53 protein-coding genes and 1 riboswitch (2 of these 54 only partly in view) are annotated in these 55,992 nt (G+C 61.8%); of the genes, 33 read left to right on the top strand and 20 right to left on the bottom strand.

Annotated features, from left to right (window positions below; all coding sequences use genetic code 11):
• Both IU367_RS15865 and slyA read right to left on the bottom strand, forming a co-directional pair.
• Nucleotides 1–978, bottom strand: partial view of an HlyD family secretion protein gene (locus IU367_RS15865; RefSeq protein WP_043554817.1) — the 5' portion only. The gene continues 78 nt to the left of window position 1, outside the view; only the first 978 of its 1,056 coding nucleotides appear in the window; its start codon is at nt 976–978; the stop codon falls past the left edge of the window.
• Nucleotide 979: 1 nt separating this feature from the next.
• Nucleotides 980–1,453, bottom strand: a complete 474-nt coding sequence (slyA, locus tag IU367_RS15860; RefSeq protein ID WP_043134552.1) for a transcriptional regulator SlyA — start codon at nt 1,451–1,453, stop codon at nt 980–982.
• A 317-nt stretch (nt 1,454–1,770) separates the two neighbouring features.
• Here slyA and IU367_RS15855 point away from each other — a divergent pair, with 317 nt between their 5' ends.
• From IU367_RS15855 to IU367_RS15835, 5 genes are all read left to right on the top strand, one after another.
• The gene (locus IU367_RS15855) at nt 1,771–1,962 is read left to right on the top strand and encodes a hypothetical protein (protein WP_084214009.1); all 192 of its coding nucleotides are present in this window, start codon (nt 1,771–1,773) and stop codon (nt 1,960–1,962) included.
• A gap of 566 nt (nt 1,963–2,528) precedes the next feature.
• Nucleotides 2,529–3,836: a 2-hydroxycarboxylate transporter family protein gene (locus IU367_RS15850; RefSeq protein WP_274452409.1), complete on the top strand. Its 1,308-nt coding sequence runs from the start codon at nt 2,529–2,531 to the stop codon at nt 3,834–3,836.
• A gap of 10 nt (nt 3,837–3,846) precedes the next feature.
• Nucleotides 3,847–5,397 carry an NAD-dependent malic enzyme gene (locus IU367_RS15845; RefSeq protein ID WP_274452408.1) on the top strand — a complete coding sequence of 517 codons (1,551 nt, stop codon included), beginning with the start codon at nt 3,847–3,849 and terminating at the stop codon, nt 5,395–5,397.
• Between the two features lie 17 nt (nt 5,398–5,414).
• Nucleotides 5,415–6,983: an ATP-binding protein gene (locus IU367_RS15840; protein ID WP_043554821.1), complete on the top strand. Its 1,569-nt coding sequence runs from the start codon at nt 5,415–5,417 to the stop codon at nt 6,981–6,983.
• Nucleotides 6,984–6,986: 3 nt separating this feature from the next.
• Nucleotides 6,987–7,679 (top strand): response regulator, encoded by a 693-nt coding sequence (locus tag IU367_RS15835; RefSeq protein ID WP_005316875.1) that lies wholly within the window; start codon nt 6,987–6,989, stop codon nt 7,677–7,679.
• Between the two features lie 123 nt (nt 7,680–7,802).
• Here IU367_RS15835 and IU367_RS15830 read toward each other — a convergent pair whose 3' ends face one another.
• The 4 genes from IU367_RS15830 to IU367_RS15815 all read right to left on the bottom strand — a co-directional run bounded on the left by IU367_RS15830 (nt 7,803) and on the right by IU367_RS15815 (nt 10,934).
• On the bottom strand, nt 7,803–8,333 hold the full coding sequence (locus tag IU367_RS15830; protein WP_274452407.1) for a phosphatase PAP2 family protein: 531 nt from the start codon (nt 8,331–8,333) through the stop codon (nt 7,803–7,805).
• A 273-nt stretch (nt 8,334–8,606) separates the two neighbouring features.
• Nucleotides 8,607–9,011, bottom strand: a complete 405-nt coding sequence (locus tag IU367_RS15825) for a DUF6979 family protein (protein WP_274452406.1) — start codon at nt 9,009–9,011, stop codon at nt 8,607–8,609.
• A 127-nt stretch (nt 9,012–9,138) separates the two neighbouring features.
• Nucleotides 9,139–9,900, bottom strand: a complete 762-nt coding sequence (locus tag IU367_RS15820; protein ID WP_274452405.1) for a COG4705 family protein — start codon at nt 9,898–9,900, stop codon at nt 9,139–9,141.
• Nucleotides 9,901–10,034: 134 nt separating this feature from the next.
• Complete coding sequence (locus tag IU367_RS15815) at nt 10,035–10,934, bottom strand: DMT family transporter (RefSeq protein WP_274452404.1); 900 nt, start codon at nt 10,932–10,934, stop codon at nt 10,035–10,037.
• A gap of 103 nt (nt 10,935–11,037) precedes the next feature.
• On the opposite strand from IU367_RS15815, the gene IU367_RS15810 reads away from it, so the two are divergent.
• Nucleotides 11,038–11,844, top strand: a complete 807-nt coding sequence (locus IU367_RS15810) for an AraC family transcriptional regulator (protein WP_241279241.1) — start codon at nt 11,038–11,040, stop codon at nt 11,842–11,844.
• A 63-nt stretch (nt 11,845–11,907) separates the two neighbouring features.
• Here IU367_RS15810 and exaC read toward each other — a convergent pair whose 3' ends face one another.
• On the bottom strand, nt 11,908–13,425 hold the full coding sequence (gene exaC, locus IU367_RS15805; RefSeq protein WP_131729717.1) for an acetaldehyde dehydrogenase ExaC: 1,518 nt from the start codon (nt 13,423–13,425) through the stop codon (nt 11,908–11,910).
• 306 nt (nt 13,426–13,731) lie between these two features.
• On the opposite strand from exaC, the gene IU367_RS15800 reads away from it, so the two are divergent.
• The 18 genes from IU367_RS15800 to IU367_RS15715 all read left to right on the top strand — a co-directional run bounded on the left by IU367_RS15800 (nt 13,732) and on the right by IU367_RS15715 (nt 32,480).
• Nucleotides 13,732–15,390 (top strand): sigma-54-dependent Fis family transcriptional regulator, encoded by a 1,659-nt coding sequence (locus tag IU367_RS15800; RefSeq protein WP_274452403.1) that lies wholly within the window; start codon nt 13,732–13,734, stop codon nt 15,388–15,390.
• A gap of 342 nt (nt 15,391–15,732) precedes the next feature.
• Nucleotides 15,733–17,043 (top strand): GGDEF domain-containing protein, encoded by a 1,311-nt coding sequence (locus IU367_RS15795; RefSeq protein WP_172955398.1) that lies wholly within the window; start codon nt 15,733–15,735, stop codon nt 17,041–17,043.
• A gap of 136 nt (nt 17,044–17,179) precedes the next feature.
• Nucleotides 17,180–17,590 carry a VOC family protein gene (locus IU367_RS15790; RefSeq protein WP_274452402.1) on the top strand — a complete coding sequence of 137 codons (411 nt, stop codon included), beginning with the start codon at nt 17,180–17,182 and terminating at the stop codon, nt 17,588–17,590.
• A 102-nt stretch (nt 17,591–17,692) separates the two neighbouring features.
• Nucleotides 17,693–18,382, top strand: a complete 690-nt coding sequence (gene phoB, locus IU367_RS15785; protein ID WP_041206225.1) for a phosphate regulon transcriptional regulator PhoB — start codon at nt 17,693–17,695, stop codon at nt 18,380–18,382.
• Nucleotides 18,383–18,390: 8 nt separating this feature from the next.
• Nucleotides 18,391–19,686 (top strand): phosphate regulon sensor histidine kinase PhoR, encoded by a 1,296-nt coding sequence (gene phoR, locus IU367_RS15780; RefSeq protein WP_274452401.1) that lies wholly within the window; start codon nt 18,391–18,393, stop codon nt 19,684–19,686.
• A gap of 377 nt (nt 19,687–20,063) precedes the next feature.
• Nucleotides 20,064–21,038, top strand: coding sequence for a PstS family phosphate ABC transporter substrate-binding protein (locus IU367_RS15775; RefSeq protein WP_017408555.1), 975 nt, complete (start codon nt 20,064–20,066; stop codon nt 21,036–21,038).
• A 163-nt stretch (nt 21,039–21,201) separates the two neighbouring features.
• A complete protein-coding gene (locus tag IU367_RS15770; protein WP_103471359.1) occupies nt 21,202–22,008 on the top strand; it encodes a M48 family metallopeptidase in 807 nt (268 codons plus the stop codon).
• Nucleotides 21,996–22,502, top strand: a complete 507-nt coding sequence (locus IU367_RS15765; protein WP_274452400.1) for a GNAT family N-acetyltransferase — start codon at nt 21,996–21,998, stop codon at nt 22,500–22,502. The genes IU367_RS15770 and IU367_RS15765 overlap by 13 nt, the downstream gene beginning before the upstream one ends.
• Before the next feature lie 110 nt (nt 22,503–22,612).
• Entirely contained in the window at nt 22,613–23,515 is a 903-nt protein-coding gene (locus IU367_RS15760; protein WP_042867273.1) for an ROK family protein, read from the top strand.
• Nucleotides 23,516–23,556: 41 nt separating this feature from the next.
• Nucleotides 23,557–24,282 carry a copper homeostasis protein CutC gene (locus IU367_RS15755; RefSeq protein WP_241324428.1) on the top strand — a complete coding sequence of 242 codons (726 nt, stop codon included), beginning with the start codon at nt 23,557–23,559 and terminating at the stop codon, nt 24,280–24,282.
• A gap of 467 nt (nt 24,283–24,749) precedes the next feature.
• Nucleotides 24,750–25,361 (top strand): BamJ family beta-barrel-assembly machinery protein, encoded by a 612-nt coding sequence (locus IU367_RS15750; protein ID WP_043134579.1) that lies wholly within the window; start codon nt 24,750–24,752, stop codon nt 25,359–25,361.
• 161 nt (nt 25,362–25,522) lie between these two features.
• Nucleotides 25,523–26,404 (top strand): ABC transporter ATP-binding protein, encoded by an 882-nt coding sequence (locus IU367_RS15745; RefSeq protein ID WP_274452399.1) that lies wholly within the window; start codon nt 25,523–25,525, stop codon nt 26,402–26,404.
• 70 nt (nt 26,405–26,474) lie between these two features.
• Nucleotides 26,475–27,488, top strand: a complete 1,014-nt coding sequence (locus tag IU367_RS15740) for an ABC transporter permease (RefSeq protein ID WP_241279248.1) — start codon at nt 26,475–26,477, stop codon at nt 27,486–27,488.
• On the top strand, nt 27,485–27,799 hold the full coding sequence (locus IU367_RS15735) for a DUF2845 domain-containing protein (RefSeq protein ID WP_043134583.1): 315 nt from the start codon (nt 27,485–27,487) through the stop codon (nt 27,797–27,799). The genes IU367_RS15740 and IU367_RS15735 overlap by 4 nt, the downstream gene beginning before the upstream one ends.
• 437 nt (nt 27,800–28,236) lie before the next feature.
• Nucleotides 28,237–29,256 (top strand): amino acid ABC transporter substrate-binding protein, encoded by a 1,020-nt coding sequence (locus tag IU367_RS15730; RefSeq protein ID WP_043134584.1) that lies wholly within the window; start codon nt 28,237–28,239, stop codon nt 29,254–29,256.
• 68 nt (nt 29,257–29,324) lie between these two features.
• Nucleotides 29,325–30,512 carry an amino acid ABC transporter permease gene (locus IU367_RS15725; protein WP_274452398.1) on the top strand — a complete coding sequence of 396 codons (1,188 nt, stop codon included), beginning with the start codon at nt 29,325–29,327 and terminating at the stop codon, nt 30,510–30,512.
• Nucleotides 30,513–30,521: 9 nt separating this feature from the next.
• Nucleotides 30,522–31,616, top strand: coding sequence for an amino acid ABC transporter permease (locus IU367_RS15720; RefSeq protein ID WP_043134586.1), 1,095 nt, complete (start codon nt 30,522–30,524; stop codon nt 31,614–31,616).
• A gap of 120 nt (nt 31,617–31,736) precedes the next feature.
• Complete coding sequence (locus IU367_RS15715; protein WP_043134587.1) at nt 31,737–32,480, top strand: amino acid ABC transporter ATP-binding protein; 744 nt, start codon at nt 31,737–31,739, stop codon at nt 32,478–32,480.
• A 108-nt stretch (nt 32,481–32,588) separates the two neighbouring features.
• Here the strand turns inward: IU367_RS15715 and IU367_RS15710 are convergent, their stop codons facing one another.
• Nucleotides 32,589–32,804, bottom strand: coding sequence for a DUF1107 domain-containing protein (locus IU367_RS15710; RefSeq protein ID WP_098984719.1), 216 nt, complete (start codon nt 32,802–32,804; stop codon nt 32,589–32,591).
• A gap of 207 nt (nt 32,805–33,011) precedes the next feature.
• On the opposite strand from IU367_RS15710, the gene yfcD reads away from it, so the two are divergent.
• On the top strand, nt 33,012–33,494 hold the full coding sequence (gene yfcD / locus IU367_RS15705) for an NUDIX hydrolase YfcD (RefSeq protein WP_172955396.1): 483 nt from the start codon (nt 33,012–33,014) through the stop codon (nt 33,492–33,494).
• 66 nt (nt 33,495–33,560) lie between these two features.
• Here the strand turns inward: yfcD and IU367_RS15700 are convergent, their stop codons facing one another.
• The gene (locus IU367_RS15700) at nt 33,561–34,487 is read right to left on the bottom strand and encodes a phenylacetate--CoA ligase family protein (protein ID WP_043134591.1); all 927 of its coding nucleotides are present in this window, start codon (nt 34,485–34,487) and stop codon (nt 33,561–33,563) included.
• 125 nt (nt 34,488–34,612) lie between these two features.
• Between IU367_RS15700 and IU367_RS15695 the strand changes: the two genes are divergently transcribed.
• Together IU367_RS15695 and IU367_RS15690 are read left to right on the top strand one after the other, a co-directional pair.
• Nucleotides 34,613–35,086: a peroxiredoxin gene (locus IU367_RS15695; RefSeq protein WP_098984717.1), complete on the top strand. Its 474-nt coding sequence runs from the start codon at nt 34,613–34,615 to the stop codon at nt 35,084–35,086.
• A gap of 125 nt (nt 35,087–35,211) precedes the next feature.
• Nucleotides 35,212–36,180, top strand: coding sequence for a calcium/sodium antiporter (locus IU367_RS15690; RefSeq protein ID WP_098984716.1), 969 nt, complete (start codon nt 35,212–35,214; stop codon nt 36,178–36,180).
• Nucleotides 36,181–36,250: 70 nt separating this feature from the next.
• On the opposite strand, the gene IU367_RS15685 is transcribed toward IU367_RS15690, so the two are convergent.
• Nucleotides 36,251–37,402 carry a type III PLP-dependent enzyme gene (locus IU367_RS15685; RefSeq protein ID WP_043134595.1) on the bottom strand — a complete coding sequence of 384 codons (1,152 nt, stop codon included), beginning with the start codon at nt 37,400–37,402 and terminating at the stop codon, nt 36,251–36,253.
• A 508-nt stretch (nt 37,403–37,910) separates the two neighbouring features.
• Nucleotides 37,911–38,026: riboswitch (glycine riboswitch) on the top strand.
• A gap of 107 nt (nt 38,027–38,133) precedes the next feature.
• Here IU367_RS15685 and IU367_RS15680 point away from each other — a divergent pair.
• Nucleotides 38,134–39,510 (top strand): alanine/glycine:cation symporter family protein, encoded by a 1,377-nt coding sequence (locus tag IU367_RS15680; RefSeq protein ID WP_098984714.1) that lies wholly within the window; start codon nt 38,134–38,136, stop codon nt 39,508–39,510.
• A 78-nt stretch (nt 39,511–39,588) separates the two neighbouring features.
• Here the strand turns inward: IU367_RS15680 and IU367_RS15675 are convergent, their stop codons facing one another.
• A complete protein-coding gene (locus IU367_RS15675; RefSeq protein ID WP_098984713.1) occupies nt 39,589–40,305 on the bottom strand; it encodes a lipoyl protein ligase domain-containing protein in 717 nt (238 codons plus the stop codon).
• Between the two features lie 99 nt (nt 40,306–40,404).
• Nucleotides 40,405–41,802, bottom strand: a complete 1,398-nt coding sequence (locus IU367_RS15670) for a nucleobase:cation symporter-2 family protein (protein WP_274452397.1) — start codon at nt 41,800–41,802, stop codon at nt 40,405–40,407.
• A gap of 246 nt (nt 41,803–42,048) precedes the next feature.
• Between IU367_RS15670 and IU367_RS15665 the strand changes: the two genes are divergently transcribed.
• On the top strand, nt 42,049–43,179 hold the full coding sequence (locus IU367_RS15665) for a GGDEF domain-containing protein (RefSeq protein ID WP_169045651.1): 1,131 nt from the start codon (nt 42,049–42,051) through the stop codon (nt 43,177–43,179).
• Nucleotides 43,180–43,213: 34 nt separating this feature from the next.
• Here IU367_RS15665 and IU367_RS15660 read toward each other — a convergent pair whose 3' ends face one another.
• Together IU367_RS15660 and IU367_RS15655 are read right to left on the bottom strand one after the other, a co-directional pair.
• The gene (locus IU367_RS15660; protein ID WP_043554859.1) at nt 43,214–43,462 is read right to left on the bottom strand and encodes a DUF2498 family protein; all 249 of its coding nucleotides are present in this window, start codon (nt 43,460–43,462) and stop codon (nt 43,214–43,216) included.
• Between the two features lie 149 nt (nt 43,463–43,611).
• Nucleotides 43,612–44,991, bottom strand: coding sequence for an MATE family efflux transporter (locus tag IU367_RS15655; protein WP_098984709.1), 1,380 nt, complete (start codon nt 44,989–44,991; stop codon nt 43,612–43,614).
• 120 nt (nt 44,992–45,111) lie between these two features.
• On the opposite strand from IU367_RS15655, the gene IU367_RS15650 reads away from it, so the two are divergent.
• A complete protein-coding gene (locus IU367_RS15650; protein ID WP_274452395.1) occupies nt 45,112–45,969 on the top strand; it encodes a helix-turn-helix transcriptional regulator in 858 nt (285 codons plus the stop codon).
• A 68-nt stretch (nt 45,970–46,037) separates the two neighbouring features.
• A complete protein-coding gene (locus IU367_RS15645) occupies nt 46,038–47,732 on the top strand; it encodes an NAD-dependent malic enzyme (RefSeq protein ID WP_274452394.1) in 1,695 nt (564 codons plus the stop codon).
• A 122-nt stretch (nt 47,733–47,854) separates the two neighbouring features.
• Here the strand turns inward: IU367_RS15645 and IU367_RS15640 are convergent, their stop codons facing one another.
• The 4 genes from IU367_RS15640 to IU367_RS15625 form a co-directional block, all read right to left on the bottom strand.
• Complete coding sequence (locus tag IU367_RS15640) at nt 47,855–48,913, bottom strand: OmpA family protein (RefSeq protein ID WP_274452393.1); 1,059 nt, start codon at nt 48,911–48,913, stop codon at nt 47,855–47,857.
• Between the two features lie 213 nt (nt 48,914–49,126).
• Nucleotides 49,127–50,128, bottom strand: coding sequence for a porin OmpAII (gene ompAII / locus IU367_RS15635; RefSeq protein WP_043134609.1), 1,002 nt, complete (start codon nt 50,126–50,128; stop codon nt 49,127–49,129).
• A 431-nt stretch (nt 50,129–50,559) separates the two neighbouring features.
• Nucleotides 50,560–51,582 carry an OmpA family protein gene (locus IU367_RS15630; protein WP_274452392.1) on the bottom strand — a complete coding sequence of 341 codons (1,023 nt, stop codon included), beginning with the start codon at nt 51,580–51,582 and terminating at the stop codon, nt 50,560–50,562.
• A 309-nt stretch (nt 51,583–51,891) separates the two neighbouring features.
• Nucleotides 51,892–52,488, bottom strand: coding sequence for a hypothetical protein (locus tag IU367_RS15625; protein ID WP_274452391.1), 597 nt, complete (start codon nt 52,486–52,488; stop codon nt 51,892–51,894).
• A gap of 259 nt (nt 52,489–52,747) precedes the next feature.
• Between IU367_RS15625 and IU367_RS15620 the strand changes: the two genes are divergently transcribed.
• Both IU367_RS15620 and IU367_RS15615 read left to right on the top strand, forming a co-directional pair.
• Nucleotides 52,748–53,014 (top strand): helix-turn-helix domain-containing protein, encoded by a 267-nt coding sequence (locus IU367_RS15620; protein WP_005298604.1) that lies wholly within the window; start codon nt 52,748–52,750, stop codon nt 53,012–53,014.
• A 204-nt stretch (nt 53,015–53,218) separates the two neighbouring features.
• On the top strand, nt 53,219–54,580 hold the full coding sequence (locus tag IU367_RS15615; protein WP_043134613.1) for a sodium-dependent transporter: 1,362 nt from the start codon (nt 53,219–53,221) through the stop codon (nt 54,578–54,580).
• A 79-nt stretch (nt 54,581–54,659) separates the two neighbouring features.
• Here IU367_RS15615 and rssA read toward each other — a convergent pair whose 3' ends face one another.
• A complete protein-coding gene (gene rssA, locus IU367_RS15610; RefSeq protein ID WP_043134615.1) occupies nt 54,660–55,526 on the bottom strand; it encodes a patatin-like phospholipase RssA in 867 nt (288 codons plus the stop codon).
• Nucleotides 55,527–55,559: 33 nt separating this feature from the next.
• On the bottom strand, nt 55,560–55,992 hold the 3' end of the coding sequence (locus IU367_RS15605; protein WP_274452390.1) for a sensor domain-containing diguanylate cyclase. The gene runs 1,124 nt beyond the window's last position; 433 of the gene's 1,557 nt are visible here — the last part of the coding sequence; its start codon lies off the right edge, out of view — the gene reads right to left on this strand; the stop codon is at nt 55,560–55,562.

The following is a 55,992-nucleotide window of genomic DNA, read 5'->3' as shown; positions in this document are numbered from 1 at the left end:
CAGCTGGACGGTGGCGCGGGCACCGGCCGGCAGGTGTCCTGGCAACTGCTCCAGTGTCAGGTGCAGGCGCAGCCGCTGGGCATCGCGCACCCAGCGATCCGATTCGGTGGGGCTGGCCAGCAGACCGTTGGCATCGAACTGACCGGCGCTGACACCGGCATCCAGGCTGGTGACCCGGGCCGGATAGAGCTTGCCCGGCTCGCCATCGAAGGCGACCAGTGCCTGGCTGTCCTGAGCCACGTGGCGCAGGCTCTTCTCGCGAAAATCGGCGATCACGTCCACCTGCTCGGAGACCAGTGCCAGCAGCGGGGCCCCCGCCGCCGCGAAACTGCCCGGCTTGAGTTGCAGGTTGGTGATGATGCCATCCTGGCTGGCGTGTACCTGGCTGTAGGCGAGGTTGAGCTCGGCCTGGGCGAGGTGGTTGCGCGCCTGACGCAGCAACAGGTTGTCATCGCCGGACAAACCGCGGTTTACTCTGGCCTGGGTCATGCGGGCCTTGCTGGCCATCAGGTTGGCCTGGGCGGTGCGAAATGCGCTGTCGGCATCATCTTTTTGTTGTTCCGACACCATGTGACGGCGATAGAGGGCGTCGATGCGTTCGGCTTCCCGCAGCTTCTGGGAGGCCTGACTCTGCAACGAGTTGAAGTCGGCGGTCGCGGCGTTCAGGGTGGCGTCGAGCTGACGGTTCTGCTGCTCGGCCTGATCCAGCGCGAGCCGGGCCTGTTCGACGGCCAGTGCAAAGGGGGCGGGATCGAGCGTGAACAGCAGATCCCCCTGTTTGACATGCTGGTTGTTGCCGACGGCGACCTGCGCCACCTTGCCACTGACCTGGGGGGCCATCTTGGTCACGACACGGGTGGCCATGGCTTGCGGGGTGAGCGGCATCTTGAGGTCGGCCAGCAGGAAGTAGCCAAATACCAGTATGAAGGACCCCATGGCCCATTTTATCCAGCGTTTGAATTGTTGATCCGGGGTCATCTTATTCTCTCTCTTCACTCTGTGAACCTATCTTGCCGAGGGCGTTGGCGGAGATCCGGTGCACTATGTCTTCAAATTGCGTCAGCTCTTTCTGGCTGATGCCGGCGAGCAGATCCCGACGCACCCCTATGATGCGATCCTCGATCTGGTCGAGCAGCGCCTTGCCCTCTGGCGTCAGGGTGACGATGCGGGCCCGTTTGTCCTGACTGCAACTGTGGCGCTCAATCAGCCCCTGCTCTTCCAGCAGACCCAGGGTGCGCATCAGGGAGGGCAGCTCTATCTCCAGCGCCTCGGCGAGCGTCTTCTGGCTGAGGTGACCACCGAGCTGACTGAGTTTCCACAGTGCGGTCCAGCGTGGATGGGTCAGGCCCAGGGGCGCCAGCTCGAGATCGGCCACGGTACGCCACAGTCGATGCAGACGCCCGACGCGCTCGGCGAGGGACAACTCGCGCAACATTTCCAGATCCTTCATCATTCGTGCTCTCCACTTACTTAGCCTGCTAAGCATTGTAGTTATTTAGCAGGCTAAGTAAATAGTGTGATCGGGATCTTGTTTGGAAAAACTTCAGACAGGTTTCTTATGGCGCTTTTTTGATGAGTATTGAGCCTCATAAGAGGCTTTTTTGGTTGGAAATGAGCGAAAAGTGCGTGAAATCCCATGGCATACCCTGGCGGGATAAATAAACGTGGGCTGGTTGGTGGGATGAAAATAAGGAAAGGGTCGCGCCTGCTATTATTTTTGGTCAACAAGGTGTCATATAAATTCGGCAGCCTGTTTTTTATCCACTAATATTGATGGGTCAGCTAAACAGGGAGACGATAGCTGTGGAACGATATGAATCGGGTGACCCCCATTTTTCAATCGAGAGCCTGCTGGCCGATGGAGAATATGTTGCCGACGCGCATTATGGCCTCAGTCTGGAAGCGAGCGATATCTGTCATGAATTTGACCCTGCCAATATTCCACTGTTATTAGCCGAATAGCGAAAACAAGCAGGCTGAAATGAGGCACTGGCTATTCAGGTATGCCCGATCCTTGGGGCATGCCCTGTCCCGTCTGCCTCATTGATCGCACTGGAAGGCACAGTTGTCGCGTCGCGCCTGCGATGCAACCCACATGGCATCCCTCGCGGAACCCTCTCTTGCCGGTGACGCTTGGGGCCTGGTGATCCGCCGGCCTCAGCTCATGGGAGAACATTGGCGCTATGCCAGCCTTGTTGCCGCTTTGATATGAAGACGCAGCCTATATATGGGGCTGTCATCATCCGAGCGCGATCCGGTTATTTCTTGCCTGTTGGTGAGTGAAATTTAATCAATGTTTAATGTTTGTCCCGCCAGGTCGTGATGTCATGCCGACATCACTCTTTATTTCTGCATCTGGCTAGCGCAGTTCATTGCTCGTGAATAACGCTGGCGGGGGCAGTTTATGGCTGTTTTTGGGTCATAGCGTTTAAGATTTTAATGTTTTTATATGCCTTTGCAATCGGGCTAACCGACAGGGAAGGAGAGGATCACTAGAGTAGCGCCACACCACACGCTGGAGCATAACAATGAAAAACCTCTCTACCTCACAAACCCGGCCCGCACTGTTTGGCGACCGACAGATTGCCGGCATGCCCATGATGATCTTCCTCGGGCTTGCCACTTGCGTGCTCTTCTCGGGCTGGAATGGATCCTTGCCGCTCGGCATGGTCGGCGCGCTGGCGCTGATGTTCGTGCTCGGCACCCTGCTGACCGAGCTGGGGGAGCGCATCACCCCCATACGTGAATACCTGGGGGGCGGCACCATACTCGCCATCTTCGGCGGCGCCGCCCTGTTTGAATACCGGATCCTGCCAATCGAGGCGGGGCAGGTGATCATCGGCTTCATGAAGGAGGGGGGCTTTCTCAACTTCTTCATCGCCAGCCTGGTGACCGGCTCCGTGTTCGGCATGAGCAGTGCCCTGCTGAAAAATGCCGCCATGCGTTACCTGCCGGTGATCCTGGGGGGCGTGACCCTGGCACTGCTCAGCGTCGGCCTGGTCGGCTCCCTGATGGGCTATGGCTTCAAGAATGCGGTGCTGCTCATCGGCCTGCCCATCATGGGCGGCGGCATGGGCGCCGGCGCCGTGCCGCTGGTGGAGATCCTCTCGGGCCCGATGCAGATGTCCAGCGCCGATCTGCTGTCACGCATGGTGCCCGCCGTGGTGATCGCCAACACCCTGGCCATTCTGGTGGGCACCCTGCTGGCCCGTCTCGGCCGTCGTTACCCCTCCCTGACCGGCAACGGCCGGCTGATGATCAAGGAGAGCAGCCAGACGGTGGCCGAAGAGCAGGTTCAGGCACCGACCTTGGAGAGTCTCGGCATGGGGCTCTTCATCAGCTCCAGCATGTTCGTGCTGGGTTCTCTGCTCGGTAACTTCATTCCCATGCACCCCTTCGCGCTCATGATACTGGCGGTGGCCATCATCAAGGTGAGCGGCCTGCTGCCGCGCCGTTACGAGCAGGCGGCCGCCGACTGGTACCAGTTCGTGGTCGGCAATCTGACGCCCTCCCTGCTGGTGGGGATAGGGGTTGCCTACACCAGCATCCCCGAGCTCATCAGTGCCTTCTCCATCAGCTACTTCGTGCTGGTGCTGGTGACCGTGGTCGGTGGTGCCCTGGGGGCGGCCCTGGTAGGGCGCATGATAGGTTTTTATCCCATAGAGGCGGCCATCACCGGCGGTCTGTGCATGGCCAACATGGGCGGCACGGGCGATGTGGCCGTGCTGTCGGCGGCCCAGCGCATGAAGCTGATGCCGTTTGCCCAGATCTCTTCCCGTCTCGGGGGCGCCGTCATGTTGATCCTGGCCACCCTGCTCATCTCGCTGCTGGCATAAGGAATAGACAATGAACGACATCATGATGGGCACCAGCCTGCCCTATGCCGAACGCAAGCGACAGGGGCTGATGGGGCGCATGCCTCACAAGGAGGAGTCCCTGGCCCAGCAACGGCGCCGCATCTACCGCCTGGTCTCTGCCATGCAGAGCCCGTTCGATCAGCACCTGCTGCTGCGCCAGCTGCAGGAAGACAACCCGGTACTGTTTTACGATCTGGTGCGCCACCACCTGCCGGAGCTGCTGCCCATCATCTACACCCCTGTGGTGGGGGAGGCCTGTCAGCGCCACAGCGACCTCTATCTGCGCAGCCACGGTCTCTACCTCTCCTGGCACGACAGGGACGATCTGGACGCCATCTTCGCCGCAGTGGATCAGGAGGTGGATGTCATCGTCATCTCCGACGGTGAGCGGGTACTGGGGCTCGGCGATCTCGGCATCGGCGGCATGGGGATCTGCATCGGCAAGCTGGCGCTCTACTCGGCCGCCGGCGGCATCAACCCGGCGCGTACCCTGCCGCTGTGCGTGGATGTGGGCACCAACAACCCCGAGCTGCTGGAGGATGACTCCTACCTCGGCTGGCAGGCCAACCGGGTGGATGGCGAGTCCTATTACCACTTCATGGATCGGGTGGTGGCGGCCATTCGCAAGCGCTGGCCCCAGGTGGTGCTGCAATTTGAAGACTTCGCCGGCAAGCATGCTGCCAACCTCTTGGCCCGCTATAGAGACGAGCTGTGCATGTTCAACGACGACATCCAGGGCACGGCGGCGGTCGCCTCGGCCTGCGTGCTGGCGGGGCTGCAGCAGGCGGGCAGTCGGCTGGCCGACACCCCTGTGCTGATCGTCGGCGCCGGCTCGGCGGGTTGCGGCATCGCCGCCATGCTGGCCCAACTGGCGGGCGGCCCGGAGCGGGTACAGTTATTTGATCAGGATGGGCTGGTCTGCCTGGATCGCACCAACCTGACGCCGTCCCAGCGGCCGTTTGCCCGTCCGCCACAAGAGGCCTGCGCCGAGCTGCCTGCGCTCATTGAGCGGCTGCGCCCCGGGGTGCTGATCGGGGTGAGCGGCCAGGGCGGTCTGTTTGACGAGGCTGTGCTGACGGCCATGGGCGCCGCCTGCGAGCGGCCGGTGATCCTGCCGCTCTCCAACCCCACCCACAGTGCCGAAGCGACGCCGGAACAGGTGTGGCAGGCCACCGGTGGGCGTGCCCTGCTCGCCACCGGCAGCCCCTTTGCTCCTGTGACTGTGGCGGGGGAGGCGCGGGTGGTCTCCCAGTGCAACAACGTCTATGTGTTCCCGGGCATTGGTCTTGGGGCCTGTGCGGTCAAGGCGCGCCGCATCAGCGATGGCATGCTGCAGGCGGCGGTGCGGGCTGTGGGCGCCTATCCGCTGGCCGAGGGGCGCCTGTTGCCCCCCATAGAGCAGGTGGGGGAGGTGGCCCGCGCGGTCGCCAGGGCGGTAGCCCTCACCGCCCGCGAGGAGGGCCTGGCCGATTTTAGTGGTGATCCTGCGCCACTGATTGACCAGACCTGGTGGCGCCCGCACTATTGGTCCGCTTCCTGATGTTGCAAGGCTAATCGATGAAACTGCGCCACCAACTGGTTACTCTCTCCCTCGGGCTTTCCCTGCTGCTGATCCTGATCCTGGGCGGCCTGCTCGCCCTCTTTATCCGCCACCTGCTGGAGAGCAACCTGCAGGAGAAAGGCAGCGATCTGGCGCGGGTGCTGGCGGCGGACAGCCGGGTGGTGCAGGCCCTGCAGCTGGGCAGGGATCCCGGTCTGCGGGACTATGTGCAGGGGATCTGCAGCCGCACCGATGCCGCCTACATGGTGGTGACCGACGAGCATGGCCGTCGCCTCAGCCATCCCAGGCCCGAGCTGGTGGGGCAGAAATTCCGTGGTGAGGACATCTGGCCGGCCCTCAATGAGCGGGGCAGTTATTGCTCCAGGGACGAGGGCACCCTGGGGCCCGCCATTCGCTGCTTCGCCCCCGTGATAGGGGCGGACGGGCGCGCCATGGGGGTGGTGGCGGTCGGCTACCTGATGCGGACTGTGGAGGGCATCTATCTGGAGCGGATCACCCTGCTCGTCAGCGCCATCGGCGCCGTGCTGGGCTGTGGCCTGCTGCTGGCGCTCTGGCTGCAACACCTGCTGCGTCGCACCCTGCTGGATCTGGAGCCCGAGGCCATCGTCAACCGCTTCGTGCTGCAGGAGCTGGTGCTTGAGCACATCTCCGAGGGGGTGATCGCCATCGACAGCGGGGGCAACATTCGCATGCTCAACAGCGCCGCCTGTTATCAGCTGCGTCTGCCGGGCACAGGGCGGCACTCCCTGCTGGGCCAGTCGCTCGCCGAGCTGTCGCCGCCGCTGGCCCCGGCCCTGACCCAGCTCGAGACCGAGCTCGGCTTCACGGTGCACGGGGAGTCGTTCGTGGGACGCTGGCAGGCGGTGGAGGGCAAGGTGCCCGGGCGCCTGCTCATCTTCAGCCGCCCCGAGGTGACCGGCAGCCTCGGCATGCAGGTGACCCATCTGCGCCAGTATGCCGAGATGCTGCGGATGCAGACCCACGAGTTCGCCAACAAGCTGAGCAGCCTCTCCGGCCTGCTGCAGCTCGGCCATGTGGATCAGGCGGTAGAACTGATCCAGCAGGAGAGCGAGGCTTGCCAGACCATGCTGCAGGGTCTGCTGCGGGCCATCGAGGACAAACCGGTGGCCGGGCTCATCCTTGGCAAGTTCAGCCGGGCGCGGGAGCTGGGGGTGGAGCTGGTGCTGGATCCCGACTCGGCGCTGGCGGAGTATCCGGCGGCCGTGTCGGCGGATCTCATCACCCTCATCGGCAACCTGCTGGACAACGGCATTCGCGCCGCCTGGGCGCGGCGCAAGCTGTGTCCGCCGCGGGTGCTGATTTCCCTCAACGACTTTGGTCGCCGGCTGGTGATTGAAGTGGAGGACAGCGGCGAGGGGGTGGACGAGGCGCTGGCGGATCATCTGTTTGATTACGGTATCAGCCGCCAGACCGGCGATCACGGGGTCGGCCTCTTCCTGGTCAAGGAGACGGTGGCCAGGCGAGGGGGTGTGATAGAATGGCGACGCACCGCCGAACAGACAACTTTGTTCGGTATCTACTTGAATAAAAACCAATTGGTGTGATCTATGGAGCCCATTTTCACTCTGGTGATCGAGGATGACGAACGGATTGGATCCATTCTGGCCGAGCTGGTCTCCTCCACCCCCGGATTTTCCCTGCTGGGTCGGGCCGAGAGCCTGACCCAGGCTGACCTCATGATGCGTGCGACCGAGCCACAGCTGCTGCTGGTGGACATCTCATTGCCCGATGGCTCCGGCCTGGAGTGGGTGAACCGGCTGCGCAGCCACAACCGCGAGGCTTACGTCATCATGGTGACCGCCTCCTGCGACGTTGAGACCATACAGCAGGCCCTCAACCTGGGGGTGCAGGATTACATCATCAAGCCGCTGCGGCTGTTTCGCATCCAGCAGAGCCTGGACGAGATCCTCACCCTGCACAGGCGCATCTGCGAGCGCGGCTCCCTGGAGCAGAGCGATCTGGATCGGCTGATGGGCAAGGGGCGCCCCCAGGCCAGGGAGGTACGCGATACCCCAAAGGGGATCGACGCCATCACCTTGCGCCAGGTGCTGGAGCTGCTGGCCGGCGAGCCGGACACCGCGTTTTCCACCGATACGGTGGCGCTGCGCCTCTCCTTGAGCCGCACCACGGCGCGCCGTTATCTGGAGTATCTGGAGTCGGAAGACAGGGTCGATGTGGATCTCAACTACGGTCAGCGTGGCCGGCCCGAGCGGCGCTACCACTGGCGCCGGGGCAACTGATCCGCTCGCCGCAAGCAGATGTATGCCGAGTTGCCGGGGTAAATTCACCGTGAAACTTTCGGCTTATGGCAGGAGTTGGCAAGTTAAAAGTACATGTAGCTGTTGAAGCCTAATAGCATTGAATCAATAGGTTATGCTGAGTCCGATGCCTCTGGCATTTCCTTCCATGAGGGTGGGGTAAAAAGCCATCTGTGGGCCTTTAGGTGAGGTAAACAGGTAGCTGAACCCTGTGGCGATCGCCGCCCCGGCAATCACATCTCGCCAATAGTGGTTGTCTGAGTGAACCCGAGACCAACCAACCGCGCCAGCCGCAGCATAGGCTGGCAAGCCATAGCTCCAACCATAACGGACTTGCAGATAGCTGGCGCCACTAAATGCCCATGCAGTGTGGCCAGAGGGAAAACTTTTGCTACCACCATTTGGACGGGTTGCATCAACCGTATTTTTGAGCACTTCAACTGTTGCGGTTGTGGAAAGGAGAGCGTATCCAAATTGCTTTAGCCCTTCATCATCACCCTGATACCAGGAGACTCCCGCAGCAATCGCAGGGATCGCAAACTGTCCAATATCACCATATGTTTCAAATGTACTGGAAGCATGCGAATAGCTACTGAAGCCACAGATTATTGCTGCACAAAAAACGCTTTTTTTCATAAAAATTCCATTTTTATTGCTATCCTCGATAGGAACCCTACCAGTAATAATAACAACGTCAAATGACAAACTTGATAATTATGAATTGGCGCAAGATTAGTGCTAATAATCTACAGTGTTTTTGTTGACATGTGTCTATTTATTGAGTTGCTCAGTTTGTTTTTTGTTCTTCTGTATGTAAAGTAATCATTTTGCAAGGTTTACGATGACAATATTAACTAAGTTAAGTATCGTGCAGACATAACAAATGTTCTCTCTGTACGACACTACCTATTATTTCTTTGGAGTAATCAAGCCCTCCTTCCAAAGAGCTAAAACCACATCCATCTGGCCATTATGCACAATTTCTTTTCCAACCTTTCTCATTACAACATCCCAAAGTTGTACTGCACTAAGTAATTCAGTATGTTGAGTTTCATAGTGTTGAAGAACACGTATGGCTTTGACAGCATAGTTTCCATTTTGAATCGCACGTGAATAACGCCGTCTAGATATGCCTCGAACCAGGCCTTCACTGCACAATCCCAAGAATGCTCCTTTTGGACACCCCTTTAACTGAGCTGACTGGCTTGAGGGATAGTGTTCTTGTGCTGCAAGTACCCAGGCGTCACAGGGATTATATTGGTCATCTGATTTACACATCAACACTGCATTAATTGCCACTTCCCCATAACCCATCCAATCCTCCTATCAAGATGAAGGGGCCTGAGGCCCCAGGGGTGATATGCTGATCGCATCCTAAAATCTATTTTTTATGAACTAAGCGCTGGCCTTGGCAGATATCAGTCGACTCACATAGCATTTTTCAACCATGCTTAGACATTCGATGTGATAGTGACTGATAAATAACCAGAATGGTGATGCAGGCAAAAAAAACAAAACTAGTACTGGTGACACCAAATCCCAAACCTCCATGTTTTTCAGATTGTGATAGCCAGTCACCTATTGAAGCACCAAGTGGACGCGTCAGTACATAAACGATCCAAAATGCTAACACGGTATTCATTCTGAACCAATAATGAGCAATTGCGATGGCTGCGATCAGCGATCCGAAAAGCAATGTGGCATTCAAATACCCTATGTTCAGTCCCTCTGACACCCAGTCGCCTGCAGCTGTGCCCAATGCGAAGGTAACGAGAATGGCTGCCCAGTAAAACAGTTCGCGTTTGCGGGTATCGATAGAACGGATGGACAAGGTTTTTTCTTGTGCATACCAAACCCAGAAAGTGCCCAATAGCACAACCGTAAACACACTGGTAGATATTTCCAATGGTACTCTAACCTGGTCGGTCAGATTATCCGTCACCAAGGTGCCGAAAATACTCACGAGTACAACAGCTAGCCAATATTTCCAGGGGGTATAGCTGGTTGCTCGAACTTGTATCAAGAGTATCGCGATTAGGAGCACCCCCATAAGCAAGGAGGTAACTGTTAAGCCCAAATGCAGGTTAAAGATCAAGAAGTCTGCAGCAGTCTCCCCAACGGTCGTCGACATCATTTTGATCAACCAGAATGTTAAGGTGACCTCTGGCACTTTGTTGAGCAAGTTGACTGTATTTGTACCCATAAAGCACCTACTGATGGTTAAGTGTCCGTTTGTTCTTCTTGAGTCTACTCCGGTACCCTTAAGATACAGTTAAGGGAGCTTACGCTCCCTTTTTTGTGTCTATCGTTGGCGCGAAAGCCGGTGTAGCAGGCTGTTCAGGCCTCTTCCAGCAGGGCGGGGCGCACCCTGGGTTTGAACTGGGAGAGCATGACGCCGGTCAGGATCAGGCCGCCGCCGAGCAGGTGATGGCCGTGGATTGGCTCCCCCAGGGTGATGACGGCGATCAGCGCCGTGCACAGCGGCATCAGGTTCATGAACACTGAGGTGCGCTCCGCCCCCATGCAGGCGAGGCCGCGCATCCAGCAATAGGCCGCCAGCAGGGAAGAGGCTATGCCGGCAAACAGCACCAGACCCCAGCCCTCGGCGGGGACCGCCAGGGAGTCTGCGCTGAGGGCGACCGGGATCAGCAGCAGCACAGCCAGCAGGATCTGCATGTAGAGGTTGAGCCAGGGGCCGAACGGCAGTTGCCAGCGGCGGATCAGCAGGCCATAGAGGGCGTAGCTGGCGGAGCCGAGCAGCATGAGCCCGTCCCCCTGATTGATGCCGTTGTGCAGCAGGGCCAGCGGCTGGCCCTGGCTCAGCAGCCAGAGCACCCCGAACAGCGAGATGCTCATGCCGAGCAGGGCCTGCTTGCCCGGCCGCTGGCCGAAGAAGAGCGCGCTCTGCAGCAGGGTCAGCAACGGGATGAGTGAGCCTATGACCCCCATGTTGGTGGCCGAGGTGGTGTGGGCGGCGTAATAGGCGAGGCACTGGTAGAGCACCATGCCAAGGGCCGCCAGCACCAGCAGCTTGCCGAGCCAGGGGCGAATTTCGCCACGGCGGCGCCACAGCTGCGGCAGGCAGAAGGGGGTCAGCGCCAGGGCGGCGATCACCCAGCGGTAAAAGGAGATGGCGGCGGGATCCAGCACATCGGCGGCGGCCTTGGACACCACTGTATTGGTGGCCCAGATCAGCACGGCCATCAGCGGGAACATAAGCGGGAAGAAGATACGCATCAAAGGCTCCTTATTATCGAGATGGCCAGTCTACCCTTGTCTTTCTGTTATCAAGTAACGTAAAAATGACAAATTATCCCGTGCAAAGGACAATCCGCCCGTTATGGCCATACGTCACTACCATCCGACGGATCTGCATCTGCCCGAGCCCAATCCCCTCTATCTGCGCTATCAGCAGATCCAGGCCGAGAGCGCCTGTGCGTCCCACAGCCACCCCTGGGGCCAGCTCAGCATGATAAGCCTGGGGGTGTTGGAAATCGTGCTGGAGGATCACCGGCTGGTGGCGCCCGCCGACTACCTCATCTGGGTGCCCGCGAACCTGGAGCACGCCTCCTACAACCAGCAGGCCCTCGACTACACCTCCATCTATGTCAATCACGCCCTGGCGGCCAGATTGCCGGCCGAGCCCTGCCTGCTGCAGATAACGCCGCTCATCCGGGCCATGCTGGCGGATTTTTGCGAGCGCAAGCTGGGCCACATGCAGGATGAGTGGGACGTGCGCCAGGCCGAGCTGCTGGTGGAGAAGCTGACCCGCACCCGCTGCCAGGACAGCTACCTGCCCATGAGCCAGGACAAGCTGCTGGCCCCCATGCTGGCGGCGCTGCACAGCGATCCCGCCGATCCGCGCACCCTGGCCCAGTGGGCCGAACAGTTGCACAGCACGGAGCGCACCCTGGCCAGGCGCTGCGTGCGGGAATTGGGGATGAACTTCGGCCAGTGGCGGGCCCGGCTCAAGCTGCTCAAGGCGCTGGCCTGGCTCAAGGGGGAATTGCCGGTGCAGGAGATTGGCTGGCGGCTCGGTTACGGCTCCACCTCGGCCTTTATCGCCATGTTCAATCGTGAGCTGGGCTGCTCGCCCCAGCGCTATCGCCAGCAATTGGGTATCGGTGCCGGGCAGGCGGCGCTCTAGTAGCGACCACTCTAAGCAATGAAAAGGGCGCCCGCAGGCGCCCTTGTCATGAGAGGTGGAGGCTTAGAAGAAGCCGAGGGGATTGATGTCGTGGCTCACCAGCAGGTTCTTGGTGTTCTGGTAGTGATCCAGCATCATCTTGTGGGTCTCGCGGCCTATGCCTGACTTCTTGTAGCCGCCAAAGGCCGCGTGGGCCGGGTAGGCGTGGTAGCAGTTGACCCAGACCCGGCCGGCCTGGATGCCGCGCCCCATGCGCCAGGCCAGGTTGCTGTCGCGGGTCCACAGGCCCGCCCCCAGCCCGTACTGGGTGTCGTTGGCAATGGCCAGCGCATCCGCCTCGTCCTTGAAGGTGGTGACCCCGAGCGCCGGCCCGAAGATCTCCTCCTGGAACACCCGCATCTTGTTCTGGCCCGAGAAGATGGTGGGCTGGATGTAGAAGCCCCCCTCCAGCCCGCTCACTTTGGCCGGGCCGCCGCCGATCAGCATTTTGGCCCCCTCACCACGGCCTATCTCCATGTAGCTCAGGATCTTGTCGAACTGCTCGCGCGATGCCTGGGCACCGACCTGGGTGGCGGTGTCGAGGGGGTTACCCTGAACGATTGTGCGGGCGCGGGCCAGCACCCTGTCCATAAAGTCGTCGTAGATCTTCTCGTGTACCAGCGCGCGGGAGGGGCAGGTGCACACCTCGCCCTGGTTGAAGAAGGTCATCAGCATGCCTTCCACCGCTTTGTCGATGTACTGGCTCTCATGCTGCATCACATCGGCAAAATAGATGTTGGGGGACTTGCCGCCCAGCTCCACGGTGGAGGGGATCAGCTTGTCGGCGGCGCAGCGCAGTATATGAGCGCCCACCTCGGTGGAGCCAGTGAAGGCCAGCTTCTGGATCCTGTCGCTGGTAGCGAGCGCCTGGCCCGCCTCGGCGCCGAAGCCGTTGACCACGTTGACCACGCCGGGGGGCAGTATGTCCTTGATGAGATCCATCATCAGCATGATGGTGACCGGGGTCTGCTCGGCGGGCTTGAGCACGCTGCAACAGCCGGCCGCCAGCACAGGGGCCAGCTTCCAGGCCGCCATCAGCAGCGGGAAGTTCCAGGGGATGATCTGGCCGACCACGCCGATAGGCTCCTTGAAGTGGTAGCTGACGGTGTGCTGATCCAGCTCGGCGGCCGAGCCCTCCTGGGCACGGATGCAGCCGGCGAAGTAGCGGAAGTGATCCACCACCAGCGGCAGGTCGGCGGCCAGGGTCTCGCGCACCGCCTTGCCGTTCTCCCAGGTCTCGGCGATGGCGAGCACCTCTATGTTCTGCTCGATGCGATCGGCGATGCGCAGCAGCAGGTTGCTGCGTTCGGTGACGCTGGTCTTGCTCCAGCTGGCGAACGCCTTGTGGGCGGCATCCAGCGCCAGCTCTATGTCGGCGGCGTCGGATCGGGCCACCTCGCAGAACACCTTGCCGTCCACCGGCGAGATGTTTTCGAAGTAGCGGCCGGCGCGCGGCGCCACCCAGTCGCCACCGATGAAGTTGTCGTAACGGGACTTGAAGCTGACCAGAGCGCCTGCCTGGCCGGGAGCGGTATAAATCATCTCATCATCCTTATGTGTGTGAAGGTCCTGCCCGGCTGCACGCGCTGGCTGGCCGGGGTGGTACGCAGGGGGTATCGCAAGGGCCATGCCAAAGGGTCTGACCAGCGGGTAAAAGGTTACAAAAACGTTACCAAACGGGGTGCGGCAGCGTATCTTGATTAACCAATGACCCCGGCTGTAACGATGACGCTGTGCCGTTTCTGGACAGTGGCCGTGACAGTCGTGCCGTTTGTGAACAGGAGGCGTGATGAGCGAGTCATCCACATTTGCCGGCCCCATGCGTGCCGTTTGTGAACAGGAGGCATGATGAGCGAGTTACCTCAATCCAGTCTCAGCCCCAGTCCGATCCAGCGTTCCTGGCAGCGCTGCCTGCATCAGGGCCTGCATCGCCAGCAGAGCGCCGAGCTGGATCTGCTGCCCCAGGGGGAGCTGTCGGCCCGCCAGGAGCAGCACAGGACGCTGATCGCCTGCTTCCAGCGCTTCGTGCTGCCGCTGTTTGCCCAGCTGCTGGCGGGCAGGCCCTGTCGCCTGCTGCTGTGTGACGGCGAGGGGGCCATACTGGCCGCCAGCGGTGACGACGGCTTCGCTCGCCACGCCGAGCGCATCTTTTTGCGCAGCGGCGCCCGCTGGGGGGAGGCGAGCAAGGGCACCAACGCCATCGGCACAGCGCTGGCCGAGCAGAGCGAGGTGCAGGTGCTGGGGTCCGAGCACTTCTTCGCCCAGCACAGCTTCCTCAGTTGCAGCGCCAGCCCCCTGCTCGGGCCGGACGGGCAATTGCTCGGGGTACTCGACATCTCCACCGATGCGGCCCACCACGACGGCGACATGCTGGGCACTGTGCGGCTGCTGGCCATGACGCTGGAAAACGCGCTGCTGGCGCGCCAGCCGGGCTGGCTGGTGGATCTCGATCCCCAGAGTCTCTGGTCCGCCCGTCTGCTGCTGGGGGAGGCGGGCGAGCTGCTCGGTGCCAACCGGGCCGGCCGGCTCTGGCTCGGCCAGCACCCCTTCGATGGCCGGCAGTTGCTGCGTGAACGCCGTGGCCTGCGGCTGGTGCCAGAGCCGGTTGTGGCGCCCCGGCAAATCGAGCAACCAGGGTCGGCACAGGTGCCGCTCAAGATGCTGGAACGGGGCATCTCGCTGCTCATCGAGGGGGAAACCGGCAGCGGCAAGGAGCACCTGGTGCGCGCCCTGCACCGCCAGTCGAGTCGGCAGGACAAGCCCCTGGTGTGCGTCAACTGCGGCGCCCTGCCGGCCGATCTGGTGGAGGCCGAGCTGTTTGGCTACGTGGGCGGGGCCTTCAGCGGTGCCCGCAGCCAGGGCAGTCAGGGCTATCTGCGCGCCGCCCACGGCGGCATCCTGATGCTGGATGAAATCGGCGAGTTGCCGCTGCTGGCCCAGACCCGGCTGCTGCGGGTGTTGCAGGAACGCAGCGTGACCCCGGTCGGCAGCCACAGACCCGAGCCTGTGGATTTCTGGCTGGTCAGCGCCAGCCACCGGGATCTGGCGGCCATGGTGCAGGCCGGCACGTTTCGCGAGGATCTCTATTACCGGATCTGCGGCTGGCGCCAGTCGCTGACACCGCTGCGGGCCTGGCCACGGGGCGAGCGCCTGGGATTGATCCAGCGGCTGCTGGCGGAGATGGACTCGGCGCTGCGCCTGACGGGTGATGCTGAGCAGCAACTGCTGGCTCACCCGCTGCCCGGCAACGTGCGCCAGCTCAAGCAGGCGCTGGAGGTGGCCTGCGTGCTGGCGGAGGGACAGGGCTGGATTACGCCCTCGCACCTGCATCTGCCCGCCGTATCGGCAGCACCCTCGTCGCAGGCGGGTACCCACACCTTGCGCCAGCAGAACCGGCTGCGGGTGCAGCAGACCCTGGCGGATTGCGGGGGCAACGTGAGCGAGGCGGCGCGCCAGCTCGGCATCAGCCGCACCACCCTCTACCGGACCCTGCGCGAGGGACCATGAGGGTGTTGTTGCTCACCATTTCCCTTGTGTAAGATGGGCCCATCAGGGCCCTTTTTATTTATTTCTCGTTATTTTTCCATGGCATGGAGTGCTCTATCCTGTGTTCACATCTGATTGGCAAGCGCGCGTCTCTCCGGGGGGCCGACCTGGCACCTCCCGGTTGACGCAGGACGGCCGCACCCGGGTGGTGCGCCTGATCCCGGGGCGAGCTCGGCCCTGTCCGCCGGTATCCGGCTGAGAAAATACCCTATGGCGCCCGTGTCGGCGCGTGTAATAACCAGGGATCCTGGCGCGCCGGATCCCCTGATATAGAGTCAGAGCCCCTAGTCGGGCGGAGCCTATATGACCCCTTCCTATTCTCGTCTGGCTAATGTGCTGTTCTGGGTATTGTTGGGATTGAGCCTGCTGGCGATCCTGCTGTTTGAATTCGGGCCCGATCGGCGGCTGGACATGGTGAGCAATGCCCGCCTGTCCGTCACGGCGCAGGATGACAGGGTCCACGGCGGCCAGTCTGTCACCACACTGCTGTCGGCCGGGGGCGGCTCGGCGCACCATGATGCGGTGGCGGAGAAACCCGCCATCGATTGCCAGCTGCGCGCCGGGTATGCCTTTCCGTTCTGCGAGCTGGTGCTGACCCTGACCGAGCCAGAGCGGGGGATCGATCTCTCCCGCTTCGACTGGGTGCGTATCCGGCTCAGGGTCGAGGGGGAGGGGCCCCAGATCTGGCGGCTCTACCTGCGCAACTATCACCCCGCCTATTCCAGGGCCGGGGATGCGTCGTCCCACAAGTTCAACGAGGTGATCTTCCGCCCCGATGATTACGGCCGGGTGCAGGATGTGCCGCTCAAGGTGTTCACCCCGGCCACCTGGTGGGTGCAGCAGTACAAGATACCGCTGGCGCAACAGGGGCCTGATCTGAGGCATGTCTATGCCGTCGAGCTGGCCTCCGGCATCGGCATGCAGCCCGGCCACTACCGGCTGGTGCTGGAACAGATGGAGTTTCATGGTCGCTGGGTGCAGCCGGGTTCCTTCTATCGTCCCCTGCTGTTGAGCTGGCTGGGCTATTGCCTGCTGCTGTTTCTGGTGCAACACCTGCTGATGCGGGATCGATTGCGCAAGGCCCGTGCGGCCAGGCTGGCGGCGGAGGCGCTCAGCCAGAGTCTGAGCGAAAAGACCCGGCGCACCGAGGAGGAGGCCAGGTACGATCCCCTGACCGGCGCCCTCAACCGGCTCGGCGGCAACAAGCTGCTGGCCGAGCTTGGCGAGATGCCGCTCTCTTTCATCTACATCGACATAGACCACTTCAAGCGGGTCAACGATGGCCACGGCCATCCGGTGGGGGACGAGGTGCTCAAGCATATGGTGAGCGAGGTGCTGCGCCACTGCGATAGCCTGTGCCGGCTGGTGCGCTGGGGCGGGGAGGAGTTCGTGCTGGTCTGCCTGCACTACGAGCAGGCCCGCGCCGAGGGGCTGGCAGAGCGGCTGCGAGTCGCCCTGGTGGCCTATCCGCACTGGCCGCTGGCGCTGCCCATCACGGCCTCGTTCGGGGTGGCGGAGCGGCGCGGGGATCCGCTGGAGCAGGCCCTCAAGCGGGCCGACGAGGCGCTCTACCAGGCCAAGAAACGGGGTCGCAACCGGGTCGAGGTGGCCTAGTTAGCAGGCCTGGTCAGTGGTGAAGCGCCCGCTCTGCGAGCGGGACATAGCGGCTGGAACCCAGGTCTTCCAGCCGCTATGATGCGCGCCAGCCGGGGCGTGAGCCCCCTTCATCCATCTGTTGAGGAGTATTTCCATGTCACAACACATAGGCGCCTTGGCCCTGCTGGTGGCCGACTATGACGAGGCCATCACCTTCTTCACCCAGGGGTTGGATTTTGCGCTGCTGGAAGACACGCCCCTCGACGAGCCGGGCAAACCGGGCAAGCGCTGGGTGCGGGTGGCGCCTGCCGGCGCGCCAGGCTCAGCGCTCTTGCTGGCCCGTGCCGCCACGCCGGAGCAGCAGGCCGCCATCGGTCAGCAGGGCGGTGGCCGGGTCTTTTTGTTCCTCGAGACCGACGACTTCTGGGGGGATTACCAGCGCATGCAGGCGTACGGTGTTCATTTTTGTGAACAGCCACGTAGCGAGCCATACGGCATGGTGGTGGTGTTCGAGGACATCAGTGGCAACCGCTGGGACCTGCTGCAACTCGCTGCTGCCAACTGAATCTGAAAACGTTTATCATCCCGCCTGTCATAAAGTCATAAAAGTGTCACAGAAAGTTCTAATAATTGGCGCACCCATCTTCACACAGGAGAGAGAAGGGATATGGCTAAGCGAATTCTGGTGGTCGAGGACGAAGCACCGATCCGCGAAATGCTCTGCTTCGTGCTCGAGCAAAAGGGATATGAGACGGTTGAAGCTGAAGATTACGCCGATGGACTGGCGAAGGTGCGCGAGCCTTACCCCGAACTCATCGTGCTGGACTGGATGATGCCCGGTGGCAGTGGCATCCAGTTCATCAAGCAACTCAAGCAGGATGAGGTGACCCGCCAGATCCCGGTGGTGATGCTGACCGCCCGCGGCGAGGAGGAGGACAAGGTGCGTGGTCTGGAGGCGGGTGCCGATGACTACATCACCAAGCCGTTCTCGCCCAAGGAGCTCACCGCCCGTCTGCATGCGGTGATGCGCCGCGTCTCTCCCACCTCGGTGGACGAGGTGATCGAGGTGCAGGGGCTCAAGCTGGACCCCGTTTCCCACCGGGTCAGCGCCGAGGAGAAGGCGCTCGACATGGGGCCGACCGAATTCAAGCTGCTGCACTTCTTCATGACCCACCCGGAGCGGGTCTACAGTCGCGAGCAGCTGCTCAACAATGTCTGGGGTACCAATGTGTACGTCGAGGACAGAACCGTGGATGTGCACATCCGTCGCCTGCGCAAGGCCATTGAAGAGACGGGGCACGATCGCTTGATCCAGACGGTGCGCGGCGCAGGCTATCGCTTCTCAACCCGTCTGTAGAGGACGTTATGTTGCAACCTTACGCCTGGCGGCGACAGTTGTGGCGGATGGCGTTTTTTTATGCGCCCTTCGTCTTGGTCGGCTGGTTGACGAATACCCTCACTCTTTGCCTGCTGGTGGCGACCGTGCTGCATCTGGGCTGGCACTATCGCTTCCAGAAGCGGCTGTCGGACTGGCTGTGGCACGATCGCAGCCTGGTGCCCCCCAACGGCAGCGGCAGTTGGGAGTACATCTTCAACGGCATCTACAAGTTGCAGCAGCGCCACCGTGCCCGGCGCCGCGAGCTGGCGGGCCTCATCCGCCGCTTTCGGGAAGGGGCAGAGGCTCTGCCCGATGCCGCCGTGGTGTTTCGCACCGACGGCAGCATCCTCTGGTGCAACCGGCTGGCGGAGCAGCTGCTCGGTTTTCGCTGGCCGGAAGACGCCGGTCAGCACATAGGCAACCTCATTCGCAATCCCGCCTTCGGCGCCTATCTGAACAAGGGGCAGTATGACGAACCGTTCGAGATGACCTCGCCCATCAACGAGGAGAAGTTTCTCGAGTTTCGGATCATGCCCTACGCCGAGGATCAGGCCATGCTGGTGGTGCGGGACGTCACCCGGCTGCGCAGCCTGGAGAAGACCCGCAAGCACTTCGTCTCCAACGTCTCCCACGAACTGCGCACGCCGCTCACCGTGCTCAAGGGCTATCTGGAGATGACCGAAGAGCCGCCGCCCCCCGCCCTGTGGGCCAAGGCGCACAGGGTGATGATGGAGCAGACCATCCGCATGGACAATCTGGTCAATCAGTTGCTCACCCTGTCGCGCATCGAGGCGGCCCCCTCGGTGGATCTCTCCCACCTGGTGGACATGCCCGCCATGCTGGGGCTGCTGGAGCAGGAGGCGCGGGCGCTGTCGGGGGAGCGGGCGCACCAGATCGAGTTCAGCGTGCAGCCCAATCTGTTCGTGCGCGGGGATCAGGATCAGCTGCGCAGCGCCGTCTCCAACCTGGTCTACAACGCCATTCACTACACCCCGGCGGAGCGCAAGATCAGCGTGGAGTGGCGCAAGCAGGGGGCCATGGCGCTGTTTGTGGTGCAGGACGAGGGGGAGGGGATCCCGCCCGAGCATCTGGCGCGGCTCACCGAGCGCTTCTATCGGGTGGACCGGGCCCGCTCGCGCCACACGGGTGGCTCCGGGCTGGGGCTCGCCATCGTCAAGCACGCCTTGAGTCATCACGATGCCCAGCTCGATATCGAGAGCCGGGTCGGCCTCGGCAGCCGTTTCAGCTTCCTCATTCCGGCCCGCATGGTGGTGTTGAAATAGTCTTTTTCGGCAATGGGTTAGCAGTGCAGAGAGGGCGGCGACAGCGGCCCTCTTTTCATTTGCTCACAAGCCTCGCCATGTCATTAAAGTGTCACATTAAATCCATAAATTTGTCACTGCCAGGTCAGATACTGGCGCCGTCTTGAGAACGGACCTGTCGCCGACTTGGCGCAGGCAGAGTACGAAACGCGACCAGCCGATCGCTGTGCTCGGGATGCTACCACTTTCGGCCTCAGATTGACGATTGCCTTCTGCCACCGCTGGACTGGGGGAAGAGGGCATGAAATGACACTCAGCGAATCGCTCGGCGTGACCGACGGTGCGCCAAGTTAACCCGTGTTTTGATGGACTGCGTTCTGCAACCTTGGAGAGATTGGATGAAACTCAACAAACTGGCTGGTGTAATCGGATTCACCGCAGCTACCCTGTTTTCCGTCAGCACCCTGGCTGCCGGTGTGGATAAAAACCTGCCGGATTACACTCCGACCAGCGGCATCTCGGGCAACCTGTCCTCTGTCGGCTCGGACACCCTGGCCAACATGATGACCCTGTGGGCCGAAGAATTTAAGCGCATGTACCCCAACGTCAACGTGCAGATCCAGGCTGCCGGCTCCTCTACCGCCCCGACAGCACTGACCGAAGGTGTCGCCCAGTTCGGCCCCATGAGCCGCGCCATGAAGTCCGGCGAGGAAGAGGCGTTCGAGAAGCGCTACGGCTACAAGCCTACCGCCATCCGCGTCGCGGTCGATGCCCTGGCCGTGTTCGTCAACAAGGACAACCCCATCAAGGGGCTGACCATGCCGCAACTGGATGCCATCTTCTCCAGCACCCTCAAGTGCGGCGAAGCCAAGGCCGCCACCAAGTGGGCCGATCTGGGTCTGGATGGCAACTGGTCCTCCAAGGATCTGCAGCTGTTCGGTCGCAACTCTGTGTCCGGTACCTACGGTTACTTCAAGGAACACGCCCTGTGCAACGGTGACTTCAAGAGTGGCGTGAACGAGCAGCCGGGTTCTGCCTCAGTGGTGCAGTCCGTCTCCTCTTCCCTGAACGGTATCGGCTACTCGGGCATCGGTTATGTCACCTCGGGTGTGCGCGCCGTACCGCTCTCCAAGGATGGCAAGACCTTCATCGAAGCGAGCGCCGACAACGCCATTACCGGCAAGTACCCGCTGTCGCGCTTCCTGTACGTTTACGTGAACAAGCACCCGAACAAGCCGCTCTCCCCGATGGAGCAAGAGTTCCTGAAGATGGTGCTCTCCAAGGCGGGCCAGAACATAGTGGCCAAAGATGGCTACGTACCTGTACCGGCCAAGGTGGTCGAAGCCGACCTGAAGAAACTGGGCATAATGTAAGCCGGTTTCCTCTGCAACACGGGCCCCGCGGGGCCCGTTTTCTTTTTGAGTGGATCTACAATGACGACATGTGACCGCTTTCGCCGAACAGCGTGATCTGTCGACTTGCGCCGGACGCCCGCATTTCCGAAAATAGGGCATCTTTATGGTGAAGGACACCTCCATGACATCTCCCCTGTTCAAGCTCGGCCTGGCGGCACTCTGTTCCACCCTGCTGGCCAGCTGTGCCCAGTCTCCTACCGGCCGCAGCCAGATGCTGCTGTTCTCGCCCCAGCAGATGAGCCAGCTGGGGGCCGACTCCTTCGAGCAGATGAAGAAGCAGGAGAAGGTGAGCAAGGATGCCAGGATCAATGCCTATGTCTCCTGTGTCGCCAAGGCGGTGACAGCCCAGGTGCCGAGCCAGTACGGCATCACCAGCTGGGAGGTGGTGGTGTTTGACTCCAAGCAGGTCAACGCCTTCGCCCTGCCCGGCGGCAAGATCGGGGTCTACAGCGGCCTGCTCAAGGTTGCCAAGAATCAGGATCAGCTCGCCACCGTCATAGGCCACGAGTTGACCCACGTGCTGGCCCAGCACTCCAACGAACGACTCTCCCGCAGCCAGCTGACCGGTCTCGGTCTGGCGGCGGCCGACATCGCCATGGGCAGCAGCGAGTATCGCGGCGCCACCATGGCGGCGCTGGGGCTCGGGGTCGAGGTGGGGGTCATGCTGCCCTATGGCCGCGAGCAGGAGAGCGAGGCGGACCGCCTCGGTCTGGATCTGATGGCCCGCGCCGGCTTCAATCCCGCCGAGGCCGTTCCCCTGTGGCAGAACATGAGCGCGGCCGCCGGTGGCAAGGCGCCGCCGCAACTGCTCTCCACCCACCCCAGCAACGAGACCCGGATCGCCGAGCTGCAGGCCCAGCAGGCTGAAGCTATGCCGCTCTACGAACAGGCCCGCGCCTCCGGTCTGGTGCCCCAATGCAAGGCATGAGCTTGCGCATGGCGCGGCCCGATGACGCGCCTGCCATGACGGTGATGCAGCGGGCCAGCTGGCTCGCGGCCTATGGCAAGGTGCTCGGTGCCGACATGCTGGCCCAGCTTTCGGTGACCGAGCACCTGCAGATCTGGCAGAGCCGGCTCGCCGAATCCGGCCCCAGGCCCATGCTGCTGTGCCAGGACGAGGTGGTCATAGGCCTGCTCTACTGGCAGCTCGTGCTGGATGGCACAGAGCCGAACGCCCTGATCCGCGCCTTTTACCTGCATCCCGATCACTGGCGCCAGGGCCATGGCAAGCGGCTGTGGCAGGCGGTGGCCATGCAGATGCGTCGCGCCGGCTGCGACAGCGTCAGATTGTGGCTGCTCGATGGCAACCGGATCGGCGAGGGGTTTTACCTGAGGCGCGGCTTCGTCTTCGACGGCCAGGCACGCACCCTGATGAGCCTTGGCCAGGCTTGCCTGCAACGGCAAATGTTCCGTTTGCTTTGATCTCTCTCCCATTTTTCGCCCCCGGTCACTTTATTTTTTTTGCGAATTAATACAATGTGCTGCTCTGGACAGGCTGAGGTGAGGTGACTCACCGACAAGGGAGTGTGGGCATGTATTACGGCTTTGATATTGGTGGCACCAAGATAGCGTTCGCCGTGTATGACGGCGCCTTGAACCTCTGCCATGAGGAGCGCATGAGCACGCCCGGCAACGATTACGAGGGGCTGCAGCAGCTCATCCGTGACCGGGTCGAACAGGCGGACGCCCGTTTCGGCGCGAGAGGCGCAGTGGGCATCGGCTTTCCCGGCATCCTCAATCGGCACGATCACAGCATAGTGGCGGCGAACCTGCCCTCCATCAATGGTCGCCATCTGGGCGCCGATCTGGCCGAGCTGCTGGGTCGACCGGTCAAGGTGGACAACGATGCCAACTGCTTCCTCTGGTCGGAAGTGCACCAGGGGGCGGCGGCCGGGGCCGACAGCGCGCTGGGGGTCACCATAGGCACCGGCATCGGCGGCGCCGTCTATCTGGCGGGCAAGCTGATCCAGGGCCGCAACTGGCTGGCGGGGGAGATAGGTCACTATCCGCTGCCGGCCACCATGCTGATGAAGTATCCCGACCTGCCTCGTCCCCGTTGTGGCTGTGGTCGCCTGGTCTGTTTTGAAACCTATGCATCCGGCACCGGGCTGGAGCGGCTCTATCACCATTTTCATGGCCAGCGTGCCAGTGGTCACCAGATAGTGGGGCGCTTCGAGGCCCATGAGCCCCATGCGGTGGCCACGGTCGACTGCTGGCTCGAGATCATGGCCGCGGGGCTCGCGACCGCCATCTCCGTGGTTGATCCCGAGGTGGTGGTGCTGGGAGGCGGCTTGAGCGGCCTGCCTGCCCTGTACCAACAGCTGCCGCTGCGCCTGCCCGGCCATCTGCTGCCCGGTGTCGCCCTGCCCGAGATCCGCCAGGCCCGCTTCGGTGGCGCCGGCGGGGTGCGCGGCGCGGCCTTGCTCAATTTATGAGATCAGATGTGCTGTCTGATCTCTCCAATAAAGGAGTCATCATGACCCGTCTTGAAATTTGTATCGACAACCTAGAATCCCTGTTCACCGCCCAACAAGCCGGCGCGGATCGCATCGAGCTCTGCTCTGCGCTGGGGCTGGGTGGCCTGACCCCTTCTTATGGCTTCATGCAGCTGGCCGCGCGCCACGCCAGCGTCCCCGTCTACGCCATGATCCGCCCCCGCGCCGGGGACTTTTGCTTCAGCGCCGCCGAGTTTGAACTGATGCTGCTGGATATCGCCGCCGCCCGCGCCGCCGGGTTGCAGGGGGTGGTGATCGGCCTGCTGGATCAAGAGGGGCGGGTGCCCGCCGACCCGCTGCGCCAGCTGGTGGACGCGGCCGGGCCGCTCGGCGTCACCTTCCATCGCGCCATCGACCTCTCATCCGACTGGCGGCTGGATCTGGAGACCATAGTCGCGGCCGGCTGCGAGCGCATCCTGAGCTCGGGTCATGCGCCGACCGCGCTGGCGGGGCTGGAGACACTGCAGGCCATGCAGCAGGCCCTGGCGGGCCGTGCCAGCCTGATGCCGGGTGCCGGGGTCAATGCCGACAACGTGCGCACCATACTGGAGTTCACCGGGGTGAGCGAGGTGCACATGTCCGGCATGGGCTGGCGTGGCGGCATGGTGCCCCATGGCGTTAACATGGGCACCTCGGACGATGGTCGCGTCAATATCACCGACGGTGCCAAGGTAGCGGCGGTGCGGGCTTTGCTGGATCGCTCCTGAGCAAGGGAAGCGGTGCGGCGGCATGGTGTCTCTCCATACGGGGTCAACATGGACACCTCTGATGACGGCGGGGTCAATATCACCGACGGCGCCAAGGTAGCGGCGGTGCGGGCTTTGCTGGATCGCTCCTGAGCAAGGGAAGCGGTGCGGCGGCATGGTGTCTCTCCATACGGGGTCAACATGGGCACCATCGGACGATGGTCGTGTCAATATCACCGACGGGACCAAGGTAGCGGCGGTGCGGGCCCTGCTGGATCGCGCTGATACCACAGCAAGTGAGGTTTGAGTCCAGAGGTTCAGTACGCCATTGTGGCTGACAGGATCGCCGCCGATGGGCGGCGATCCTGCTCTTCTTGTGTGAAGTTCCTCCCACGGGCGGGGAAATCAGGGTCGCCGCCGGCAGCACCTCGCCAAAAAGTCTGATATTATCCCGCCTCTTTATTACTTGGATCTGGAGCAACATCTCAATGTCCCAATACGACTCTATCGAACAGAAGGCCAGCTATGGCATCGGCCGCAACATGGGTGATCAGCTGGCGCAGCAAGCCTTCGCCGGTCTGGATATCCCGGCCCTGCAACAAGGTCTGGCAGATGCCCTGAATGGTCTGGAGTTCGCGGTCAGCCGTGACGATATCAATGATGCCTTCCAGGTGATCACAGCTCGCATGCAGGAAGAGCAGGAAGCCGTTGCCAAGGCTGCCGCCGCCGATGGCGAAACCTTCCTGGCCGACAACGCCAAGCGTGCCGACGTCAAGGTGACCGATTCCGGTCTGCAATACGAAGTCATGGTAGAAGGCAACGGCGCCGTGCCGGTGGCCGGTCAGTCCGTGCGCGTGCACTACCACGGTACCTTCACCCACGGTGGCGTGTTCGACAGCTCGGTCGCCCGTGGCGAGCCGGCCGAATTCCCGGTGACTGGCGTCATTGCCGGCTGGGTTGAAGCGCTGCAGCTGATGCCGGTTGGCTCCAAGTGGAAGCTCTACATTCCGCAGGATCTGGCCTATGGTGCCCGTGGTGCCGGTTCCATCCCGCCCTACTCAGCGCTGGTATTCGAAGTGGAGCTGCTGGACATTCTGTGATCCGGCTGGCTTGACCACGCAAAGTAAACGGCGACCCCAGGGTCGCCGTTTCTGTTTGAGGCGCCCCCGTCTGGCGAGCCCTCGTCGATAGACAATGTGCCTTTGCGGGGGATTTGGATATAGTCAGGGCTTGGCGTTCCCGGTCACTCTGGAAAACACGCATGGCTGCCATCATAGAAGTCATTGATCTCATCAAGCACTTTCCCGGCGTCAAGGCGGTGGATGGGCTCAGCTTCGCCATTCCCGCCGGTTGCTGTTTCGGCCTGCTCGGCCCGAACGGAGCAGGCAAGACCACCACCATAGAGCTGCTGGAGGGGATCCTGACCCCGGACCGCGGCCAGATCCTGTTTCACGGCGCCCCCCGCGGCCCCGATTACCGCTCCCGCATCGGCATCCAGTTTCAGCACACGGCGCTGCAGGATTTTCTGACGGTGCGCGATACCCTGCACCTGTTTGCCAGCCTCTATCCCAATCCCTTGCCTCAGGCGCAGCTCATCGAACTGTGCGCCCTTGGCGAGTTCATCGACAGAGACAGCCGCAAGCTCTCCGGCGGCCAGCGTCAGCGCCTGCTGCTGGCGCTGGCCCTGCTCGGCGACCCCGAGCTGCTGTTTCTGGATGAGCCTACCACTGGGCTGGATCCCCAGGCGCGCCACCACTTCTGGCAGCGCATCGAGGCGATCAAGGCCCAGGGCAAGACGGTGGTGCTCACCACCCATTACATGGACGAGGCGCAGCAACTGTGCGATCGCATCGCCATCGTCGATCACGGCCATCTGCTCAGTCTGGATACCCCGGCCGCCCTGCTGGCCCGCCACTTCGATGGGGTGCTGGTGCGTCTGCCGGATCATCCGGTCCTCGCCAGCCTGGGCTATCCGCTCTTGCCTCACGGTGATCAGGTTGAGCTGACGTGCCCAGATGTGGCGCTCCTGTTGCCGCAACTGCTGAACCTGGGGGTGCCGCTGACCGGCATGCAGGTGCGATCCCCCAACCTGGAAGATCTCTTCTTGCACCTGACCGGCCATAGCCTGAGGAGTGGCGCATGAACGCAGTCATGACGTGCCGTGTCGCGGCGCGCTGCTATCCGCGTGCCTTGCGGTGGCCGAGGAGCGGAACATGAAGGGGGCCAGCAAGCGGATCGGTGCGCTCTTTTATGCCCGCAACCTGGAGTTTGTGCGCGACAGGGCGGCCCTGGTGTGGAACCTGGCCTTCCCGCTGCTGCTGGTGGTAGGTTTCTCCCTCATCTTCTCCGGCCCGCCCAAGCCGCTGGTGCAGATGGGCGTGGTAGGTGAACTGCCCGTGACCTACGCCCCCCTGAAGGCCATTCCGCTGCTCAAGCTCATCCCCTATGACGACGAGCGCAAGGGTCAGCTCAAGGTACGCCATCATCAGCTGGATCTGCTGCTCTCGCCCGGATCGGACCGTTACTGGGTCAACCCGGACGCCGGTCAGGGCGCCATGGCCGAATACCTGTTGCGCCAGGCGATCTCCCGGCCGCTGGTGAAGGAGACCCTGAGCGGGCAGGCGATCCGCTACGGGGACTGGCTGCTGCCCGGGGTGATCGGCATGAACCTGATGTTTTCCGGCCTGTTCGGCGTCGGCTTCGTCATAGTCCGCTATCGCAAGAACGGTGTGCTCAAGCGGCTGAGGGCCACGCCGCTCTCTGCCGCCGAGTTTCTCTGCGCCCAGTTGCTGTCGCGTATTGTGATCACCCTGGTGGTGAGCCTGCTGGTGTTTCTGGTAGCGTACTGGCTGCTTGGCGTGCCCCTGCTCGGCTCCGGCTGGTTGCTGCTGCTGATCGCCCTGGCGGGCGGGGCGGCCATGGCGTCGCTGGGCTTGCTCATCGCCGCCCGCATCCAGAACGAGGAGCTGGCGAGCGGCCTGCTCAACGTCATCAGCATGCCCATGATGTTCCTCTCCGGGGTCTGGTTCTCGCTGGAAGGGGCGCCGGTCTGGCTGCAACAGCTGGCGGCCTGGCTGCCACTCAGCCAGATCATCACGGCGGCCCGCGCCGTCATGCTGGAGGGAGCCGGCTGGGCCGAGGTGGCCGCGCCGCTGGGCTGGATCCTGTTGTTTACCCTCTGTTGTCTCACCCTGGGCAGTGCCCTGTTTAAATGGAATAGCCAATGAAGCGACATCTGAATCTGGGGGCCGTCCTGGCCCTGCTGTTACTGAGCATACCGGCTAGCGCCGATGCGATGCGTTGCAAGAATGCCCTCATCACCGAAGGGGACAGTACCGCCGAGATGCTGCTCAAGTGTGGTGAGCCCATGTTGCGCGAGGAGCTCAGCCGCAACGAGGAGAACCAGTTTGGCAATCTGGTGCAGGTCAAATATGGCGAGCGCTGGACCTACAACTTCGGCAAGAACGAGTTCATGCGCTTCGTCACTGTGCGCAACGGCATAGTCACCGACATCGAGAATGGCCCGCGCGGCGAATGAATCCGCTTGTCCCCTCAGGTTTTCACCCCTTGTTCGACCGGTCAGGGGCGCTTCGATGAAGGGGGTCTGGCCGTGATGCCAGCGCCAGGATCGGGCTGTCCAGGAGCGGGCAGCCCGATCAAAACCCGATATTAATGAAATAGTTAACAACCTATACGCTGCCCCATGCTTGTGCAGGCCCATTTTGCCTAAAAAATAATCCACCCGGTATGGGCGGGTCATTTCAGTATGCTATTTTGTCGATAAGGGTCTATTTTTTATTCATAAGGTGTATATCGACCCATTCAAACATTTTGTGCTGCTGCACCAGAAACGGGCTTGGTTGCACCGATTGACAGGTTTTTGGCTGGCTGGATAAGCTGCGAAAAAGCAGGAAAAGCTGTGGCATCTTGCAGGGTTTGGGTGCCAATTTGAATCAAACCACAGGGAAGAGTGACATGAAGCAGATACACAAGGCGGGTATGGTGATAGTGCTGTCGCTGGCGGCAGCGAATGCCTGGGCAGACGGCACCCTGGATGCGGTCAAGAAGAAGGGGTTCGTGCAGTGCGGGGTCGGCGATGGGCTGCCCGGTTTCTCCAACCCGGATGCCAAGGGCACCTGGACGGGTCTGGACGTGGACGTCTGCCGCGCCGTGGCTGCCGCCGTGCTGGGGGATGCCGGCAAGGTCAAATATGTCTCTCTCACCGCCAAGGAGCGCTTCACCGCCTTGCAATCGGGGGAAGTGGATCTGCTGTCGCGCAACACCACCTGGACTTTGACCCGGGACGGTTCGCTTGGCCTGACCTTCGCCGGGGTGAACTACTACGACGGCCAGGGCTTCCTGGTCAACAAGTCCCTCGGGGTCAAGAGCGCCAAGGAGCTGGATGGTGCCGCGGTCTGCATCCAGTCAGGTACCACGACCGAGCTCAATCTGGCGGACTATTTCCGTGCCAACGGCGGCATGAAATATACCCCTGTGGTGTTCGATACCTCGGATCAGACCGTCAAGGGGTTCGAAGCGGGTCGCTGCGACGTGCTGACCTCGGATCAGTCCCAGCTCTACTCTCTCAAGATCAAGCTGACCAAACCGGATGAGGCCGTGGTGCTGCCTGAAGTCATCTCCAAGGAGCCGCTGGGCCCGGCGGTGCGGCAGGGGGATGATCAGTGGTTCAAGGTGGTGCGCTGGAGTCTCTACGCCATGCTCAATGCCGAGGAAGCTGGCGTGACCAGCGCCAATGTGGACGAGATGCTCAAATCCACCAATCCGGACATACGCCGTCTGCTGGGGCTGGAAGAGCCCAAGGGCAGTGTGCTGGGGCTGGATGACAAGTGGGCCTACAACATAGTCAAGCAGGTCGGCAACTATGGCGAGTCGTTCGATCGCAACGTGGGGAGCGGTTCGCCCCTCAAGATAGATCGCGGCATCAACGCACTCTGGAACAAGGGTGGCCTGATGTACGCCCCCCCTATTCGCTGAGTCAATGATCGCCCGGGGGGCCTGGCCCCCCATTTTCCCCTTGCCCTGGCTTTGTCGGAGTCATCCTCATGGCGCTGCACGCATCAAACCACAGGAAGGAACAGGGCCGCTGGTGGTATGACGCCAAGGTGCGGGCGCTGATCTTCCAGTGCCTGACCATAGCGGCCGTTATGGCGTTCCTGTTCTACATCATCAACAATGCCCTGACCAATCTGGCGACCCGTGGTATCACCACAGGCTTCGATTTTCTGGGCAACACGGCCGGGTTCGGCATACTGCAGAGCCTGATCCCCTACGACGAAACCTATACCTTCGGCCGCACCTTCGTGGTCGGCCTGCTCAATACCCTGCTGGTGTCGATGCTCGGCATTCTGTTTGCCACTCTGCTCGGCTTCGTGCTCGGGATCGCTCGCCTGTCGAGTAACTGGCTGGTGGCCAAGATTGCCACCGTCTATATCGAAACCTTTCGCAATATTCCGCTGCTGCTGCAGATCTTCTTCTGGTACTTCTCTGTGCTGCGCACCCTGCCATCGCCGCGCCAGAGTGTGGAGCTGGGTGAGCTTGCCTTCCTCAATGTGCGCGGTCTTTATCTCCCCAGGCCCCTGTTCGAGGACGGCTTCGGCTATGTGTTGTGGGCCCTGCTGCTGGCCTTGTTGCTGAGCTGGGGTCTGCGGCGCTGGTCGCGTCGGCGCCAGGAGTTGATCGGCAAGATATTCCCGGTCTGGCGCTGCTCGGCAGGGCTGGTGATCCTGCTGCCCTGCATTACCTTCCTGCTGGCGGGGAGTCCGCTCTCCTGGAGCATACCTGTCCTGCAGGGGTTCAACTTCCGGGGCGGATTGACAGTGCTGCCCGAACTGGCGGCCCTGCTGCTGGCGCTGACCATCTACACGGCGGCCTTCATCGCCGAGATAGTGCGCTCCGGCATTCTGGCCATCAGCAAGGGCCAGACGGAGGCTGCGTCCGCGCTGGGGTTGTCAGCCAGCAAGACCCTGCGGCTGGTGGTCATTCCACAGGCGATGCGGGTCATCATTCCGCCGCTGACCAGTCAGTACCTGAACCTCACCAAGAACTCCTCGCTGGCCACCGCCATCGGCTATCCGGATCTGGTCTCTGTGTTCATGGGCACCACCCTCAACCAGACAGGGCAGGCCATCGAGGTGATCGCCATGACCATGGGCGTCTATCTCATCATCAGCATCTCGACGTCAGTCCTGATGAACATCTACAACCGCAGAATGACGCTGGTCGAGCGCTAGGGAGTCGCCATGTTCGTGAACGAGTTGCAAGAAGCGCTGCCGCCGCCCAACCGCCGCCGGGGCGTCCTCGCCTGGCTCAGGCAGAACCTGTTCCCCAACTGGTGGAACGGCCTGCTGACCCTGGTGCTGGCCTATCTGTTGCTGCCGGCTCTCTGGTCGGCGTTGGACTGGGCGCTGTTCTCGGCCAGCTGGCAGGGGAGCAGCCGCGCCGACTGCGTGCAGGGCGGTGCTTGCTGGATCTTCATCGAGAGCCGGCTGGGGCAGTATCTCTACGGTTTCTACCCCGGGGATCAGTATTGGCGCATCAACCTGGCCTTCGTCGGGCTGGCCGTACTGCTGGCCTTGCTGATCTGGCCGCGCACCCCGCGCAAGGGCTGGTTGGCGCTCTTTACCCTGCTGGTGTTTCCCGTCATCGCCTTCCTGCTGATCCACGGCGGGGCCGGTCTCGAGGTGGTGGAAACCAACCGCTGGGGCGGCTTGATGCTGACCCTGGTGCTGGCGGTGGTGGGCATAGCGGTCGCCCTGCCATTCGGCATCCTGCTGGCGCTGGGGCGTCGCTCCCACATGCCGGTCATCGCCAGCCTCTCCACCGTCTATATCGAGTTCTGGCGCGCCGTGCCGCTCATTACCGTGCTCTTCATGGCGTCCGTCATGCTGCCGCTGTTCATGACCAGCGAGGTGGAGCTGGACAAGCTGCTGAGGGCGCTCATCGGCATCATATTATTCCAGGCCGCCTATGTGGCGGAGGTGGTGCGAGGGGGGCTGCAGGCGATCCCCAAGGGGCAGTACGAGGCGGGTGAGGCGCTGGGACTCTCCTACTGGAAGGTGATGGGCCTCATCATCATGCCGCAGGCCCTCAAGATCACCATTCCCTCCCTGGTGAATACCTTTATCTCCTTGTTCAAGGACACCAGTCTGGTGCTGATCATAGGCCTGTTCGATCTGCTCGCCATCTCCAAGGTGGCGCTGGCGGATCCGGCCTGGCTGGGCTTTTCCACCGAGGCTTATGTGTTTATTGCCATGATCTTCTGGATGTTCTGTTTCGGCATGTCCCGTTACTCCATCTATCTGGAGCACAAGCTCAACACGGGTCACAAGCATTAGGAGTGGTTTCAAGATGACAACGGATACCCTGGCGGCACTCAAGGACGCCAATCACCCGCAGCATGACGCCTTGCCTATGCTGCAGATGGAACAACCACCCATAGCGGGAGTGACTTCAAAATGACAATGGATCCTGTGGTTGCCCTCAAGGACGTCAACAAATGGTACGGCGATTTTCACGTGCTGCGTAACATCAACCTGCAGGTCGGCAAGGGGGAGAAGATAGTCATCTGCGGCCCTTCCGGTTCGGGCAAGTCCACCATGATCCGCTGTATCAACCGGCTGGAGGAGCACCAGAGCGGTGACATCCTGGTCAAGGGCACGGCGCTCACCTCGGATCTCAAGAACATAGAGATGGTGCGCAAAGAGGTGGGCATGGTGTTCCAGCACTTCAACCTCTTCCCCCACCTGACTGTGCTGGAGAACTGTTGCCTGGCGCCCATCTGGGTCAAACAGCTGCCACGCAGGGAAGCCGAGGAGATCGCCATGACCTTCCTGCGCCGGGTCAGGATCCCGGAGCAGGCCCTCAAGTACCCGGGTCAGCTCTCCGGCGGCCAGCAGCAGCGGGTGGCCATAGCCCGCAGCCTCTGCATGAACCCTCAGGTCATGCTGTTTGACGAGCCGACCTCGGCGCTGGATCCCGAAATGGTGCGCGAGGTGCTGGATGTGATGGTGGAGCTGGCCCATGAGGGCATGACAATGCTCTGCGTCACCCACGAGATGGGGTTTGCCAAGCAGGTGGCGGATCGGGTGATCTTCATGGACCGCGGCCAGATCATTGAGGAGAACGTGCCGGATCAGTTCTTCGACCATCCCCAGTCGGAGCGCACCAAGCTGTTCCTCTCCCAGATCCTGCAGCATTGAGTACAGACCCGGCGTGATAATGTCCGATAAAAAATGGCCCGCACGCTCGGTGAGCGGCGGGCAAAGACGTGTATGGAAGCAGACTACAAACAGAAAGGACTATGGAAGTTACCCCAACAGCAGGTTGACGTGACGCAGGCCGCGAACCTCCAGATTGATCTGCCGGGCCAGACTCAGGGTCTGACGGCAGGTCAGGCTCTCCAGATTGATCTCTCCGCCGCTGAATTCGAACCGCCCCAGCGCCTCCACCATGAAGCTGCCGTGATGGAAGCTCTTGATGTGGCGGGCAATCTGGCGGGGAGACAAGTTCTTGAACACCTTCATCACAAAACACCTGTTGCTTGGACAGGGCACACTATGCCGTCGCCGGATGACACTGATGTGACAGTTGGTGGAGGTTTGTATGAATCCTTAATTCGGCATCGCCGCATGGGAAAATCTGCTGGTACGGGTTGAAAAAGTGCTGCCATGACAAGCCCTTGCCCCGATATACTGCGGGCAGTTGAACGACATGAGCGAAAGGGCCTGCACGTGGAATGGGTGGATGTGGTGGATGCGGATAACCGGGTGATCGGCGTTGCCGAGCGGGCCAGGGTGCGGCGGGAGAACCTCTGTCACCGGGCAAGCTATATCCTGGTGCTCGACGAGGAGGAGCGCATCCTGGTGCAGCGTCGCACCCTCAGCAAGGATTTCTGCCCCGGCATGCTGGATGCCTGCGCCGGCGGCGTGGTGACCACGGGCGAGCAGATGGAACCCGCTGCCCGCCGCGAGCTGGCCGAGGAGCTGGGCATTCAGGGCATTCCCCTGCAGGACTTAGGGTCCTTTTATGCCGAGGGGGAAGGCTACCGGGTCTGGGGTGGCCTCTACAGCTGTCATTATCAGGGGCCGCTGCGCTTGCAGGCCGAAGAGGTGAGCGAGGTGCACTGGATGAGCCAGGCCGAGATCGCCGCCCGCGCCGCCGAATTCACCCCAGACTCCCTGCTCGCCATCGCCACCTGGCAGGCGAGACGCTGACACTTCTCAGATGTTCTCCTCGCCAGAGACAAGACGGGCAGCCTGATGGCTGCCCGTTTTGCATTGTCACACCAGCTTGAGGCGCCGGTTGGTGCGCCCGCACGAACTGGCCCCCGCCAGCCAATGACCCTGCCATTCGGTGACGAGGCGCAGCAGGGGATACTCCAGATCGAGCCGGGTCACCACCAGCTGGCCGACGGTGTCGCCTATGACGGGCTCTGCGCTGGCGAGATCGATGATCTCTATGATGCAGCTCTCGTTGACGATGAAGCCGTGACCGGGCTGGCTCTCGTAGGCGATCACCCCCACATCCTGCAACAGCAGACAGTTGAGCGCCCGTATGCCGTGAACGGCCTGCAGCGGCGCCGTGTCGGGGTGAGAGGCTTCACACAGCAGGGCGCAGTGCAGGCTGTCGCTCGGGATCCCGGCCAGCTCCGCCGCCTCCAGCAGATCCAGCAGCGCCGCCAGCGGCCCGACAAAGCCGGTCGGCTGGTAGCGTTGCAGCGCCTCCAGCTGGCGCCGGGTATCGTGGGGGCCGCAAGGTACCACGGGTGCCCCCAGCTGGCGGGCACCGTTGTCGAAGATGAAGGCGGTGGGACTGATGTGGTAGTCGTGGCCGTTGAGCAGTACCTCCCCGGCCTTGAAACCGGCGGCAAACAGAGCCCGTGTCGCCCCCCACCAGTCGGCGCCCGCATATTCGGGAATGGCCAGCTGGCCCGGGCAGGCGAAGACCCGTAGCGCCTGGCTGGCGGGGCGGCCGGTGAGACCGGCGAAGGGAGGATGGGCCTGCTGGGCGGCAAACAGCTCGGCGGCGTCGAGCAGGGGCAGTGTGGTCAGCTCGCCCAGATCCTGCAGGCGACGCTGGCGATAGGCGCTGGAGTAACCGGCGCAATACTGGCTGACATGGGTGAGCAGGTGATTGAGTTGATCCAGTTGTTGCTGCTCTCGCAAGGCGGAGGGGCGAATTTCCAGTCCATCGTAATAGTTCTGCATGAGGCCTCCTTGGTCGGCTGATCCTGCTCAAGGTTAGTTCAAATGGCGGCGCTGATGGGGGTGTGTTTCGCAGGCATGGGCTGGGGTAGACTGTCGCTCCCTACCTCTACCACGGACGAGAGATCATGATAGCGATTGGCCAATCCCTGCCTTTGGGCGAATTCACCTTCATCACCCAGGAAGGCAAGCAGGTGCAGGATAGCCAGGCCCTGTTTGCGGGCAAGAAGGTGGTGCTGTTTGCCGTGCCGGGCGCCTTTACCCCCACCTGCTCCAACGCCCACCTGCCCGGTTATGTGGTGCTGGCCGACCAGTTCAGGGCCAAGGGCGTCGATGCCCTCTATTGTCTGTCGGTCAACGATGCCTTCGTGATGAAGGCCTGGCAGACGGCCCAGAATGCTGACGCCATCACTATGCTGGCCGATGGCGACGGCAGCTGGACCCGGGCGCTTGGCCTTGCCAAGGAGACGGGGGCCTTCGGCGGTATCCGCGCCCAGCGCTTTGCCCTCATCGCCAACGATGGCGTGGTCGAGCAGCTGTTCGTGGAGGCGCCGGGCAAGTTCGAGGTCTCGGATGCCGGGAGCCTGCTGGCGGCGCTGTAAAATATCAATCGGCGTTTGATTTTCCCTTGAAATGGGAAGTCGGCCCGCTACACTGGGCCCACTTCTGGACAGAGCCAGGCACAGTGCCTGGCTCTGTCGTTTGCAGGCGATGGGATGGAGACGTTATGACCCTGGCTGTTGTTGCCCTGATTGCCGGACTGGCGCTGCTGGTCTGGAGTGCGGATAAATTTGTGGACGGCGCCGCCGCGACCGCCCGTTATGCCGGCATGCCGCCGCTGCTGATCGGCATGGTCATCATCGGCTTTGGCACCTCGGCCCCCGAGATGGTGGTCTCCGCGCTGGCGGCTTCCCAGGGCAACCCCGGGCTCGCGCTCGGCAACGCCTATGGCTCCAACATCACCAACATCGCCTTGATCCTGGGTCTGACCGCCCTGATCAGCCCCATCGCTGTGGCCTCCCAGGTGGTGCGCAAGGAGATCCCGATCCTGCTCGGCATCACCCTGCTCTCCGGCGCCCTGCTGCTCGATGGTCGGCTCGATGGCACGGATGCCCTGATCCTGGGGGCCACCTTTCTGGGATTGATGGGCTGGTCCATCTGGGCCGGCATGCGGGGCAAGGGGGATGCGCTCGACACGGACACCGAGGATGACATCAGCAGCGAAGGCATGTCCCTCAAGCGCGCCATCCTCTGGCTCATCGTCGGCCTGGTACTGCTGATCGGCGCCTCCCGCCTGCTGGTGTGGGGCGCAGTGACCATAGCCCAGGCGCTCGGCATCAGCGATCTGGTGATTGGCCTCACCATAGTGGCTGTCGGCACCTCGCTGCCTGAGCTCGCCTCGTCCCTTATCGCCATTCGCAAGAATGAGCACGATCTGGCCCTTGGCAACGTGCTCGGCTCCAACCTGTTCAATACCCTGGCGGTGGTGGGGATCGCGGCTGGCATCCACCCGCTCGATGTGGCGCCCGAGGTGCTCAGCCGTGACTGGAGCATCATGATGGGGCTGACCCTGTTGCTGCTGGTGATGTGTCTGGGCCGCAAGGGGCAGGGGCGGATCAACCGGCTGGAAGGGGGCCTGCTGCTCGCCTGCTTCGTTGCCTACACAGGCTGGCTGCTGGCCAGTCAGTTTATCTGACCGATACAGGTGAAATGAAAGAGGGGAAGCTTGCGCTTCCCCTCTTTGTTATCTGCGTCGCCCTGGCGCGTCAGGCGACCGCCACCAGCTTCTGCCCTTGTTGGCTGCTGTCCAGAATGAGGATGCTCGCCTTGGGGAAGAAGTTGAAAGTCGAGGCCGAGGCCCAGGTGTAGGCTCCCATCACCCGGCCCACCACCAGCTCGCCGATGGCGAGATCCGGCAGCATTATGCCCTCGCGGATCACGTCCACGCTGTCGCAGGTGGGGCCCGAGAGCACAGAGTTGTGCAGCTCGCCACGGGCCAGCGGCGTGCTCACCGGGTAGGTGACGTGGTCATAGAGCTGGCCGTTGTAGCTGCCGTAGAGGCCGTCATCCAGGTAGTACCAGATCTTGTCACCGCGGTGGGCCTTGCCCATCACGCTGGAGACCGAGGTCATGGCCGGTGCGCTGATGAAGCGGCCCGGCTCGGCAATCTTTTGCACCGTGGCCGGCAGCTTGGCCAGCGCCTCGCGGATCGGGGCGCAGAAGCCATCTATGTCGAACTCGCCACCCTCATAATCCACCGGGAAGCCGCCGCCGATGTCCAGCACCCAGGGCTTGAGCCCCAGCTCCCAAGCCTGCTCCATGATCTCGCGGCAGGCATCGATGGCCTGCACATGGCGACGGGCGTGGGGTACCTGGGAGCCGACGTGGAACGACAGCCCCATCACCTTGATGCCCTTGGCGTGAGCCAGTTGCAGCAGCGGCAGCGCCTGCTCCGGGGTGCAGCCGAACTTCTTGGAGAGGTCGACCTTGGTCTCCGGGTTCGGGAAGCTGACCCGCAGCAGCAGCTTGACTTCGTCCTTGTAGGGAATGAACTTCTCCAGCTCCAGCGGGTTGTCATAGACAAACACTGTACAGCCGAACTCGAGCGCATAGCGAATGTCGCTGTCGCGCTTGATGGGATGGGTATGAATACAGCGTCCCGGGCGAACCCCCTGGCTGCGCACCAGATCCACTTCGCCATTGGTGGCCAGATCGAAACAGGCCCCCTCTTCCTTCAAGACAGAGACCACTGCCTCGTGGGGCAGGGGTTTGAGTGCATAGTGCAATCGCACATCGGGCAGGGCGGCCGCCAGGGCCCGATACTGTTTGCGGACGGCTGCCTTGTCGAGCAGCAGCAGGGGGGAGCCGAATTGTTCAACCAGCTGACGGTAGTCTTGTGCGATCAGGGTCTCGTTCATTCTCTTTTGAAAGTCCTTAGGGGGCAGATTTGCCCTAGCCTTGGTTTGTTGAGACGGCAGCGGCCGGCTCAGGCGAGTGGTCCGGAGGGACCAACCAGACACAATGCATAACTCCATCGCAAAGTGCTTAGTTATGCGCGGGATTATCGGCCTATTGCGTTTCTGTGCAAGCATTTTGATTGGATATGTTGGCAAGTTTTTCTGGTCGAGACGAAAGATCATCTTGATATGCGACCTGGTGGCGCAGCCTTATCGAGGGTCGCCCAAAATGGCTTAGTTAAGCTATTGATAGTTAACGAACAAATAACATATCTCCCCATGGGGGCCGAGGCGGGAAAAAAGTGGCGCAGCGGGCCGGCCGAGTGGGAGACAGCTCACATTTTTTGGATTAACATGCCCGCTTCCTAATCCAAACTAGTTCGGATGAAGGTAGCAGGAGAGCGATGGGGGACCATCCACCGAAGAAGTGAATCTTTCAGGTACCGGGCAACCGGTGTGGACTGCTACTGGACGATACTCTGGAGAGACCCGTTAAATCGGGCGCCGAAGGAGCAAGGCACCATGACGACCCGCAAGGGCAGGCTGGCGCCGGAAACTCTCAGGCAAAAGGACAGAGGGGATGGGATGGTTGTACCTGGGCTTGGCCCGCATCCGATCGCCTCTGGCCGATCGCGACACCTATGGGAAGATCATCCTTCTCCTCCTTAATTTTTGTTTTTTAAGGAGGATGCATGTCATCAATTCAATCGGCGTTAACCGCCATCGATAGCTTTATCTGGGGTCCGCCCCTGCTTGCCCTGCTGGTCGGGACAGGTTTCTATCTCACCCTGCGTCTGGGTCTGCTTCAGGTAGTGCGCTTGCCGCTCGCTCTGCGACTGGTGTTTGGCCGCGATCAGGGCCAGGGCAAGCAGGGGGATGTCTCCAGCTTCGGGGCGCTCTGCACCGCGCTCTCCGCCACCATAGGCACCGGCAACATAGTCGGGGTCGCCACCGCCATCAAGCTTGGCGGCCCGGGCGCCCTGTTCTGGATGTGGATGGCGGCCCTGTTCGGCATGGCCACCAAGTACGCCGAGTGTCTGCTGGCGGTCAAATACCGCGAGCAGGATGCCAACGGCCAGATGGCGGGCGGCCCCATGCACTATCTGGAGAAGGGACTCGGATCCAAGCCGCTGGCCAAGCTGTTTGCCCTGTTCGGCATAGGGGTGGCCTTCTTCGGCATAGGTACCTTCCCCCAGGTCAACGCCATCTCAGACGCCATGAGCCTCTCCTTCTCTGTGCCCCGCGAGGCGACCGCCGTGGTGCTGACCCTGATAGTGGCGCTGGTGACCCTGGGGGGCATCCAGTCCATCTCCAGCGTGTCGAGCAAGGTGGTGCCCTTCATGGCCATCTTCTACATACTCGCCTGTGGCGGTGTGCTGGTGAACAACGCCGGTGCCCTGCCCGAGGCCATGGGTCTGGTGATAGGCAGCGCCTTTACCGGCCACGCCGCGACCGGTGGCTTCGTCGGCGCCGGCATCATGCTGGCCATCCAGTCCGGGGTGGCGCGCGGGGTCTTCTCCAACGAGTCGGGGCTGGGCTCTGCCCCCATAGCGGCGGCGGCGGCCAAGACGGATTCCTGCGTGGAGCAGGGGCTGGTCTCCATGACGGGTACCTTCATCGACACCATCATCATCTGCACCATGACGGGCCTGACCCTGGTGGTGACAGGGGTGTGGAGCGGGGACTTGAGCGGCGCCGCCATGACCAGCCAGGCCTTTGCCCAGGGGCTGGATGCCCACATAGGCCAGTATCTGGTGAGCATAGGGCTGCTGTTCTTCGCCTTCACCACCATCCTCGGCTGGAACTACTACGGCGAGCGCTGCACCGAGTACCTGTTCGGGGTCAAGGCGATCAAGCCCTACCGCCTCATCTATCTGGTGCTGGTGGCGAGCGGCGCCTTCCTCCATCTGGACATGATTTGGCTGCTGGCCGATATCGTCAACGGCCTGATGGCGGTGCCGAACCTTATCGGTCTCATCGGTCTGCGCCACGTGGTGATCGCCGAGACTCGCGCCTACTTCAGCCGGGATCTGGACGGTGAAGCCGAGCCGGAGCCGCAGACGGCCTGACCTTATCCGCGTTGGAAAAAGCAAAGCCACGACTGCTGTCGTGGCTTTTTTTATGGTGCGTCAGGCTCTCATCCTTGCTCAGAGGGAGGGCATCTGACTCTCAGTCAACAGTCGTGCCAGCCGCCCTCGCACGTTATCTACCAGAGCCTCCTCACTCCCCCGCCAATGGATCTGCTGTGCCAGCGTGGTGGAGGTGCCGGGTGCAAAACGCAACTCCCCGCGCGCCAGCTCGTAGAAACGGCTCGCCATCCGGGTGCCCTCGTCCACATCCCCCGCCACCAGCAGCATGGCCTGCGCCAGCACGGCGCCGTGGTGATCCTGGCCCGGTGCCAGCCAGCGCTGGGCTGTGCCAGTGATCTTGCGACCCCCGATCACCAGATTGTACTGGCCGTCGCAGAAGGAGCCGGGCACGAAGTCATAGTTTCCCTCAAGGCCGAACTCCGCCAGCAGGGTCAGCAGGGGGGCGCCCAGCAGATGGTAGTAGTGGCCAAGATCCGTGGTGGTGCGGGGCAGCAGCAGGGATAGGTTGAGTATGCCGGCGCCGTGGGGCACGGCTGTGCCGCCGCTGTCGCGCACATGAACCGGCCAGCCTTCGGCGGCAAGCCGCTCGCAGGCTTCCTGATAGCGGGGCAGGCGCATGTCCTTGCGGGTAACGATAAGGCACTGGGGCGCCTGCCAGAGGTGGGCGCAGGGCTGGCCGTCACGGGCACAGTCCCGCAGCCAGTGCTGCTCTTGCGCCAGTATCTGTGCGGGGGAATTGGTGTCGGGGAGGGGAGAGAGCAGGGTATAGGGCATGACGGCATCCTTGGGCAAAGGCTGCCCAGCACACTACCCGCGGCGGAGAAGGAGGTAAAGCCCCGCATGGCGGGGCTTTGGTGCAAGGATGGCGGAGTGTCAGGCCTGTGCGGCGGTGCGTTTGGGCAGCAGCAGGTTCATGACGATGGCGGTGAGGCCGCCGGTGGCGACGCCGTAGGAGAGCACGCTTCGGGCCAGGTCCGGCAGGTGTTGCAGCACCTCGGGCACCTGGGCAACCCCCAGTCCCATGGCGAGCGACACCGCCAGTATCATGAGGGCGCGGCGGTCGAGCTCCTCGCGGGAGATGATGCGCACCCCGGCCGCGGCGATTGTGCCGAACATGACTATGGTGGCACCGCCCAGCACGGGCTCGGGTATTTGCTGCACCAGGCTGGCCACCGCCGGGAACAGGCCGAGCAGGGCCAGCATGGCGGCGATGAAGAGGCCGACGTGGCGGCTGGCCACCCCGGTCAGCTGGATGACGCCGTTGTTCTGGGCGAAGGTGGACATGGGGAAGGTGGAGAAGAGCGCCGCCAGCATGGAGTTGGCGCCGTCGGCCAGCACGCCGCCCTTGATCCGCGCCATGTAGACAGGGCCTTCCAGCGGCTCGCCCGAGATGTCCGAGGTGGCCGTCATGTCGCCGATGGCTTCCAGCGCCGTCACCACGAAGATGATGGCGAGCGGTACGAACAGCTGCCAGTCAAAGCCGAGCCCGTAGTGGAGCGGGATCGGCACCATCACCAGGGGACCGTCGAAGGTGGGGGCCGTGACCTTGCCCAGCAGCAGTGCCACCGCATAGCCCGCCAGCATGGCGATCATGATGGCGGAGAGGCGCAGCCAGGGATTGCGGCTGCGTTGCAGCAAGACGATAAGGCCGAGCACCAGCAGGGAGAGGAAGAGGTTGCTGTGGCTGGCGAAGCTGCCATCCGAGAGGGCGGCATAGCCACCCCCCATGCTGATGAGGCCCACCTTGATCAGGGTCAGGCCGATCAGCAGCACCACTATGCCGGTCACCAGCGGGGTGATCACCCGTTTGACCAGGTGCAGGAAGCGGCTTATCACCACCATGGTGAGGGCGGCCACCAGCATGGTGCCGAACAGGGTGCCCAGCAGATCCTCGGTGGGCATGGCGGCCTGCTTGAGGGCGAGGCCGGAGGCTATGATGGGGCCGAGGAAGTTGAAGCTGGTGCCCTGCACCGACAGCAAGCCGGAGCCGATGGGGCCGAAGCGACGGGTCTGGATGAAGGAGGCGATGCCGGACATGACCAGCGACATGGAGACGATGTAACGGGTGTCGGCGGCAGGGAGGCCGAGGGCATTGGCGATGATGAGGGGCGGGGTAATGATGGCGACAAACATGGCGAGCATATGCTGCAGGGCGGCGAACAGGGTCTGGGGCAGGGGCGGGACATCGTCAATGCCGTAGACCAGTTCGCTGTGGGCTCGCCTGGGAGGATGGGCCTCTGGGGTTGCGCGGACGGCGGCAGCCTGTTCCATAAATACCTCGAATGTGTGGGGGAGGGGGGAGAAAATTGGGCGCTATTTTAGTGATTGAGAGCGGGCTGACCAGCGCTAATTCGGGCTGAAACCGGTTTATTTTTCCATGGGTTGAAACGTTTGCGCGTGGCGATTATGATCCGCCGGTTTGTGTGACGGCGCTCGCCCTGAAATGGCGCCGGTTGCATAGGATTTTGAGCCCGTGCGGCGTAGAATGAGCCCTCTGTCGATATTTGGAGGCTCTGGATGCTGAAGTTGTCGGAGTTCTGGAGTGCCCGTGCCCACTCCGAAGATTTTACCCTGACCCGCATGGGCTTCATGACGGTGCGTCTGCGCCTGCTCACCTGCCTGCTGATGGCGGGACTGCCCGCCTGGGCCCTGGTGGACTGGTTGACCCTGCCCTCCGCCCAGTTCGATGAACTGCTTCAGGCCAGGATCTTCTGCCTGCTGGCCCTCTCTCCGCTCATCCCCTTCTCCTACCTCATCCATTTCAGGCGCGAGCGCATGAAGCTGGCGCTGGGCTATCTGATGGCGGTGATGATGCTGTTCTCCCTCATCTGCCTGCACAGTTTCGGCGCGGATCAGGAGCTGCAGGCGGGCTACATGGCCTTCCCCTATCTGCTCGTCAGTCTGTTTGCCATCTTCCCCATTCCGCTCTCCCTCGGCCTGCAGCTGGCGGGGGGCATCCTGGTCACCATGCTGGCGGGCAACTGGCTGCTGGTGGGACAGCCGCTCTGGAGCGTGCAGACCCTCAACCAGATCTGGCTGCTGGCGCTGTTTGCCCTGGCCAGCAGCTGGGTGCAGTGCGGTCAGCTCAACATGCTGCTGCAGCTCTATCGGGAGTCCACCACGGACGAGCTGACCGGCATGATGAACCGCCGCCTGCTGATGAAGCGGCTGGAGAAGGCCAGGATGAACATGATCCGCAAGCAGTCGCCCTTTGCCGTGCTGTTGCTGGATCTGGACAGATTCAAGCGCATCAACGACACCTTCGGCCATCTGGCGGGGGATGCGGTACTCAAGGAGGTGGCGGCGACTCTGGCGGAGCAGCTGGAACCCGGCATGGTGCTCGGTCGCTATGGCGGCGAGGAGTTTGCCATCCTGTTGCCCAACTGCGGCGATCTGATCCAGGCGAAGCGGGTGGCGGAGCGGCTGCGGGTGGCGGTGGAGGCGCGGCTGGTGAAGAGCCCTACCTCGGATGAGCTGCTGGAGGTGACTGTGAGTATCGGCCTGACCCTGGCCCAGCGCGGCGAGGGGGTCGAGGATCTGCTCAATCGGGCGGACGAGTGCCTCTACATGGCCAAGATGGCGGGGCGCAACTGCGTGGTGGGGGAGCTGGCTGGCAAGCCGGCCGCCATACAGACAGATGCCGCCTGAGGGCGGCATCTAGTAGTCACGGGCAAGGGAGGGATCAGCTCAGCTGGTACTTGCCGGAGAGCTGCTGGGCCAGCAGCTTGAACATGTTGAACACCGCCATTGTCTTGCCGGTCGGGGTGCCATCTTCGGCCAGGAAGAACTCCCCCTTGAACACCAGAATATCCCCCTTCTGCTCCACCGAGTCGGCACGCATGCCGTGGATGAAGTCTTCGTGGCTCGTGATGATGCCGTTGGCCATCTCCAGCAGGGCAGTCTCGGTGATCAGCTCTTTCTGTGATTGCATGCTCGTCTCCTGAAACGACTAGGGGACAGGGCATTGGACACTTGCACATGGCGGCGCCCTGTCTCTGATTGAAGAGGGGGCCAGCATACTGCAAACGGGGATTTTCTGTCATTGATATGACCCCGCATTTTGCCGCTTCCTGCGTCCCCTTATCCTATCACCAGATTTCTGAGCCAGCGGCGCTGGCGGATCCTGCGTTGCACCAGCAGCACCTTGCACAGCTCCTCCAGCAGCACTACGGCCACCACCCAGGAGAGAGGCCAGCCGAGCAGGCTGACCGCCACCCAGGCGAGCGGCAGGCCGATACACCACATGGCGATGATGTCGATGACTATGCTGTAGTTCACGTCGCCGCCGGAGCGCAGCACCCCGATAATCCCCACCATGTTGAACACCTTGAGCAGCATGCCCAGACACATGATGGCGAGCACCTGACCCGCTTCCCCCATCAGCTCGCCCGGCAGGTTGCCGACCCACTGCAGCAGCTGGGTCTGCATCAGCCAGACCGCAATCCCCACCAGCAGGGCGCCGATGGGCGCCAGCAGCAGGAACAGCTGGGAGTGCTGCCAGGCTATGTCGTACTCCTCGGCCCCGAGCCGGTGGCCGAGCAGGGTGGAGCAGGCCACCGCCAGCCCGAAGAAGAGGGAGATGAGGATGCTCTCGAGCGTCCCCAGCGTGGTCATGATGGCCAGCGAATCCGTGCCCAGATGGGCGTAGAGAAAGCCGTAGAGCAGCATGCCGAAGGCCCAGAGCCCGTCGTGGAACAAGAGCGGCAGGGCGATCAGGGTGAAGCGCACCACCTCCTTGCGCCGAAAGGCGTCCCACCAGTCCTGTCTGCGCGGGATGAGGCGGGGCTCCTGCCGCCACACATAGGCAAGCAGCAGCGCCGTCTGCAGCAGCCGTGAAATCGTGGTGCCCCAGGCCGAGCCCGCGACCCCCATGGCCTCGAAGCCGAAATTGCCGAAGATGAGGGCGTAGTTGAGGATGACGTTGGCGATGATGGCCATGATGCCGATCCGGGTCGGCGCCGCCGCGTTGCCCACCGAACGCAGCGCCGCCTCCAGCGGCACGACTATGGCGGTGCAGAGGATGGTGGCACCGGTGATCATCAGAAACTGGTCGGCGAGGGCGCGCAACTCGGGTTCCTGGCTGGCAAAGCCGAGCACGCTGCCCGGCGCGAGCAGATAGATGAGGGCAAACGGCAGGCTCACCAGCAGGGCCCCCACCAGCGCCAGCGCCAGGGCGCGGCGCACCCCGGCCAGCTCGCCGCGGCCGTAATATTGCGCCGCCAACACCGAGACCCCGCCCGAGAGTCCCGCTATCACCAGCAGATTGAAGAAGAAGACCCGGTTACCCAAGCCGACCGCCGCCACAGCCGTGGTGCCAAGCTGGCTCACCATCATGATGTCGATGAGGCCGAGCAGGGAGAACATCATGGATTGCAGCGACACTGGCAGGGCCAGCCGCCACAGTCGCGTCATGAACTCGCGATCGGTGGTTTGTTTTAAAATCGCTTGCCAATAATTCATTTATGTTAACCGGGTATGTGAAAAGCAAGGTTTGTCATGGGTATGATAGGGGCAGTGGCGAGTGGTTCCACTGTGAGCCCCTCTCGGGTTTCTTGTTCAAAACTATCATGTTGAGGCGTTATGCCATTTGTCAGCGAGTGCCTGGAAATAGCCCCGGCCTGCGAGGAGCGGATGCTGGGCCGTGAGGGACTGCCCCTGCTCGGCGAGGCGGGCATCTTTCTGACCGGGCTTTCGAACATCCGCGATCACTATCTCATTCGTCGCAACAGACCCGAGTTTCACATCCTGATGGTGAGCCACGACGAGGGGGGCGCCCTGCTGACCGACGAGGGGGAGCAGCCGATTCCGGCCGGTTCGCTCATCTTCCTGCCCGCCGCCGTGCCGGGTGGCCTGCGGCTCATTGGCGATCACTGGCAGACCAGCTGGATTTTGCTCGATGACGTGCCGCGCTGGCACCATCTGCACCGGCTCGGCCACCGTATCTGGCAGGGGGATGAGGGGGATCAGCTCTATCACCTGCTCAGCCTGATGCAGGGGGAGGGAGTGCGTTCGCCCCTGCAACCCCAGCTGCTGAGCCTGTTGCTGGCGCTGCTTGAGCGAACCCTGCAAGGGGAGGTGCGCGGCACCCCTGAGCTGAGGTTGCAGGCGCTTTTTCGGCGGGTGGAGGCTCGCCTCGACGAGCCCTGGAGCGTGGCGCTGCTGGCCCGGCAGATGGCCTGCTCCGTGCCCCATCTGCATCGGCTCTGCCAGCAGGTGTTCGGCATGGGGCCCATGGCCTGGCTCACCGGGCTTCGGATGAACAAGGCGCGCCAGCTGCTGCTCTACACCAACTGGCCGCTCGGCGAGCTGGCCAGCCGGGTCGGTTACAGCGATGGCGCCAACTTTGCCAACCGCTTTCGCCGCCTCACTGGTCAGACCCCCGGGGCCTTTCGTCGCCAGGGTCGCAAACCTTTTGCAACGGATGTGCAAACTCTTTGAAATTAATGGCGCAAGCCCATAGGATCGGCGGGTTCCTTTGTCCAGGCCATCGTTTAGGTACCCGATCCATGTTTGAAGATAATAACCAGAAACGCCCCCTCTACATTCCCTACGCCGGTCCCGCCCTGCTGGAGACCCCGCTGCTCAACAAGGGCAGCGCCTTCACCAGCGAAGAGCGCAGCAACTTCAACCTCGAAGGCTTGCTGCCCCAGAATATCGAGACCATCGAAGAGCAGGCCGAGCGGGCCTACCGCCAGTTCATGGCGTTTGGCAACGACATGGACAAGCACATCTATCTGCGCAACATCCAGGATACCAACGAGACGCTCTTCTACCGTCTGCTGCACAACCACCTGACCGAGATGCTGCCGGTCATCTACACCCCGACCGTGGGCAAGGCGTGCGAGGAGTTCTCCAACATCTACCGCCGCGCCCGTGGCCTCTTCATCTCCTATCCGGACAAGGACAGGATCGATGACATGCTGCAAAACGCCACCAAGCAGAACGTCAAGGTGATCGTGGTCACCGACGGCGAGCGCATTCTGGGTCTTGGCGATCAGGGCATCGGCGGCATGGGCATTCCCATCGGCAAGCTGTCGCTCTACACCGCCTGTGGCGGCATCTCGCCGGCTTACTGCCTGCCGGTGGTGCTGGACGTGGGCACCAACAACCAGCAGTTGCTGAACGATCCCTTCTACATGGGCTGGCGCAACCCGCGCATCTCGGGTGAAGAGTACGCCGAGTTCGTCGACGCCTTCATTCAGGCGGTCAAGCGCCGCTGGCCGGAGATATTGCTGCAGTTCGAGGACTTCGCCCAGAACAACGCCATGCCGCTGCTCAACCGCTACAAGAACGAGCTCTGCTGCTTCAATGACGACATTCAGGGCACAGCCGCCGTGACGCTCGGCAGCCTGATCGCCGCCTGCAAGGCCTCCGGCGCCAAGCTCTCCGAGAAGCGGGTCGCCTTCCTCGGGGCGGGCAGCGCCGGTTGCGGCATCGCCGAGCAGATAGTGGCGCAGATGAAGGCCGAAGGGCTGACCGATGCCCAGGCCCGTGGCCGGGTCTTCATGGTGGACCGCTTCGGCCTCATCACCGACAAGATCCCCAACCAGCTCGACTTCCAGCGCCGCCTCTCCCAGCCGGTTGATCGCATCGCCGACTGGCCGGTGGGGGACAACATCTCCCTGCTGGAGGTGATGGAGCACGGTCGCCCAGACATACTGATCGGGGTCTCTGGTCAGCCGGGTCTGTTCACCGAAGAGGTGGTCAAGACCATGCACAAGCATTGTGCCCGTCCCATCATATTCCCGCTCTCCAACCCCACCTCGCGGGTCGAGGCGACCCCCGCCGATCTCATCCGCTGGACCGACGGCCAGGCGCTGGTGGCCACCGGCAGCCCGTTTGCACCGGTGGAGTACAAGGGCAAGCGCTACGTCATCGCCCAGTGCAACAACTCCTTCATCTTCCCGGGGATAGGCCTTGGCGTCATCGCCGCCGGCGCCACCCGGGTGACCGATGCCATGCTGATGTCGGCCAGCCGGGCGCTGGCGGAGTGTTCGCCGCTGGTGAAGGGGGCCGAGGGCTCGCTGCTGCCGGATCTGGCGGATATCCATCAGGTCTCCCGCTACATCGCCAAGATGGTGGCCAAGACCGCCATGCTGCAGGGCAAGGCGGTGCAGACCCCGGACGAGGTGATAGAGCAGGCCATAGAAGCGAACTTCTGGCGACCAGAATACCGCCGCTATCGCCGCACCTCCTTCTGATCCTTCGCGCAGAGGAAAAGCAAAAGGGATGCCTCGGCATCCCTTTTTTGTGCACCTTGCACAGGTTTCCCCTTCCGGTGCTTCTCACACGTCTGGCTGCTATCTTCGTTGTTTGGCGCGGCTTATTGCACTACCGGCTCTGCGACGGGGGCCTCGGGGGCGCCCTGGGTGCCGGTGACCCGGACCTCTACCCGGCGATCCGGCCCGAGGCAGTCGATGAGCGCGGCCCTGGCCTTGATGGCATCACACTGGCTGCCGGTGACAGGGTTGCTCTCGCCATTGCCCTGGATGCTGACCTTGTCGGCGGGCAGACCCTTGCCAATCAGGAAGTTGGCGACCGTGCTTGCGCGGGCCTCCGACAGTGCCTGGTTGTTGGCATCCGAACCGATACGGTCCGTGTAGCCCATCACCACTGCGCTGCCATCCTTGGGCTGCACGTCGACTATCTGCTGATAGAGCGACTCCAGTGCCTGCATCCCCTCGGGTTTCAGATCCGCCTTGCCAAACGCAAACAGCACGTCCGAGCTCAGGTTGAAGGTCTGATCCACAGGCTCGGGTGCGGGCGGGGGCGGTGGGACGACAGCAGGGGCCGCGACAGGTTCGACCGGTTTGCTGCGGTTGGGGTGGATCACCAGCTCCAGGGTGGCTGTGCTGATATCGCTGACCCAGCGCTGGGTGCCGCTGTTGAGCTTGTCGTTGTCGGGATCGTCGCCGACCCGGACCATGTAGCGGTAGCGCGCCTGGATGTCGACCCAGTCGTGCAGCTTGGCGGTCAGGCCAAGGCCGGCCAGCGGTGCCAGGTTATTGTCGCCGCCGTTGATGGACTTGACGTGGTAGATATAACCGCCGCCCTCGGCAAATACCGAGAAGATGTCGCCAAGCGGCAAACGGCCTATCACCGACAGTGTGGCCCCCTGGCTGCTGAAGTCATTGCCCTGCACGTCCCAGTCGCCGGTCGACAGGTAGCCGAGCTCGGCGCCCAGATTCTCGGTGAAGTTGTAGCCGCCGAACAGGGAGAGTGCGGTGGCGTCCTTGCTCGCATCCTTGCCAAAATCACCCAGATCGTGGGCGATGGCCCAGCCGCCACCGACCCCGGCATACCAGTCGTTGTCCGGCGCCGCCTGCGCGCCCGTGGCCGCCAATGCCAATGCAATCCAAACAGGTTTCAGTCTTATGTTCATCGCGTATCCTCGTCGATGTTTGGTGTCGTAGGGCTCCAGCCCTGTTGTGTACAACCACCACTATTTATAGGCGATACAGGGTTTTTAACCACTTAGGTGGTACTTGGAATTGCAACGAGCGGGACGAGGTCACAAAACGGGGAGGATGAGCGGTGATCCCGAGGCAATAAAAAAGGAGGCCATCAGGCCTCCTTCCTATGCCACCTGAGTGACTTACTGTTTCACTTCCTGTACGCCGGTGACGCGCACTTCAACGCGACGATCCGGGGCCAGGCAGGCGATCAGCTGTGCCTTGGCCTTGATGCCATTGCACTGGGTGCCGGTGACCGGGCTGGCTTCGCCACGACCTTCGATGGCGACCTTGCCGGCAGGCAGACCCTTGCCGACCAGGAAGTCGGCCACGGTGCGGGCGCGGGCTTCGGACAGCTTCAGGTTGTAGGCGTCAGAACCGATGCGGTCTGTGTAGCCGACGACCACGGCGCTGCCATCTTTCGGCTGCACGTCGACGATCTGCTGATACAGGGTATTGAGCGCGGCAACCCCTTCCGGCTTCAGGGTGGATTTGCCGAAGGCAAACAGCACGTCCGAGCTCAGGGCGAAGTTCTTGTCGACGACCACGGGCTCAGGAACCGGCTCGGGCGCCGGTGCCGGGACAGGGGCAACATAAGAGGTGCGGTTCGGGTGCATCACCAGTTCCAGGGTGGCCACGCTCATGTTGGTTTCCCAGGTCTTCTGCTCATCACCCAGGTTCCACATGTAGCGGTAGCGGGCTTGCACATCGATGAGGTCGGAGAGCTTGGCGGTCAGGCCCAGACCGGCCAGCGGCGCAGTGCCGTTGTCGCTGTTGCCGTTGCCGTTGACGTGGTTGAAGTAGGCGCCGCCTTCTGCAAACACGGAGAAGATGTCGTTCAGCGGCAGACGGGCAAGACCGGACAGGGTGGCACCCTGGGTCTTGAAGTCAACGCCATCGACGCCACCCTTGCCGGCGTAGAGGTAGCCCAGTTCGGCACCGAAGTTTTCGGTGAAGTTGTAGCCGCCAAACAGGGAGAGCGCGGTGGCGTCCTTGTCAGCGTCCTTGCCAAAGTCGTTCAGGTCGTGGCCATAAGCCCAACCTGCGCCGATACCTGTGTACCAGTCGTTGGCTGCCTGAGCGGTGGAAGTTCCCATGGCCGCGATGGCCAGAGCAATCAGGGCGGGTGCCATTTTCATTTTCATCGTTTTATCCTCGTTGAGTTTGCCGTGCTAGGGCGTACTGCGCACTCTTCAGTTATACCGGTCACAAGTGACAATTCAGCTGCGACCTCCATGGTGAACCACGGCTGGCTTGAATGAAAAAAGAGATGGTTCCTGGATACTCATGAAGTCTTGGCTTCATGGACAACTAACCGGACAAGAAGCACTTTTAATAGTTCATCCAATACCTTACAAGCGGGGTTACTGTATTCTTTTGACTCGCTTTGATCAAGTTTCTGTACAGATATCCAGCGGTAGTGCGGGTTGGAGCAAAAAAGCAGGCCGTGCGGCGGGGGAGAGGGTTTGACAGAAAGTGTCGCGTCTTGCTGCGTTTACCATCAATCAATGGCAAGCGGGAAAACAAAAGGGGATGCCGTGGCATCCCCTTTTCGCATCATCTGAACAGAGTCAGATTATTTCTGAACTTCTTGTACGCCAGAGACGCGAACTTCTACGCGACGATCCGGGGCCAGGCAGGAGATCAGCTGAGCTTTAGCCTTGACGGCGTTGCACTTGGTGCCAGTAACCGGGTTGGCTTCGCCACGACCTTCTACTGCAACCTTGCTGGCAGCCATACCCTTGCTCACCAGGAAGTTGGCAACGGTACGGGCACGGGCTTCGGACAGCTTCTGGTTGTAAGCGTCGGAACCGATGCGGTCGGTGTAACCAACGACAACAGCGTTGCCATCTTTCGGCTGGAATTCAACGATTTGCTGATACAGACCGTTCAGGGCTGCAACGCCTTCCGGCTTCAGGCTGTCTTTGCCAAAGGCAAACAGCACGTCGGAGTTCAGCGCGAAGTTCTTCTCAACAACCTGCGGGGCAGGAGCCGGAGCTTCTTCAACAACAGGAGCCGGAGCCGGCGCTACGTAGGAAGAACGGAACGGGTGGTATACGGCTTCCAGGGTCGCAACGCTCTGGTTGGACTTGTAGCGGTCACCGTTGTCGGCGTGCAGGTCAGCCACGTCCCACATGTAGCGGTAGCGAGCTTGCAGATCCAGCGCGTCGTTGACCTTGTAGGTCACGCCCAGGCCAGCCAGCGGGGAAACTTTGGTGTCACTTACACCCAGACCGTCGGTGTGAGCCCAGTAGGCGCCGCCTTCAGCGAAGGCAGAGAAGTCGCCGCCCAGCGGCAGACGAGCGATACCGGACAGGGTGGCACCCTGGTTCTCGTAACGGTTGCCATCGGTATTGCCACGGCCTGCGTACTGGTAACCGAATTCGGTACCGAAGTTCTCGGTGAAGTTGTAACCAACGAAGGCGTTGGCAGCAGCCGCGTCTTCTTCGCCAGTGTTCACGCTTTCGATCTTGTTCAGACCGTTGAAGTGTGCAGCACCGACACCGGCACCGAAGTAGATGTCGTCAGCGGCGTGAGCTGCAGTTGCACCCATGGCAGCCATAGCGATGGCGATCAGGGAAGGAGCCATTTTCATCATAAAAAAATCCTCGTTGAGATGGCACGTTGTTCACGTGCTTCGCACTTTTTAATTTATGTAAGCTGCAGGCTCTGCCGAACAACAGCGTTGAGTCTGGCAGGGATCCCGGTTCCATCCGGGAGGCACACATTCCTGGTGCACAAAGCGAGCGGGTGGCAGCGTAAGCAATGCCTTCAACCCTTCACGAACAGCCGATGTCATTCCGATGACGTGGCGCACTCTATGCCGATTTCAAAACATGATCAAGCTCACACATAAGCCATATGGCAAATTGTGTCGTGTGGATAACTGGCTGTTTATCCAAATTAATTAGTGATCCAAATAGGCTCTGTGCAGCTTCTTTTCGAGTTTCATATAGGCCTGAACCCAGTCAGATTGCGCCATGGAGGGGGATTCCCTCGTCTGGAACACCGCCAGATAATCGGCCTCGGTTGCTTCGCACAGTAAGGGTGTGAAACTGAGCAAAAAATGACGGGCAAGGTAGGGATCGAGGGGCCAGATGTTGAGGATGGCCCGTGCCACGGGCTGAACCGCAGCTGAACAGCGAAAATGGCGGTGACCCGCTTCCAGCCAGAGTGCCATCTCGGCGAGCCCGCTTTCGGGTACCAGACCGCCGTCGCCCTGCTCGTTGGCAAGGGCAAGGCGTTGGCCATTGCCGAGCAGCAGATGTCCGTCTTGTTGCAAGACGCCATCGTGACTGCGCAGGGTCAGCCCCGCCACTGGCTGTTCGAGAAACAGGCTGCTTTTGTCATCGAGCGCAGTCAAAACCGCTGCCGCCTGCTCATGCATGGCGGCAGGCAACCAGAAGGCTTCGGCGCGTGTCTGCTGGCCTTGCATCAACTGGCGGGTGAGTTCTGCAGGTGTTGAAACTGGGTGTAAACAGGAGATTATGCCGGGGAGCGCCATGAGTTCCTACTCTTTAGGGATAGCTGGCGGATTATACGAGTTATTCCTGCAGCAACAATAAAGGTTTCTTTTCGAGACTGTTTACCTGAGGCGGTTGAGCGATTACCATCCCCGATGTTTGCAAGGGTTGTCGTCGAAAGACGCTGATTAAAGATAGAGGCTCGACCATAACGAGTCCGTTCAAAACTGATACACTTGACTACGAGTCGTCGCGAAAAATAAAGGTGGAGTCAATCCGCCGTACGGAGTATGGAACAATATGAATTCAAATATCGTAACTGTTGGTAAGAAGATCCGTCAGATCCGTGAAGCGGTCGGTTTGAGCCGTCCCAAGTTTGCCGATCTGCTGGGCGTTCCCCCGACCACCCTGAAGAACTATGAACTGGGTTATCGTGAAGTAGGTGGCGCCTTTCTGGTGGCACTGGCGCATCACCCTGAGCTGCACAAGTTCACCCTCTGGCTGCTGGCTGACAAGAAAGTCGCCGAAATTGGCCAGATCGGTCCGGACGATATTGCCAAGGCTTGATTTAATTGGGCTTTGACAAAAATGCCGCCATTGAGGCGGCATTTTTTTATCCATCAAATAACTACTTCATTTAATTAAATTTGGCTAAGTGTGCTCTCACCAAGGCTTTTCACGAAAATACCTTGGCAAGTCGGATTAATCCTCAGAAAATTCCTGCCCTAAAATCAGGGTTATCCTTCGCATGATGCGCACAGTGAGACAAGCATGAGTCAAATCCTTCCCCAGGCCAGAGATGGCTTTACCAGTAAATTCGGTGTCCTTGCCGCCACCCTGGGTTCAGCCGTCGGGCTGGGCAATATCTGGAAATTTCCCTACCTGACGGGTGAAAACGGCGGCGCCGGTTTTCTGCTGGTCTATGTGATTGCCACCCTGCTGGTGGGGCTGCCGGTGATGATTTCCGAGATCATGCTGGGTCGCAAGGGCAAGGCCGATGCGGTGACCACCCTGAGCAAGCTGGGTCCCAAGGGACAGCCCTGGTGGCTGATCGCCCTGATGGGAGTGGTCGCGGCCTTCCTCATCATGTCCTTCTATTCCGAAGTGGCGGCCTGGGTGTTCGCCTATATCTTCAAGGCCATCAGCGGCGAGATACTGTCGACCGACCCTGCGGTCACGGGCGCGGCCTTCAATGCACTCATCACCAACCCGCTGCAGAGCCTGCTCTGGCAGTGGCTGGTACTGGCGCTGATGGGAGGCATACTGCTGATGGGGGTCTCCAAGGGGATCGAAGCGGTCACCAAGAAGCTGATGCCGGTGCTCTTCATCCTGCTGCTGGTGATAGGCATTCGCAGTCTGACCCTGCCAGGGGCGAGCCAGGGTCTGCATTTTCTGTTCTCACCGGACTTTTCCAAGATCACCGCCGGCGTGGTGCTGACCGCCATGGGGCTGGCCTTCTTCAAGCTCTCCATTGGCATGGGTTGCATGATGACCTATGGCAGCTACTTCCGGGATGATCAGAACATTCCGCTCACCACCTTCCGGGTGATGTGCGCCGATCTGTTCGTCTCCATGCTGGCGGGGATTGCCATCTTCCCGGCCGTGTTCGCATTCGGGTTCGAGCCCTCCGCCGGCCCCTCCCTGCTGTTCATCACCATTCCGGCTGTGTTTGCCAGCATACCGTTCGGTCACCTGTTCATGGTGCTGTTCTTCGTGCTCTCCGCCATCGCGGCGACGGGCGCCATGCTCTCCATCCTGGAAGTGCCTGTCTCTGTGGTGTCCGAGCGTTTCCACATGAGCCGCCCCAAGGCGACCCTGCTTAACCTGCTGGTGCTGGGGGCGGTGGGTTCGACCTGTGCGCTCTCCAACAGCTCGCTGGCGGAGGTGCAGATTGCCGGCAAGACCTTCTTCGACCTGTTCGACTTCGTCTCCTCCAACGTATTGATGCCCCTTGGCGGTATCTTCCTCTGCCTGTTCGTGGGCTGGGTGTGGGGCTTTGAGCGGATGAAGGAGGCGCTGACCAACGGCGGTGAACTGGAGCTGGCCATCCTCAAGCCGCTGTTCTTCATCATTCGTTATGTGTCGCCGCTGCTGATCCTGATCGTCATGCTCAAGGGGCTGGGGCTGTTCTGATGGCTTGCCTGCCGCAAGAATGCAAAAAGAGCGCCGTTGGCGCTCTTTTTTTATGGGCTCGTCAGGGTGGCACCCGGCGTCAGATCAAACCGAGACGGGAGAGCTCCTCCTTGAGCTGCTCCACGTTGCGCTCGACACAGGCTTCCCCCTCGTTGATGGCATCACCCGCCCGGTGAAAGTCCATGATGGAGAAGCTGCCAAGGCGCGGGCAGAGCTGGATCTCGGGGGGATCCCCCGCCATCCGGGCGCGGGTGATGCGCTCCTGCATTATGTTGATGGAGCCTGTCATCACGCTCCACATGCCGGGTGTATTGGGGCCCTCACCCCGGTTGAACCACTGGCTGAAGCGGTTGCCGCTGACGGGCTCGTCCGGTTCGTCGGTCCAGGGCTGGTGCATGTCGGCGTTGAGATTGACGGCGATCACCACCTCGGCCCCCATGGCGCGGGCCAGCGAGATGGGCACAGGGTTGACCACGGCGCCATCCACCAGCCAGCGATCCTCGACCAGGGTGGGGGTCAGTATGCCGGGCATGCCACAGGAGGCGCGCACGCACTGGCGCAGCGGCCCCTGTTGCAGCCAGATCTCGCGACCGGTATCGAGCTCGGTGGCGACGCAGGCGAAGGGCAGCGGCAGGCTCTCGATGGCGGGATCCCCTAAGTGATTGGCGGCGATGCCAAACACCTTTTCACCGCGAAACAGGCCGCCGGAGAGGGCGGGATCGAGCAGGCCGACCACCTGCAGCCGGCTGAAGCCGCGCACCCAGGACTCCAGTTTGTCCAGCTCGCCCGCGGCATAGGCGGCGCCGACGAAGCTGCCGATGGAGCAGCCTGCCACCAGATCCGGTTTGACACCGAGCCGCTCCAGCGCCCGTATGATGCCGATGTGCGCCCATCCTCGGGCAGCGCCACTGCCCAGAGCCAATCCCACGCGGGGTTTTCGTGACACTTTGTCTCTCCTGAGGTGAGTGAGGCGTTCAGCTTACCCGGTGTTTTTTGCGCCGTCATCCTGCCAGCGTTCACTGCGATTGCGACCGTTGGCCTTGGCCCGATAGAGGGCCACGTCCGCCCGGCGGATCGCCTCCTGCAGCTGTGTCTCGGGGGCGCAGTGGTGATAACCCAGGCTGACGGTGACCGCCAGGGTGGGTGCAATATCGCCCCACGGATGGCGGGCTATCTGCAGGCGCAACCGCTCGGCCAGCTGATCCAGTGGCTCGGATCCCTTGGCAACCAGCAGCAAAAATTCCTCGCCACCCCAGCGGATCAGGGCATCCTCTTTTCTGGTCTGGCCCTGGCAGAGCCTGACCAGCTGGATAAGCACCCGATCGCCGACCTCGTGACCAAAGCGGTCGTTGACCAGCTTGAAGTGATCGCAATCGAACATGATCACCCCGACGCCGCGCGCCCTGGCATGG

The organism is Aeromonas bestiarum (assembly GCF_028751155.1).
In the GTDB taxonomy this organism is placed as follows: domain Bacteria; phylum Pseudomonadota; class Gammaproteobacteria; order Enterobacterales; family Aeromonadaceae; genus Aeromonas; species Aeromonas bestiarum.
Note: the sequence above shows the minus strand (reverse complement) of the source record. Positions and strands in the feature narration are given on the sequence as shown.

Bases quoted from the DNA above. Each gene is read 5' to 3' on its own strand.
- slyA (WP_043134552.1), bottom strand. From the start codon at position 1,453: ATGATGAAGGATCTGGAAATGTTGCGCGAGTTGTCCCTCGCCGAGCGC.
- IU367_RS15850 (WP_274452409.1), top strand. From the start codon at position 2,529: ATGAAAAACCTCTCTACCTCACAAACCCGGCCCGCACTGTTTGGCGAC.
- IU367_RS15845 (WP_274452408.1), top strand. From the start codon at position 3,847: ATGAACGACATCATGATGGGCACCAGCCTGCCCTATGCCGAACGCAAG.
- IU367_RS15840 (WP_043554821.1), top strand. From the start codon at position 5,415: ATGAAACTGCGCCACCAACTGGTTACTCTCTCCCTCGGGCTTTCCCTG.
- IU367_RS15835 (WP_005316875.1), top strand. From the start codon at position 6,987: ATGGAGCCCATTTTCACTCTGGTGATCGAGGATGACGAACGGATTGGA.
- IU367_RS15830 (WP_274452407.1), bottom strand. From the start codon at position 8,333: ATGAAAAAAAGCGTTTTTTGTGCAGCAATAATCTGTGGCTTCAGTAGC.
- IU367_RS15825 (WP_274452406.1), bottom strand. From the start codon at position 9,011: ATGGGTTATGGGGAAGTGGCAATTAATGCAGTGTTGATGTGTAAATCA.
- IU367_RS15820 (WP_274452405.1), bottom strand. From the start codon at position 9,900: ATGGGTACAAATACAGTCAACTTGCTCAACAAAGTGCCAGAGGTCACC.
- IU367_RS15815 (WP_274452404.1), bottom strand. From the start codon at position 10,934: ATGCGTATCTTCTTCCCGCTTATGTTCCCGCTGATGGCCGTGCTGATC.
- IU367_RS15810 (WP_241279241.1), top strand. From the start codon at position 11,038: ATGGCCATACGTCACTACCATCCGACGGATCTGCATCTGCCCGAGCCC.
- exaC (WP_131729717.1), bottom strand. From the start codon at position 13,425: ATGATTTATACCGCTCCCGGCCAGGCAGGCGCTCTGGTCAGCTTCAAG.
- IU367_RS15800 (WP_274452403.1), top strand. From the start codon at position 13,732: ATGAGCGAGTTACCTCAATCCAGTCTCAGCCCCAGTCCGATCCAGCGT.
- IU367_RS15795 (WP_172955398.1), top strand. From the start codon at position 15,733: ATGACCCCTTCCTATTCTCGTCTGGCTAATGTGCTGTTCTGGGTATTG.
- IU367_RS15790 (WP_274452402.1), top strand. From the start codon at position 17,180: ATGTCACAACACATAGGCGCCTTGGCCCTGCTGGTGGCCGACTATGAC.
- phoB (WP_041206225.1), top strand. From the start codon at position 17,693: ATGGCTAAGCGAATTCTGGTGGTCGAGGACGAAGCACCGATCCGCGAA.
- phoR (WP_274452401.1), top strand. From the start codon at position 18,391: ATGTTGCAACCTTACGCCTGGCGGCGACAGTTGTGGCGGATGGCGTTT.
- IU367_RS15775 (WP_017408555.1), top strand. From the start codon at position 20,064: ATGAAACTCAACAAACTGGCTGGTGTAATCGGATTCACCGCAGCTACC.
- IU367_RS15770 (WP_103471359.1), top strand. From the start codon at position 21,202: ATGACATCTCCCCTGTTCAAGCTCGGCCTGGCGGCACTCTGTTCCACC.
- IU367_RS15765 (WP_274452400.1), top strand. From the start codon at position 21,996: ATGCAAGGCATGAGCTTGCGCATGGCGCGGCCCGATGACGCGCCTGCC.
- IU367_RS15760 (WP_042867273.1), top strand. From the start codon at position 22,613: ATGTATTACGGCTTTGATATTGGTGGCACCAAGATAGCGTTCGCCGTG.
- IU367_RS15755 (WP_241324428.1), top strand. From the start codon at position 23,557: ATGACCCGTCTTGAAATTTGTATCGACAACCTAGAATCCCTGTTCACC.
- IU367_RS15750 (WP_043134579.1), top strand. From the start codon at position 24,750: ATGTCCCAATACGACTCTATCGAACAGAAGGCCAGCTATGGCATCGGC.
- IU367_RS15745 (WP_274452399.1), top strand. From the start codon at position 25,523: ATGGCTGCCATCATAGAAGTCATTGATCTCATCAAGCACTTTCCCGGC.
- IU367_RS15740 (WP_241279248.1), top strand. From the start codon at position 26,475: ATGAAGGGGGCCAGCAAGCGGATCGGTGCGCTCTTTTATGCCCGCAAC.
- IU367_RS15735 (WP_043134583.1), top strand. From the start codon at position 27,485: ATGAAGCGACATCTGAATCTGGGGGCCGTCCTGGCCCTGCTGTTACTG.
- IU367_RS15730 (WP_043134584.1), top strand. From the start codon at position 28,237: ATGAAGCAGATACACAAGGCGGGTATGGTGATAGTGCTGTCGCTGGCG.
- IU367_RS15725 (WP_274452398.1), top strand. From the start codon at position 29,325: ATGGCGCTGCACGCATCAAACCACAGGAAGGAACAGGGCCGCTGGTGG.
- IU367_RS15720 (WP_043134586.1), top strand. From the start codon at position 30,522: ATGTTCGTGAACGAGTTGCAAGAAGCGCTGCCGCCGCCCAACCGCCGC.
- IU367_RS15715 (WP_043134587.1), top strand. From the start codon at position 31,737: ATGACAATGGATCCTGTGGTTGCCCTCAAGGACGTCAACAAATGGTAC.
- IU367_RS15710 (WP_098984719.1), bottom strand. From the start codon at position 32,804: ATGAAGGTGTTCAAGAACTTGTCTCCCCGCCAGATTGCCCGCCACATC.
- IU367_RS15700 (WP_043134591.1), bottom strand. From the start codon at position 34,487: ATGCAGAACTATTACGATGGACTGGAAATTCGCCCCTCCGCCTTGCGA.
- IU367_RS15695 (WP_098984717.1), top strand. From the start codon at position 34,613: ATGATAGCGATTGGCCAATCCCTGCCTTTGGGCGAATTCACCTTCATC.
- IU367_RS15690 (WP_098984716.1), top strand. From the start codon at position 35,212: ATGACCCTGGCTGTTGTTGCCCTGATTGCCGGACTGGCGCTGCTGGTC.
- IU367_RS15685 (WP_043134595.1), bottom strand. From the start codon at position 37,402: ATGAACGAGACCCTGATCGCACAAGACTACCGTCAGCTGGTTGAACAA.
- IU367_RS15680 (WP_098984714.1), top strand. From the start codon at position 38,134: ATGTCATCAATTCAATCGGCGTTAACCGCCATCGATAGCTTTATCTGG.
- IU367_RS15675 (WP_098984713.1), bottom strand. From the start codon at position 40,305: ATGCCCTATACCCTGCTCTCTCCCCTCCCCGACACCAATTCCCCCGCA.
- IU367_RS15670 (WP_274452397.1), bottom strand. From the start codon at position 41,802: ATGGAACAGGCTGCCGCCGTCCGCGCAACCCCAGAGGCCCATCCTCCC.
- IU367_RS15665 (WP_169045651.1), top strand. From the start codon at position 42,049: ATGCTGAAGTTGTCGGAGTTCTGGAGTGCCCGTGCCCACTCCGAAGAT.
- IU367_RS15660 (WP_043554859.1), bottom strand. From the start codon at position 43,462: ATGCAATCACAGAAAGAGCTGATCACCGAGACTGCCCTGCTGGAGATG.
- IU367_RS15655 (WP_098984709.1), bottom strand. From the start codon at position 44,991: ATGAATTATTGGCAAGCGATTTTAAAACAAACCACCGATCGCGAGTTC.
- IU367_RS15650 (WP_274452395.1), top strand. From the start codon at position 45,112: ATGCCATTTGTCAGCGAGTGCCTGGAAATAGCCCCGGCCTGCGAGGAG.
- IU367_RS15645 (WP_274452394.1), top strand. From the start codon at position 46,038: ATGTTTGAAGATAATAACCAGAAACGCCCCCTCTACATTCCCTACGCC.
- IU367_RS15640 (WP_274452393.1), bottom strand. From the start codon at position 48,913: ATGAACATAAGACTGAAACCTGTTTGGATTGCATTGGCATTGGCGGCC.
- ompAII (WP_043134609.1), bottom strand. From the start codon at position 50,128: ATGAAAATGAAAATGGCACCCGCCCTGATTGCTCTGGCCATCGCGGCC.
- IU367_RS15630 (WP_274452392.1), bottom strand. From the start codon at position 51,582: ATGATGAAAATGGCTCCTTCCCTGATCGCCATCGCTATGGCTGCCATG.
- IU367_RS15625 (WP_274452391.1), bottom strand. From the start codon at position 52,488: ATGGCGCTCCCCGGCATAATCTCCTGTTTACACCCAGTTTCAACACCT.
- IU367_RS15620 (WP_005298604.1), top strand. From the start codon at position 52,748: ATGAATTCAAATATCGTAACTGTTGGTAAGAAGATCCGTCAGATCCGT.
- IU367_RS15615 (WP_043134613.1), top strand. From the start codon at position 53,219: ATGAGTCAAATCCTTCCCCAGGCCAGAGATGGCTTTACCAGTAAATTC.